The organism is Ralstonia flaminis (assembly GCF_958415495.1).
In the GTDB taxonomy this organism is placed as follows: Bacteria; Pseudomonadota; Gammaproteobacteria; order Burkholderiales; family Burkholderiaceae; genus Ralstonia; species Ralstonia flaminis.
Map to the genome: position 1 here is coordinate 111,481 of NZ_CATZLL010000015.1, position 57,671 is coordinate 169,151.

General features: G+C 60.7%; 41 protein-coding genes and 1 pseudogene (1 of these 42 running past the window's edge). 23 read left to right on the forward strand and 19 right to left on the reverse strand.

Annotation, left to right across the window (positions count from 1 at the left end):
* Nucleotides 1-48, reverse strand: the 5' portion of a protein-coding gene (locus tag R2N11_RS20975) for a winged helix-turn-helix domain-containing protein (protein WP_316682254.1). Its footprint begins 783 nt before the window's first position; the window shows 48 of its 831 coding nt (coding positions 1-48); it begins with the start codon at nt 46-48; its stop codon lies off the left edge, out of view.
* 853 nt (nt 49-901) lie between these two features.
* Nucleotides 902-2,770: a phosphoenolpyruvate carboxykinase (GTP) gene (locus R2N11_RS20980; protein ID WP_199028957.1), complete on the reverse strand. Its 1,869-nt coding sequence runs from the start codon at nt 2,768-2,770 to the stop codon at nt 902-904.
* Nucleotides 2,771-3,205: 435 nt separating this feature from the next.
* Here R2N11_RS20980 and R2N11_RS20985 point away from each other — a divergent pair, with 435 nt between their 5' ends.
* A complete protein-coding gene (locus R2N11_RS20985; protein WP_199028956.1) occupies nt 3,206-4,234 on the forward strand; it encodes a D-2-hydroxyacid dehydrogenase family protein in 1,029 nt (342 codons plus the stop codon).
* Between the two features lie 83 nt (nt 4,235-4,317).
* On the opposite strand, the gene R2N11_RS20990 is transcribed toward R2N11_RS20985, so the two are convergent.
* The 4 genes from R2N11_RS20990 to R2N11_RS21005 form a co-directional block, all read right to left on the reverse strand.
* Nucleotides 4,318-5,208: a DODA-type extradiol aromatic ring-opening family dioxygenase gene (locus R2N11_RS20990; protein WP_199028954.1), complete on the reverse strand. Its 891-nt coding sequence runs from the start codon at nt 5,206-5,208 to the stop codon at nt 4,318-4,320.
* A gap of 117 nt (nt 5,209-5,325) precedes the next feature.
* Entirely contained in the window at nt 5,326-6,747 is a 1,422-nt protein-coding gene (locus R2N11_RS20995; RefSeq protein ID WP_316682255.1) for a dihydrolipoyl dehydrogenase family protein, read from the reverse strand.
* A 113-nt stretch (nt 6,748-6,860) separates the two neighbouring features.
* Nucleotides 6,861-7,754, reverse strand: a complete 894-nt coding sequence (locus R2N11_RS21000) for a patatin-like phospholipase family protein (protein ID WP_199028950.1) — start codon at nt 7,752-7,754, stop codon at nt 6,861-6,863.
* Nucleotides 7,751-8,413, reverse strand: coding sequence for a TetR family transcriptional regulator (locus R2N11_RS21005; protein ID WP_316682256.1), 663 nt, complete (start codon nt 8,411-8,413; stop codon nt 7,751-7,753). Before R2N11_RS21005 ends, R2N11_RS21000 begins: the two co-directional genes overlap by 4 nt.
* Before the next feature lie 561 nt (nt 8,414-8,974).
* Between R2N11_RS21005 and R2N11_RS21010 the strand changes: the two genes are divergently transcribed.
* From R2N11_RS21010 to R2N11_RS21035, 6 genes are all read left to right on the forward strand, one after another.
* Nucleotides 8,975-10,228, forward strand: a complete 1,254-nt coding sequence (locus R2N11_RS21010) for an efflux RND transporter periplasmic adaptor subunit (protein ID WP_316682257.1) — start codon at nt 8,975-8,977, stop codon at nt 10,226-10,228.
* A 15-nt stretch (nt 10,229-10,243) separates the two neighbouring features.
* Complete coding sequence (locus tag R2N11_RS21015) at nt 10,244-13,393, forward strand: efflux RND transporter permease subunit (protein ID WP_199028944.1); 3,150 nt, start codon at nt 10,244-10,246, stop codon at nt 13,391-13,393.
* Nucleotides 13,394-13,395: 2 nt separating this feature from the next.
* On the forward strand, nt 13,396-14,934 hold the full coding sequence (locus R2N11_RS21020; protein ID WP_199028942.1) for an efflux transporter outer membrane subunit: 1,539 nt from the start codon (nt 13,396-13,398) through the stop codon (nt 14,932-14,934).
* A 180-nt stretch (nt 14,935-15,114) separates the two neighbouring features.
* A complete protein-coding gene (rpsU, locus tag R2N11_RS21025) occupies nt 15,115-15,327 on the forward strand; it encodes a 30S ribosomal protein S21 (protein WP_003262970.1) in 213 nt (70 codons plus the stop codon).
* 412 nt (nt 15,328-15,739) lie between these two features.
* On the forward strand, nt 15,740-15,916 hold the full coding sequence (locus R2N11_RS21030) for a hypothetical protein (RefSeq protein ID WP_316682294.1): 177 nt from the start codon (nt 15,740-15,742) through the stop codon (nt 15,914-15,916).
* Nucleotides 15,917-15,937: 21 nt separating this feature from the next.
* On the forward strand, nt 15,938-16,189 hold the full coding sequence (locus R2N11_RS21035) for a hypothetical protein (protein ID WP_199028940.1): 252 nt from the start codon (nt 15,938-15,940) through the stop codon (nt 16,187-16,189).
* A 19-nt stretch (nt 16,190-16,208) separates the two neighbouring features.
* On the opposite strand, the gene R2N11_RS21040 is transcribed toward R2N11_RS21035, so the two are convergent.
* The 4 genes from R2N11_RS21040 to R2N11_RS21055 are packed head-to-tail and all read right to left on the reverse strand — an operon-like array spanning nt 16,209 to nt 19,065.
* Entirely contained in the window at nt 16,209-17,063 is an 855-nt protein-coding gene (locus R2N11_RS21040; RefSeq protein WP_316682258.1) for a metallophosphoesterase, read from the reverse strand.
* 5 nt (nt 17,064-17,068) lie between these two features.
* Nucleotides 17,069-17,467 (reverse strand): NUDIX hydrolase, encoded by a 399-nt coding sequence (locus R2N11_RS21045; RefSeq protein WP_316682259.1) that lies wholly within the window; start codon nt 17,465-17,467, stop codon nt 17,069-17,071.
* Between the two features lie 30 nt (nt 17,468-17,497).
* Nucleotides 17,498-18,124: a hypothetical protein gene (locus R2N11_RS21050; protein WP_316682260.1), complete on the reverse strand. Its 627-nt coding sequence runs from the start codon at nt 18,122-18,124 to the stop codon at nt 17,498-17,500.
* Nucleotides 18,125-18,156: 32 nt separating this feature from the next.
* Nucleotides 18,157-19,065: a LysR family transcriptional regulator gene (locus R2N11_RS21055; RefSeq protein WP_316682261.1), complete on the reverse strand. Its 909-nt coding sequence runs from the start codon at nt 19,063-19,065 to the stop codon at nt 18,157-18,159.
* Nucleotides 19,066-19,190: 125 nt separating this feature from the next.
* Between R2N11_RS21055 and R2N11_RS21060 the strand changes: the two genes are divergently transcribed.
* Entirely contained in the window at nt 19,191-20,210 is a 1,020-nt protein-coding gene (locus R2N11_RS21060) for a zinc-dependent alcohol dehydrogenase family protein (RefSeq protein WP_316682262.1), read from the forward strand.
* Between the two features lie 44 nt (nt 20,211-20,254).
* On the opposite strand, the gene mnmE is transcribed toward R2N11_RS21060, so the two are convergent.
* Nucleotides 20,255-21,700, reverse strand: coding sequence for a tRNA uridine-5-carboxymethylaminomethyl(34) synthesis GTPase MnmE (mnmE, locus tag R2N11_RS21065; RefSeq protein WP_316682263.1), 1,446 nt, complete (start codon nt 21,698-21,700; stop codon nt 20,255-20,257).
* Nucleotides 21,701-21,759: 59 nt separating this feature from the next.
* On the opposite strand from mnmE, the gene R2N11_RS21070 reads away from it, so the two are divergent.
* Nucleotides 21,760-22,158, forward strand: a complete 399-nt coding sequence (locus R2N11_RS21070; RefSeq protein ID WP_316682264.1) for a VOC family protein — start codon at nt 21,760-21,762, stop codon at nt 22,156-22,158.
* A 67-nt stretch (nt 22,159-22,225) separates the two neighbouring features.
* On the opposite strand, the gene yidC is transcribed toward R2N11_RS21070, so the two are convergent.
* The 4 genes from yidC to rpmH all read right to left on the reverse strand — a co-directional run bounded on the left by yidC (nt 22,226) and on the right by rpmH (nt 24,838).
* Nucleotides 22,226-23,887, reverse strand: coding sequence for a membrane protein insertase YidC (yidC, locus tag R2N11_RS21075; RefSeq protein WP_316682265.1), 1,662 nt, complete (start codon nt 23,885-23,887; stop codon nt 22,226-22,228).
* Between the two features lie 6 nt (nt 23,888-23,893).
* A complete protein-coding gene (gene yidD / locus R2N11_RS21080) occupies nt 23,894-24,208 on the reverse strand; it encodes a membrane protein insertion efficiency factor YidD (RefSeq protein ID WP_316682266.1) in 315 nt (104 codons plus the stop codon).
* On the reverse strand, nt 24,205-24,630 hold the full coding sequence (gene rnpA / locus R2N11_RS21085) for a ribonuclease P protein component (RefSeq protein ID WP_316682267.1): 426 nt from the start codon (nt 24,628-24,630) through the stop codon (nt 24,205-24,207). The genes yidD and rnpA overlap by 4 nt, the downstream gene beginning before the upstream one ends.
* Before the next feature lie 73 nt (nt 24,631-24,703).
* Nucleotides 24,704-24,838 (reverse strand): 50S ribosomal protein L34, encoded by a 135-nt coding sequence (gene rpmH / locus R2N11_RS21090; RefSeq protein WP_003262958.1) that lies wholly within the window; start codon nt 24,836-24,838, stop codon nt 24,704-24,706.
* A gap of 633 nt (nt 24,839-25,471) precedes the next feature.
* Here rpmH and dnaA point away from each other — a divergent pair.
* From dnaA to gyrB, 3 genes are all read left to right on the forward strand, one after another.
* Nucleotides 25,472-27,085: a chromosomal replication initiator protein DnaA gene (gene dnaA, locus R2N11_RS21095; protein WP_233177169.1), complete on the forward strand. Its 1,614-nt coding sequence runs from the start codon at nt 25,472-25,474 to the stop codon at nt 27,083-27,085.
* 277 nt (nt 27,086-27,362) lie between these two features.
* Nucleotides 27,363-28,478 carry a DNA polymerase III subunit beta gene (gene dnaN / locus R2N11_RS21100; protein ID WP_316682268.1) on the forward strand — a complete coding sequence of 372 codons (1,116 nt, stop codon included), beginning with the start codon at nt 27,363-27,365 and terminating at the stop codon, nt 28,476-28,478.
* A gap of 150 nt (nt 28,479-28,628) precedes the next feature.
* Nucleotides 28,629-31,157, forward strand: coding sequence for a DNA topoisomerase (ATP-hydrolyzing) subunit B (gene gyrB / locus R2N11_RS21105; protein ID WP_316682269.1), 2,529 nt, complete (start codon nt 28,629-28,631; stop codon nt 31,155-31,157).
* Nucleotides 31,158-31,316: 159 nt separating this feature from the next.
* Here the strand turns inward: gyrB and R2N11_RS21110 are convergent, their stop codons facing one another.
* The 3 genes from R2N11_RS21110 to R2N11_RS21120 form a co-directional block, all read right to left on the reverse strand.
* Nucleotides 31,317-33,392, reverse strand: coding sequence for a UvrD-helicase domain-containing protein (locus R2N11_RS21110; protein WP_316682270.1), 2,076 nt, complete (start codon nt 33,390-33,392; stop codon nt 31,317-31,319).
* A 57-nt stretch (nt 33,393-33,449) separates the two neighbouring features.
* The gene (locus R2N11_RS21115) at nt 33,450-36,350 is read right to left on the reverse strand and encodes a site-specific DNA-methyltransferase (protein WP_316682271.1); all 2,901 of its coding nucleotides are present in this window, start codon (nt 36,348-36,350) and stop codon (nt 33,450-33,452) included.
* 125 nt (nt 36,351-36,475) lie between these two features.
* The gene (locus R2N11_RS21120) at nt 36,476-39,541 is read right to left on the reverse strand and encodes a BPTD_3080 family restriction endonuclease (protein WP_316682272.1); all 3,066 of its coding nucleotides are present in this window, start codon (nt 39,539-39,541) and stop codon (nt 36,476-36,478) included.
* Nucleotides 39,542-40,200: 659 nt separating this feature from the next.
* Here R2N11_RS21120 and R2N11_RS21125 point away from each other — a divergent pair.
* The 9 genes and pseudogenes from R2N11_RS21125 to R2N11_RS21165 all read left to right on the forward strand — a co-directional run bounded on the left by R2N11_RS21125 (nt 40,201) and on the right by R2N11_RS21165 (nt 49,119).
* Nucleotides 40,201-40,479, forward strand: a complete 279-nt coding sequence (locus tag R2N11_RS21125; RefSeq protein WP_316682273.1) for a DNA-binding protein — start codon at nt 40,201-40,203, stop codon at nt 40,477-40,479.
* Nucleotides 40,480-40,861: 382 nt separating this feature from the next.
* On the forward strand, nt 40,862-41,377 hold the full coding sequence (locus R2N11_RS21130; protein ID WP_316682274.1) for a hypothetical protein: 516 nt from the start codon (nt 40,862-40,864) through the stop codon (nt 41,375-41,377).
* 9 nt (nt 41,378-41,386) lie between these two features.
* Nucleotides 41,387-43,351 carry a Mu transposase C-terminal domain-containing protein gene (locus R2N11_RS21135; protein ID WP_316682275.1) on the forward strand — a complete coding sequence of 655 codons (1,965 nt, stop codon included), beginning with the start codon at nt 41,387-41,389 and terminating at the stop codon, nt 43,349-43,351.
* Nucleotides 43,348-44,292, forward strand: coding sequence for a TniB family NTP-binding protein (locus R2N11_RS21140; protein ID WP_232317369.1), 945 nt, complete (start codon nt 43,348-43,350; stop codon nt 44,290-44,292). Before R2N11_RS21135 ends, R2N11_RS21140 begins: the two co-directional genes overlap by 4 nt.
* Before the next feature lies 1 nt (nt 44,293).
* Nucleotides 44,294-45,790: a TniQ family protein gene (locus R2N11_RS21145; RefSeq protein WP_083501392.1), complete on the forward strand. Its 1,497-nt coding sequence runs from the start codon at nt 44,294-44,296 to the stop codon at nt 45,788-45,790.
* Nucleotides 45,791-46,339: 549 nt separating this feature from the next.
* Entirely contained in the window at nt 46,340-47,482 is a 1,143-nt protein-coding gene (locus R2N11_RS21150; RefSeq protein ID WP_316682276.1) for a hypothetical protein, read from the forward strand.
* A 151-nt stretch (nt 47,483-47,633) separates the two neighbouring features.
* Nucleotides 47,634-48,017, forward strand: a complete 384-nt coding sequence (locus tag R2N11_RS21155) for a hypothetical protein (RefSeq protein WP_059038789.1) — start codon at nt 47,634-47,636, stop codon at nt 48,015-48,017.
* 211 nt (nt 48,018-48,228) lie between these two features.
* Nucleotides 48,229-48,432: pseudogene (locus R2N11_RS21160) on the forward strand (helix-turn-helix domain-containing protein); the annotation flags it as partial.
* 24 nt (nt 48,433-48,456) lie between these two features.
* Nucleotides 48,457-49,119, forward strand: a complete 663-nt coding sequence (locus R2N11_RS21165; RefSeq protein WP_316682292.1) for an HAD domain-containing protein — start codon at nt 48,457-48,459, stop codon at nt 49,117-49,119.
* 1,473 nt (nt 49,120-50,592) lie between these two features.
* On the opposite strand, the gene R2N11_RS21170 is transcribed toward R2N11_RS21165, so the two are convergent.
* Entirely contained in the window at nt 50,593-52,551 is a 1,959-nt protein-coding gene (locus tag R2N11_RS21170) for an ATP-dependent nuclease (protein WP_316682277.1), read from the reverse strand.
* A gap of 377 nt (nt 52,552-52,928) precedes the next feature.
* Here R2N11_RS21170 and R2N11_RS21175 point away from each other — a divergent pair, with 377 nt between their 5' ends.
* Together R2N11_RS21175 and R2N11_RS21180 are read left to right on the forward strand one after the other, a co-directional pair.
* Entirely contained in the window at nt 52,929-54,179 is a 1,251-nt protein-coding gene (locus tag R2N11_RS21175; RefSeq protein ID WP_316682278.1) for a metallophosphoesterase family protein, read from the forward strand.
* 3 nt (nt 54,180-54,182) lie between these two features.
* Nucleotides 54,183-57,653, forward strand: coding sequence for an ATP-binding protein (locus R2N11_RS21180; protein ID WP_316682279.1), 3,471 nt, complete (start codon nt 54,183-54,185; stop codon nt 57,651-57,653).
* Nucleotides 57,654-57,671 lie beyond the last annotated feature (18 nt).

Here is a 57,671-nt window from a genome sequence, read left to right on the forward strand (position 1 = left end):
TTCGCCCTCTGCCTGGTCCTGTTCGACCAGCACGATTTGAGTACCCACTTGTAAAACCTCCCGTCTAACCAGCCGACACATTCCGGCGAGCAGCCTTGCGGCTGCGCTCTGCTGTCTGCGGTGCGCGTTGTTATGGATTCCGTGCAGGCATTGCGCGTTTGCCTGCTGGTCGTGCCTCTCGGGCGCCATCTGCCGGGCCTTGCGGATCAGCAGGGCGATCGTCGTGTGTTGCCGTCCCGTTGACGATCGGTGGCGGAGCCTCCTGGTATATCCAGGGTGGTTTGGGATTGGTTGATCGGCCCCCCGGTCTTCTTGTCGCGTGCTGCACTGTGCAATCGTTTGCACAAGGTGCGGCATCACTTACGCGAAAACCGAGCCGGCGCCCCCCCGGGCACCGGGAAGATGGGGGGTATCCCCATCCGCACATGGCATTGACCAGCCTTCCTTTCCCGATTCCTCTTGTCTGGATACCCCCTCCGGCTCGTGGAAGAGAGATCCTGTTTTGCCGGATTATAAGAATCCCGCAGGAATTCGTCACGCACCATTTTTAAAAGTCGGTAATTTTTTAGGGGCGGTACATTTCGTACGTCAATGATTGACATGCGCTCTTCACAAAGCTATGTCTGGCAATGGTTTTGGGGCGCATCATGCTTGCAATGATTCGTCATTCGCATAAATGCATGGCTATTATGTTTTCAATGGCATAACGTGCATTCATCTGTGCGCGGAGGTATTTTTTACAACGCAATTCAATTAAATTTAAATCAAGTGGACTGTTTTGTTGAAAGGGGTAAATCGCGCAATTTAAACCTTTAGGATTACTGCTCGCTGCTTAAGCAAGCGCCGGCAGTGAGCAAAAAAAAACCCGCACGCGGCGGGCTTTTTCTGGAGAGCGTGCGCATCAGCCCTGCAGGCGGCCCTCCAGGCGCGCCTTGGCTTCCGGCAGTGCCTGCGGCAGGTGGTTCGCCAGTTGTGTGAACAGTTCGTCGTGCAGCGCCAGTTCTTGCTTCCAGGCGGCGGCATCCAGCGAGATCACCTTGGCAAACTGCTCGGCCGTGAAGTCCAGGCCTTCCCAGCGCAGCTCTTCGTAGCGCGGCGACACACCGAAGACATTTTCGTTGCCCTGTGCCTGACCTTCGATACGGTCGATCATCCACTTCAGCACGCGCATGTTCTCGCCGAAGCCCGGCCACACGAACTTGCCGTTCTCGTCCTTGCGGAACCAGTTCACGCAGAAGATCTTCGGCAGCGTGGCGCCGCTTGTTGCCAGTTGGTCGCCCAGCTTGAGCCAGTGCGCGAAGTAGTCGGCCATGTTGTAGCCGCAGAACGGCAGCATGGCGAACGGGTCGCGGCGCACAACGCCTTGCTGGCCAGCGGCGGCGGCGGTGGTTTCCGAGCCCATCGTGGCGGCCATGTATACGCCTTCGGTCCAGTCGCGGGCTTCCGTCACCAGCGGCACGGTGGTCGAGCGGCGGCCACCGAAAATGAACGCATCAATGGGTACGCCGGCCGGGTTGTCCCATTGCGGGTCGATCGACGGGCACTGCGCGGCCGGCGCCGTGAAGCGCGCGTTCGGGTGCGCGGCCTTGCGGCCGGTTTCCTTGGCCGATTCCGGCGTCCAGTCCTGGCCTTGCCAGTCGATCAGGTGCGCAGGTGGCGTATCCGTCATGCCTTCCCACCACACGTCGCCGTCGTCCGTCAGCGCCACGTTGGTGAAGATGACGTTTTCCTTGAGCGTGGCCATCGCGTTGAAGTTGGTCTTCTCGCTGGTGCCCGGGGCCACGCCAAAGTAGCCGGCCTCCGGGTTGATGGCGTACAGGCGCGTCTGGCCGTCGGCGTCCTGGCGGGGCTTGATCCAGGCGATATCGTCGCCGATGGTCGTCACCTTCCAGCCGTTGAAGCCGGCCGGCGGAATCAGCATCGCAAAGTTGGTCTTGCCGCAGGCCGACGGGAAGGCCGCCGCCACGTGGTAAGTCTTACCTTCCGGCGAGGTCACGCCCAGGATCAGCATGTGCTCAGCCAGCCAGCCCTGGTCGCGGCCCATGGTCGAGGCGATCCGCAGTGCGAAGCACTTCTTGCCCAGCAGCGCGTTGCCGCCGTAGCCCGAACCGAACGACCAGATTTCGCGCGTTTCCGGAAAGTGCACGATGTACTTGGTCGGGTTGCACGGCCACGGCACGTCCTTTTCACCAGCAGCCAGCGGCTTGCCGACAGTGTGCACGCACGGCACGAAGTCGCCATCGGTATCTAGCACGTCATACACGGCACGGCCCATGCGGGTCATGATGCGCATGTTGACGGCCACGTACGGGCTGTCCGACAGTTCCACGCCAATGTGCGCGATCGGCGAGCCCAGCGGACCCATCGAGAACGGCACCACGTACAGCGTGCGGCCGCGCATGCAGCCATCAAACAGGCCGTTCAGCGTCTGGCGCATCTCGGCGGGGGCCGTCCAGTTGTTGGTGGGGCCAGCGTCTTCCTTCTTCTGCGAGCAGATGAAAGTGCGGTCTTCCACGCGCGCCACGTCCGACGGGTCCGACAGCGCCAGGAACGAGTTCTTGCGCTTGGCCGGGTTGAGCTGCTTCATCGTGCCGGCGGCGACCATCTCGGCGCACAGGCGGTCATACTCCTCTTGCGAGCCATCGCACCAGACAATGCGCTCCGGCTTGGTGAGTGCAGCGATTTCGCCCACCCAAGCGACCAGGCGCGGGTGTTTCACGTAATCGGGCACGTTCAATGCGGGCACGCCCTGCATCGCGGGTTGATTCATGACCAAAACTCCAATGGAAGGGAAAAAGAAAGCGGTGGCAGATCAGCACGGCAGCCAGGGCCAGGGCGCCCGGCGGCAGAGTGGAAAGCGATCGACGGCGCATCGTGAACGGGCCGGATCCGCGATTTCCAGTGGGAGGGGCAACGCAGGCGGAAGGACAGGAGCCGTGCTGATTTCACATTCAGTTACAAAGCGGTGCACTGACGGAACGTGGGTTTTTCCGGGCAGCGGGGGCCGCGTGCGCTAAAGTGGCGGGACCGAGGTCAACAGACCCTAGAACAAGGACTCGTCACCAGCGAGGCAGCGCAAATTGCGTGCCCGCGGCGGGCAATTCCAAACGTCGCAACGGATTGTCGTGCGACGAGGGATGGGAAGAATACCACCGCGAGGGATCGCTGTTTTTTGCTGCGCACCATTGTTCGAAGTGAGATGTCGATGAAGATTGCCGTACTGGACGACTACCAAGACGCTGTTCGCAAGCTGGATTGCTTCAGCCTGATGCAGGACCACGAAGTCAAAGTGTTCAACAACACCGTCAAAGGCGTGGGGCAATTGGCCGCACGCGTGGCGGACGTTGAAGCCATCGTGTTGATCCGGGAGCGCACGCGCGTGACGCGTCAGTTGCTCGATCGCCTGCCCAAACTCAAGATCATCAGCCAGACCGGCCGCGTATCGCGCGATGCCGGCAGCCATATCGACCTGGATGCCTGTACCGACAAGGGTGTGGTTGTGCTGGAGGGCAAGGGCTCGCCAGTGGCGCCGGCCGAGCTGACCTGGGCGCTGGTGATGGCCGCGCAGCGCCGCATTCCGCAGTATGTGGCGAGCCTCAAGCACGGTGCGTGGCAGCAATCGGGGCTGAAGTCGACGACCATGCCGCCCAACTTTGGCATCGGCCGCGTGCTGAAGGGCCAGACCCTGGGGATTTTTGGCTACGGCAAGATCGGCCAGCTGGTGGCCGGCTACGGTCGCGCTTTTGGCATGAACGTGCTGGTGTGGGGCCGCGAGGGCTCGCAGGAGCGCGCGCGCGCCGATGGTTTTGGCGTGGCGGAATCGAAAGAGGCGCTGTTCGAGCAGTCAGACGTGCTGTCCGTCCACCTGCGCCTGAACGACGAGACGCGCGGCATCGTAACGGTGGCCGACCTGACGCGCATGAAGCCGACCGCCCTCTTCGTCAATACCAGCCGCGCCGAGCTGGTGGAAGAAAACGGACTGGTGACGTCGCTCAACCGCGGGCGCCCGGGCATGGCCGCCATTGACGTGTTTGAGACGGAGCCCATCCTGCAGGGCCACACCCTGCTGCGCATGGAGAACTGTATCTGCACGCCGCACATCGGCTATGTGGAGCGCGAAAGCTACGAGCTGTACTTCAGCATCGCGTTCCAGAACATCCTCGATGTTCTGCAGGGCAACGTCGATAGCGTGGTCAATCCGACGGCCTTGGCGCCCGCGCTGATCCGCGCCTGAACCTGTCCACGATCCTACTGCGCGGACCAACCTCGGACCGCTCGCTACGGATCGTGAACAGGTTCAACACGAGTTTTTTGAGTTCAAGCCGCGGCGCGAAGCTGCGGTTGATTGGCGCCTGCGCCGTCAAAACGGAAGCTGTCCATTGCCAATGAGCCGTAGGTGACGGTGTCGACCACGTGCTGGGCCTGCACGCCGCCGGCCGTGGCCTGTGAAGGCTGCCCCATCGCTGCTCCCAGTGCCACGTACAGCGGCATCAGGTGCTCGTCGGTCGGGTGGGCGTGGGCGGCTTGCGGGGCTTGCGCCCGGTAGTCGCAGAAGGTGGCGAAATCGCCACTGCGGATGCCTTCAGTCATAGCTTCCAGCATCCATTCGCGGAACGCATCCACCCACGGTTCCACCGGCACGCCGTGCTGCGTCGTGCCGGGGCCGCGCATCAGCGCGCGCAGGTTGTGCGTGAAGCTGCCCGAGCCAATGATCAGCACGCCCTCGTCGCGCAGCGGTGCCAGCGTGCGCCCCATCGCCATCTGGCATGCGGGCGACAGGCCCGGCATGAGCGACACCTGTACCACGGGGATCTTCGCCTCAGGAAACATCAACATCAGCGGCACCCAGGCGCCGTGGTCTAGCGGCTGGCGTGGGTCGAGCACGGTCGAGGCCTGTTCCTCCAGTCCCGGCACGATGTTGCCATCGATCAGCGCGCGGATGCGCTCGGCCAGATCGGGTGCGCCCGGTGGCGCATATTCCAGCGCATAGAGTTGCGGCGGAAAACCGCCGAAATCGTGCCAGGCCTCTTGCTGAGCGCGGGCGGTGACAGCCGGGCGGCGCGTCATCCAGTGCGGCGAGACGACCACGATGGCGCGGGGGCTGAGCGTCGCCATCTCTTGCCCAAGTGCAGCCAGGGCTTTGCCGACGGGGCCTGGATCGGCCGCCAGCATCGGCGACCCATGAGATAGATAGAGCACGGGAAGCATGTCAAATTTCCTGAAGAATATGGCGACCATTCTGCGCCTCCCCTGCGCGTGCAACATGCATGGATTTGGAGGCGGAGGTCAGGAAAGTTGAATGAGTGCGTTCCAGCGCGCAGGCCGTTATACGCTCAGCAGTTCCTCCGCCACGGTCGGGTGCAGGCCCACGGTCGTGCGCAGGTGTTTGAGCCGCACCCCCATCCGCACCGCCACCGCCAGCGCCTGGATGATTTCGGGTGCGGCGTTGTCGACGATGTGCGCGCCGAGCACGCGCCCGCTGCGCGCGTTGCACACCAGCTTGATCAGCGATTCCATGCCGGTGCCGGCAAAGCGCTGTTCGAGCGAGACAAAGCGCCGGACCACAACGTCGATACGGTCGGCGGTGGCGCGTTTGTCGTTGTCTGCGCGGTCAGGCCAGCGCGTGCGCGCGTCAGCTTCGGTCAAGCCCACGGTGGCGATGGCCGGGTCGCAGAACACAGCTGTCGGCACCGTATTCATGTCGGGCAGCCGCAGCATCCCCTTCAGCCCCTTGCCGAACAGGCGTTCAGCCACGTAATGCCCTTGTGCTGTGGCCACGGGCGTGAGCTGTTGCCCGCTGCTGACATCGCCCACGGCATGCACGCCGCGCGCGCGGGTGCGGAAGTGGCGGTCCACGGCTATCCCCCCGCGCGCATCGAGCGAGACGCCTGCGGCTTCCAAGCCGAGACCCGCCGTGGTTGGTGCGCGGCCAATGGCGGCCAGCACGCGCTGGGCACGCAGCACGCGCGGGATCTCGCTGGAAGCGTCGTCGCTCACGTAGACGGCCACGCCATCGCCGTTGACCGCATCGCGCTCCACACGCACGACGTGGGCGTTTGATAGAAGGTCGACGCCACAGCGGGCCAGGGCCTGTGCCGTGGCTTCCGATACGGTGACATCGAATTCGGGCAGCACACGTGCCTCGCGCACCAGCAGCGTCACGCGCACGCCAAAGCGCGCCAGCATCGATGCCAACTCCACTGCTACCACGCCGCCGCCCACGATGATGAGCGAGGCGGGCAGTGTGTCCCAGCCGAAGACGTCGTCAGAGCTGCAGGCGAGTTCGGCGCCGGGCACCGGCAGCGGCACGGGGTGCGCGCCGGTGGCCAGCACGACCTGTCGCGCGCGCAGCGTGGTCTTGCCGGTCTCGCTGTGCAGTCGGACGATGCCGCGCCCGCGCAGCGAGGCGATGCCCGTCAGCCACTGCACGCCGGAATCCAGCAGGTGCGAGTGATAAACCTCGTTCAGGCGTGCCACCTCCGCACGGGTGCGAGCAATGGCTTGGCTCCAGGCATCGGCGGCATGCGTCGCACGCAGGCAACGCGCGATCGTCTGTGACCAGGCCGCGCCGTAGCCGAGCAGCTTCTTGGGCACACAGCCACGGTTGACGCAGGTGCCGCCTACCTGCGCGCGGTCGATGATCAGCGTGCGCGCGCCCAACTGCGCTGCATGGCGTGCGGCCGCCAGCCCGGCCGAGCCGGCGCCGATCACGATCAAATCAAAGGAAGCTGCGGATTTTGCGGGCATGGCGGTGTCCGTCTGTCCATCAAGGTGGCATCGGCCGGACGGCCATGGCGGCACGCCGGCGGGCGCACCGTGTGCAGCAAACGGCGCGCCCGCCGCTTGCCTGATTGCGATGGCTACGCAGCCACCGGTTCGGCGAACCCGCGTGGAAGTTCGCGCAGGAAGGTTTCGCCGTCATGACGGCCGAGCGCATAGGCGTCGCGCATGGCACCCGGGCGGGTGTAGTCCCAGCTTGAGATCGGCACCTTGCGCGAAGGCTGCACGTAAAAGCGGCGCTGCACGCCGCCGGCCACCGGCACATCCATGCGGAAGAACGTCGGGCGCGGGTACAGGCGCGTCACCAGCACCAGCGCATCGCCCGGGGTCGGGTCCAGCGCGTGCACCGGTACGTTGTCGACCATGCCGCCGTCGAGCACTGGCCGTCCCCCACGCCGCAGTACCGGCGTGAACGGTGGGGTCGAAGCCGACTGCAGCAGCAGGTCGGCCAGCTCCTCAGGCGAGGCGCAATCCTGCGCGCGCACGAATTCGGGCGTGAAGCCCAGGCGCCGGCCCAGCGTCGGGTGCAGCGTCTTGCGGACGTGCTTTTCGATGTTGTACGCAATCAGCCCCGCTGCCACGGCCGTGCGCGCGCCCATCCAGCGCGGGATGTGCGCCACACCGATGCGGATTTCGGGCGCCTGCGCCAGCCGCGCGAAACGGCCCTCGCCAAACACCGTCAGCAGCGCGGTGCGGTACATGCCGTAGTGCGGGAACACGCGCTCGCCGCGCAGCAGGTTGCCCCAGTGGGCGTTGCGCTTGTTGTGGCGCAGGGTCTCGCCGTAGTAGTCCATCAGCTCGGCGGAGTTCCACGCGTGCAGCATGCAGGCCGTCGATGCGCCGGCCGAGATGCCGGTGATCACACGCGGCGCCAGGCTCAGTTCGGGCTGCACGACATCCCACCAGCCGGCCTGCCACCAGCAGCGGTTGCCACCGCCGGCAAACACCATCTGATCGAAGGTGGGCGTGCTCATACGGAGTCCTTGGCGAGTGCTGCCCGCTGGGCCAGGCGCAGCGAAGGGGCGTATTTGAGGGTGTCGATGCAGGCGTCCATGAGGCGCTCACGCTTGCTGGCGAGGGAGGACGCATCCGGATAGAAAAGGAAGTCGCCCATGATGCCGTTGAACGTGGCATGGAAATGCGACACCGCCAGGGGGATATCCAGGTCAGCCGGTAATTGCCCGCGCCGCGTTGCCTGTTCGATGATGCTGGTCAGGTGCGTCATGCCTTCCTCAAACGATTCTTGTTGACGCTTGAGGATGGGGCTCGTGTCTTCCACGAACTCGCACTTGTTGAACATGATCTCGAAGACCTTGCGCCAGTGCGCGTCTTCCACCAGTTGGCGCAACAGGAAGTTACCCACCGTGCGCAGTTCCCCCAGCGGGTCGTCAGCCTCTACCCCGAGCGGGGTGCACATGGTTTCCATTGGCAGCTTCACGCGCTCGCACATGGCGGCGAACACGTCAGCCTTGTTGCGAAAATGCCAGTAGATGGCGCCGCGCGTCACGCCTGCGGCCTGCGCGATGTCCGATAGCGACGTGCGCGCTACGCCACGTGCATAAAACACGTCTTCTGCCGCATCCAGGATGCGGTTGCGTGTTTCCAGTGCTTCTTCCTTGGTTCGTCTGACCATGATCTTCCAGAGGAACGCCGGCTCACCCTGACGGCGTTCTTTTGATTCGCTTTTGTGCGTCGCACAATCTTTGGCAACGCATTATTTCATATTGCGCAACGCTACGGCCTGCATTGCAGGCGCTGCGGGCCTTGATGGGCCGCATTCTGCCCCGATCCCGCGCGGTTCCGCCATTGCAACGAAGTCAGCAAAAGTTGCAACAATGGCCCTGCTTTGCCGATGGGTCCTGCTTACATACATGCGTGAACGTATCTATAATAGCGCGCACTTCGCCTCTTGCACATTGCAACATGCGCCACATCGGTTTGGTCAATTCCACAGCCCGGGCGTCTTGTGACTAGGTGAAGCACTGCAGCAAATCGCGCTCGTTCTCGCGTCGTTGAGTCCGTTTTGTTGCGACTTCGTCGCAAACGCCGTATCGCATGCCATCGGATACGGCTAGGATCGTGCGTTTCAATTGTATTTTTTGGTTTCGCTGACGGTTTGCCGGCGCAGCACACGCATTCGTTTGCGTGGCGGCGCGGCGCCCGGCATTCCGCTTATCGCCACATGGGGTCATCTATGACGAACACCCGCCGTTATCACCAACTCGCTGCCGCCGCATTCATGGTGGTGGCGCTTGCAGCTTGCGGCAACAAGCAGGCACAAGGGCCGGGCGGCGCCGGCATGCCTCCGACCGAAGTGGGCATTGTGACCGTGCAGCCGCATACCGTTGGTCTGACCAGCGAGTTGCCGGGCCGTCTGGAAGCCACGCGTGTGGCCCAGGTGCGCGCACGGGTCGCTGGCATTGTGCTCAAGCGTTCATACGCTGAAGGCAGTGACGTAAAGGCTGGCCAGCAGCTGTTCCAGATCGACCCGGCGCAGTACCAGGCCTCGCTCGACAGCGCGAAAGCGCAACTGGCGCGCTCCGAAGCCACGCAAACGCAGGCGCAGCTCAAGGCCGAGCGCTACAAGCCGCTGGTTGCCACCAACGCTATCAGCAAGCAGGACTATGACGATGCAACGGCTGCTGCCAAGCAGGCCACCGCTGACGTTGCCGCTGCGCGCGCTGCCGTGGAAACCGCCAAGCTGAACCTCGGTTACGCCAGTGTCACTTCGCCGATCGCCGGCCGTGCCGGTCTGGCGCAGATCACCGAAGGCGCGCTGGTTGGCCAGGGTGAGGCAACGCTGCTGACCACGGTGCAGCAGATCGACCCGATCTACCTGACCTTCACGCAGTCGAGCACCGAAGTGCTGCGCCTGCAGGAAGCGCTCAAGGCCGGCAAGCTGGTCAAGTCGGGCGACAACGCTGCCAAGGTCACGCTGGTGACGGAAGACGGCCGCGCCTACGCACAGCCGGGCAAGCTGTACTTCTCCGACCTGACGGTGGACCCGGCCACGGGCACCATCACGCTGCGCGCCATCGTGCCGAACGCCGACCGTACGCTGCTGCCGGGCATGTACGTGCGCGCGCGCCTGGAGCAGGCGGTGGACGAGCAAGCCATCACGGTGCCGCAACAGGCCGTGACGCGCAGCCCGGACGGCGCCTCCGTGATGGTCGTCGACGACAAGGGCATGGCTGCCGTACGCCAGGTCCAGGCCGATCGCTCGACCGGTACGGAGTGGATTGTCTCCAGCGGTCTGAAGGCTGGCGACAAGGTGATCGTCGATGGCCTCCAGAAGGTCCACCCGGGTGCGCCGGTCAAGGCGGTGCCGTGGCAGCCCACGCCGGCAGGTCAGAAGCCGGGTCAGGGTGCTCCGGCAGGCGCAGCACCTGCGGCCAGCGCCCCTGCAGCAAGCACTCCCGCTGCCAGCACGCCGGCAGCCAAGCAGTAAACAAGGAGCCATCGCATGGCAAAGTTTTTTATCGATCGCCCAGTCTTTGCCTGGGTGCTCGCGCTGTTCATCATCATCGGCGGGGCGATCTCGATCACCCAGTTGCCGATTTCGCAGTACCCGACCATTGCGCCGCCATCGATCATCATCACGGCAACGTACCCGGGTGCGAACGCGAAGACGCTGGACGAATCTGTCACCAGCATCATCGAGCAGGAAATGAACGGCGCGGATGGCCTGCTCTATATGGAGTCGGTCAGCCAGGGCGGTAACGGCCAGGCGCAGATCACGGTGACGTTCAAGGCCGGTACGGACCCCGCGCTGGCGCAGGTGGACGTGCAGAACCGCCTGAAGCGCGTGGAAGCGCGTTTGCCCGCGCAGGTGACGCAGCAGGGCGTGCAGGTCGACAAGGCCCGCGCCAACTTCCTGCTGTTCGCCACGCTGGCATCGACCGACGGCAAGATGGATCCGGTGGCGCTGGGTGACTACATCTCGCGTAACGTGCTCAACGAAATCAAGCGCGTGCCGGGTGTCGGTCAGGCCATCCTGTTCGGTACGGAACGCGCCATGCGCGTCTGGATCGACCCGGCCAAGCTGGTCGGCTACAAGCTGACCCCGACCGACGTCTACAACGCGATCCGCAACCAGAACGCATTGGTGTCGGCCGGTACGCTGGGCGACCTGCCCTCTACTTCTGATCAGCCGATTGCGGCGACCGTCGTGGTGGAAGGCCAGCTCACGACCACCGAGCAGTTCGGCAACATCGTGCTGGTGGCCAAGCCGGACGGCTCGCTGGTGCGCGTGAAGGATGTGGCGCGCCTGGAGTTGGGCGGCCAGACCTACTCGACGTCTGCGCGGATCAACGGTCAGCCGATTTCGGCCATTGGCGTGCAGCTCTCGCCCACGGGCAATGCGCTGGGCACCGCCACGGCCGTGAAGGCCAAGCTGGAGGAGTTGTCGAAGTACTTCCCGGCGGGCGTGGAATACAAGGTGCCGTACGACACCTCCAAGTTCGTCAAGATCTCGATCGAGGAAGTGGTCAAGACGCTGCTCGAGGCCATGGTGCTGGTGTTCCTGGTGATGCTGCTGTTCTTGCAGAACATCCGCTACACGCTGGTGCCGTCGATCGTGGTGCCGATCTCGCTGCTGGGCGCATTCGCCACCATGAACGCGATGGGTTTCTCGATCAACGTGCTAACCATGTTCGGCCTGGTGCTGGCGATCGGTATTCTCGTTGACGATGCCATCGTGGTGGTGGAAAACGTCGAGCGCATCATGGCCGAAGAAGGCCTGCCCCCGCGCGAAGCGACCCGCAAGGCCATGGGTCAGATCACGGGCGCCATCATCGGCATTACGCTGGTGCTGATGGCCGTGTTCATCCCGATGGCGTTCTTCTCGGGTTCGGTGGGTGCGATCTACCGCCAGTTCTCGCTGTCGATGGTGTCGTCGATCTTCTTCTCTGCACTCATGGCGCTGACGCTCACGCCCGCACTGTGCGCGACGCTGCTCAAGCCGATCGAGAAAGGCTCGCACCACGAGAAGAAGGGCTTCTTCGGCTGGTTCAACCGCATGTTCACGAGCACCACGAATGGCTATCAGAGCTTCGTGGAGCGCATGCTGAAGAAGACCTTCCGCTACATGGTGATCTACGGTGTGCTGATCGCTGCGGTGGTGTTCCTGTTCCTGCGCCTGCCGTCTTCGTTCCTGCCGACCGAAGATCAGGGCTATATCGTGACCAACATCCAGCTGCCGCCGGCCGCATCGGCCAACCGCACGCTGGAAGTGATCAAGCAGGTCGAGAACTACTACAAGCACGAAAAGGCCGTCGAGAACATGGTGGCTGTGCAGGGCTTCAGCTTCTCGGGTAACGGCCCGAACGCTGGTCTGGTGTTCACCACGCTCAAGGACTGGAAGGAGCGCGGCCCGGATCAATCCGCTGACGCCGTGGCCGGCCGTGCCTTTGGTGCGCTGTTCGGTGGCATTCGCGATGCGATCGTGTTCCCGCTGAACCCGCCGCCGATCCCGGAACTGGGTAATGCAACGGGCTTCACGTTCCGTCTGCAGGACCGTGCTGGCCTGGGCCACGATGCGCTGATGGCTGCACGTAACCAGCTCCTGGGCATGGCTGCGAAGAGCAAGATCCTCAAGGGCGTCCGTCCTGAAGGTCTGGAAGATTCGCCGCAGTACCAGGTGGATATCGACCGCGAGAAGGCCAACGCGCTGGGTGTGTCGTTCACTGACATCAACGCCACGCTGTCGACGGCGCTGGGTTCGGCGTACGCCAACGATTTCCCGAACTACGGTCGTCAGCAACGCGTGATCGTGCAAGCGGACAAGATCAACCGCATGCAGCCCGAAGACATCATGAACCTGTACGTGCGCAACGGGCAGGGCAACATGGTGCCGATGTCGACGTTCGCGAAGGGCCACTGGATCGTCGGTCCGGTGCAGCTCGTGCGCTACAACGGCTATCCGTCGATCCGCCTGTCGGGCGATGCTGTGCCTGGCGCGAGTACGGGTGAGGCCATGGCTGAAATGGAGCGCCTCGCGAGCAAGCTGCCGGCCGGTATCGGTTACGAGTGGACGGGCCAGTCGCTGCAGGAAAAGACCTCCGGCTCGCAGGCGCCTGCGCTGTATGCGCTGTCGCTGCTGGCGGTGTTCCTGGTGCTGGCTGCGCTGTACGAAAGCTGGTCGATCCCGGCGGCGGTGATTCTGGTGGTGCCGCTGGGCGTGCTCGGCGCACTGCTGGGCGTGACGTTGCGCGCCATGCCTGACGACGTGTACTTCAAGGTCGGCCTGATTGCGGTGGTGGGTCTATCCGCCAAGAACGCCATTCTGATCATCGAGTTTGCGAAGGACTTGCAGGCGCAAGGCAAGGGCCTGATCGAAGCCACGCTGGAGGCCGTGCATCTGCGGTTCCGCCCGATCATCATGACGTCGTTCGCCTTCATCCTGGGCGTGCTGCCGCTGGCAATTGCCACCGGTGCAAGCTCCGCCAGCCAGCGCGCCATCGGTACCGGCGTGATGGGCGGGATGATTACCGCGACGGTGCTGGCCGTGGTGCTGGTGCCCGTGTTCTTCGTGGTGGTCCGTCGCATCTTCAAGGGCAGCGAGCGTCAACGCCGCCTGGATGCCGCGCACCGTCCGTTGGACGAGGAAATCTGAATATGCAGAAAACGATGACCTTTCGAACCCCTGCGCTATTGCCGGCGCTCCTGCTTGCTGCCGGCGTGCTGTCTGGCTGCTCGCTGGCGCCGACCTATGAGCGCCCGGATGCTCCGGTAACGAGCACGTATCCGCAGGCACCGGCCGGCTATGCCGTGCCGGCTGATAGCGCGAAGCCGGGCGAAAACGCCCCGCGCGCCACCGATCTCGGCTGGCGCGAGTTCTTCCCCGATCCGCGCCTGCAGAAGCTGATCGGCCTGTCGCTGGAAAACAACCGCGACCTGCGCATCGCCGTGCTCAACATCGAGGCAGCGCGCGCGCAGTACCGTCTGCAAGTTGCTGAGCTGCTGCCGCCGGTCAACGCGGCTGCAACGTACACGCGCAGCCTGACGCCGCAGTCGATCTCGCAGACCGGGTCGGATATCGTCACCAAGCAGTACCAGCTTGGTGTCGGTATCAGCAATTACCAGGTCAACCTGTTCAGCGTGGGCGACGTGACGCGCTCCGCGCGCGCCAGCTACCTGGCGACCGCGGAGGGCCAGCGTGCCGCGCAGATCAGCCTGATCTCGCAAGTGGCCAAGGCTTACCTGAACGAGCGCGCCTACGCCGAGCAGCTTGAGCTGGCCCAGCAGACCCTGAAGGGTCGCGAGGATTACTACAAGCTCGCCAAGCAGCGCTTTGACGTGGGTGCCTCGTCGTTGCTGGACCTGCGCCAGACCGAGACGCTGGTCGAATCGGCGCGTGTGGCCGTTGCACAGTTGACGCGTCAGTACGCCCAGGCGACCAATGCGCTGGTACTGCTGGTGGGTGCGCCGCTGCCGGCCGATCTGCCGCCGCCGACCACCGTGTCGTCGGAAAAGATCGTGGCCGACATCCCGCCGGGCTTGCCGTCGGAGCTGCTGGAGCAGCGCCCGGACATCCGCCAGGCCGAGCAGAAGCTGATTGCCGCCAATGCCAACATCGGCATCGCGCGTGCGGCGTTCTTCCCGAGCATCGGGCTGACGTCCAACGTGGGCACGGCCAGCGGCGCACTGCATGACCTGTTCAAGAGCGGGACGGGGCTGTGGTCGTTCGTGCCGAATCTCACGCTGCCGATCTTCGACTGGGGCACGCGCATCTTCCAATTGGACTCCACCAAGGCCAACCAGAAGATCGCAGTCGCCACCTACGAGAAGACCATCCAGACCGCGTTCCAGGAAGTGTCTGACGCCCTGGTGGCGCGCGGCACGCTGGAAGAGCAGGTGGCTGCACAGAAGCGCTTCCGCGATGCCACGGCTGAGCGTCTGACGCTGTCGGACCAACGCTATCGCAACGGCGTGTCGAGCTTCCTCGACGTGCTGGATGCGCAACGCGATCTGTTCAGCGCCGATCAGACTCTGGTGCAGACGCGCCTGGCCCGCCTGACCAACGCCATCGATCTGTACACGGCGCTGGGCGGCGGCCTGCAGGAAAGCAGCACCATTGCCGCTGCCAAGCAGGCGCAACCGACGGCTGCGCCGGGCGTGGCACCCGTCGCACCGGACATGACGCCGGCTCGCTGACCCTTCAGTGCGCACCGTCTGCCGTCGTCTCCACGCGACGGTGGACGGTGCAAAAGTGCCTGATTGGGCACGCAAAGCCGATGCTTGCATCGGTAAACCAATTCAACTACACTGCACGCCCTCTGGGCGGTATATAATCCGCTGTTTCGCCGTCCACCCGAATACTGAGCAAGGGACCCGATGACCACCATCCGTCTGAAAGAAAACGAGCCGGTCGAAGTTGCACTGCGCCGCTTCCGCCGTGAAATTGAGCGCACTGGCCTGATCAAGGAACTGCGCGCCCGTACCGCTTACGAAAAGCCGACGACCGAGCGCAAGCGCAAGAAGGCTGCCGCTGTGTCGCGTACGCGTAAACGCCTGCGCTCGCAAATGCTGCCGAAAAAGCTCTACTAAGATCGCGTAGTTGTTCCGGTAGCACCAACTGGGTGCTGCCGTTGGCGGTGTGAAGTCAGTCGACTTCCAACTCGCCGAGCTTGGTTCGTAGCGTGCCTTGCACGCACCCGGAAGCTCTTTCGGGGCCCGGCCAACGCTCCAACCCCCGATACAGAAGCTCGCAAGATGCGGTTGATGGCCTAAGTGCCGTTCTCCGCCGCTTCGGTGCGCCTTCGCGCGCATGTTCTGTTGCAAACGACTTCCGCCAGCGGTGATTGACCGGCTGGCTGTTGGCGTTTGTCGCGCAGAGCTTTCCTCGTCTCGCCCGTTCCTCGTCTTGCCGTAGACGCGAATTTTGCGCGGTGCCCGCCTCTCTTTACGACTTTTTGACGGGCACAGCCGTACGCTGCAGGTATCCCAGACTGCGGACGCAATGCGTCTTTCGATCATGAACCTGATGAGCCATTGGCTGCTCGGCGCGGGCGCCCTGCTGGCCATCCTTGCACTGTTTGCCATCGAGTACATTGGCGTTGAGCGTGCGGCGCGCCGTAATGCCGAGGCTGAAGCCCATATGCCCAAGCCTGCGGGGGACGACGCATCCGTCCATTGACCCCAGCTTATCGAGACGACGATGCCAACCCACTCCAACGATTACTGGTTCCCCGCCAAGCGCTACGGCTGGGGCTGGGGGCTGCCGTCTCGCTGGCAAGGCTGGGTGGTGATCGCCATTTATGCCGTGCTGCTGGCGGCGGGCATCGCTGTGCTGCGCCCGCATGCCGAGCCGGTGAGCTTCGTGCTCTATACGCTGGCACTGAGCCTGTTGCTCGTGCTGGTGTGCTGGTGGAAAGGCGAACCACCGCGCTGGCGGTGGGGCGGGGATTGATCGGCCCCTACGTTCGCATTCAGCCAGTGGCATGAAGGGTGTAGAGATGAACCTCGGACGGTGAAAACAGCCGGATCGGCAGATCACTCATGCCGATGCCGCGGCTTGTCACCAGCCGCCCACCTTCCGCCAATTCAAAGTAACCGCTGGCAAAGCGCCGGTCGCCAGAGCCTGACGGCAGCACGATTGGCCGGCCATCTGGGCGGGCGATCTGGCCGCCGTGGGTATGGCCGCAGAACGCAAGATCGAACGGATAGGCACGCACGTGCCGTAAGCCCAGCGGCGAATGCATCAGCAACAGCCTGCGCGCACCGGCGCCGCTGAATGTGCGGACAGGGTCCGGTTGCCCGACACCAGGCTCATCGAGCCCACATACATAGAGCTCGTCATAGGGCGGCGGCAGGCGCACGGCTTCGTTGACGAGCATTCGCACGTCCGCCGCTTCAAGCTGCAGGCGGATGAACGTGTCATCCACCCAAAGATCGTGATTGCCGAATACACCGAACTTGCCGGCCGGCGCTTGCAGTTCACGCAAGCGCGCGGCCAAGCCGGTGACATGCCTGTGGTGCAGCGAAACGAAGTCGCCGCCCAACAGGATGACGTGCGGGGCGAATGCTGCGATCACTTGCTGCATGGCATCCAGCAGGCGTGGATCGGTCAAGGGCCCTGCGTGGAAGTCCGACGCGAAGGCGACTCTGAGCGGCTCGGCTGGCGGTGCGCTCAACGGCACTGTCACATCACGGCGATCAATATGCAGGCGTCCTTGCAGGCCGAGCGCATGCGCGGTGCGGGCCGCCCAGCCATTGGCGTAGAAGAGCGCTTCGGCGGTCTCGCCGGCGCGCCGCCACCAGTCGTAGTACCGGCCTCGGCCCATCCTTGCTAAACCGGTTGGACCGATGTGTTGCACACGGCTGCAATCGACGCGCGATACCCGTCAGGCAGATGCATCGGCAGCGTATCCGGCGCAAACAGCCCGAGCCGCTTGTGCTCGTGGCTGACCACCGGTGCAAACGGGCCGACCAGCATGCAGTCATACGTGGCGATGAACACACGCTTGCCCGGCACGACCTCAAACAGATACGTATCGATCGGCGCGCCGACCTGCACCGCCAGGTTCAGCTCCTCCGCAATCTCGCGCGCGAGGCATTCGGTGGACGATTCCCCCAACTCGATACGGCCGCCGGGCAGTTCCCACTCTTCGCGCTCATTGAGCAGTAGGACGACCTCGCCGGTGGGTGCGCGCAGCACGCCTTTGACAGAGACGGGGTAGGTGGACATGGCGCTCATGGTGGTGGCTGACTGTATGGGTTACGGCCCATCCGCCACGTTGGCGGTGCCGCTCGACGTGCCCAGATGCAGCTCCTGGTCGAAGGCGCGGTTCACGTCGCAGTATTGCGCGCGTGCGGGCTGAGATTTTTGCCACCGGAACGATAGCTTGGGATAGCCCGGTGTGCCATCGGTGTTCTCTGCCAGCACGTAGTAGTCGAAGCGCACGTTGGCATCGGCCGCGTAGCTAGCACCGGCTTCGCGGTTGGCGAGGATGAGCACGGCGGGCTTGCCGCCCTGTGCGAGCAGGAGCCGGAAGTCGTGAAGCAGGCAGTCTGCGCCACCGCTGGTCGTCACGTGCAGTTGCTCTTTCTCGTTGCCACCGCCACCGTCATTGCGGCGGAAGATCGGCACGAGGCTCCAGGGTTGCGCGCGGCCTGCTGCGCCGTCGCGCACAAAGAAGGTCACCACATCAAAGCTGTGCGCATTGAAGTTCTCGCGCCATGCACGAACGGCGATGGCATCGTAGCCGCGCAGCTTCAGCGCATTGACGCCGTTGTGTATGGGCATCAGCGTATAGCCGGCCTGTGCCGTGGCGGCGCCCGATAGGCCGAGCAACGTCAGGCCCAGTACGACGCGGTTGTTCAGGTAGTGGCGGTACTTGCGCACCGGATTCTCCGTTGATGAATGGATTCGGTCGCTCAGGCTTGCGTCAGCAGGCGAGGCACCTCATCGACAAGGGCATCGATGGCCACGCGCACTTTGAGCGGCATATGGCGGGTCTTCAGCCAGAGCACGTTGACCTGCGCATCGAGCACGCCCTCATGGCCCATGACGACCGTGAGCTGGCCAGCGTTCAAGTATGACGGAATGAGCCAGCAGGGCAGCCATGCCAGGCCAGCACCGGCTGCTGCGGCGTCAGCGATGGAGAGCAGGTCGTCCAACCGCAGGCGTGATGCGGGCTGATAGGTCTGCATCTGCCCATCCGGCCCGGGGAGGCGCCATGGCGTGTGGTGCGCGCCGCGCGCGTAGACGATGCAGGCGTGTGTGTCCAGATCGCGCAGCGTTGTCGGGTGGCCATGCTGTTCGAGATAGGCGGGCGACGCGCAGAGTGCCATCCGGTTGAAGCCCAACTGGCGGCTGACCAGCGTGGCGTGATCCGGCAGCGGGCCCATGCGTACCGCGATGTCGAAGCGGTCTTCCACCAGATCGGCCATGCGGTCGTTGAATGCGATCTCGACTTCCAGCAGCGGGTGACGCTCGATCAATCGACGCATGACCGGCGCAACGCACTGTCTGCCGAACAGCACCGGCACGGTCATCCGCAATCGGCCGGTCGGTTCGCGCCGGCTGGCGAGCAAGGCCGCTTCGGTTTCGCTCAACTCGGTCAGCAGGCGTTTGCATTGCTCGTAATAGAGCGCCCCTTCGCCGGTCAGGTTCAGGCTGCGGGTCGTGCGCTGCAGCAGCCGCGTGTTCAGGCGGTGTTCCAGCCGGGCGATGACCTTGGCCACCGCCGAGCGCGTAACCCCCAACTGCGCCGCGGCCGCCGCAAAGCTGCCCGACTCGACCACGTTCACAAACTCGGCCACGCCGCTGAGCCGATCGTCCATCCAAACCTGCTCCGTTTCGGTTGATCAAATGGCGCCTGATGGGCGACGGTAAGTCTACCAAATGGAGTCAATGCGTCTTATGTGGAAACAATAAGATCGGTGCTTCATTGAAACGGGGAACTCACATGAAAGCATGGCAAGTCAGACCGGGACACGGCATTGCGGGATTGCAGCAGATCGACACGGACGCGCGCGAGCCGGGGCCTACCGAGGTAGTCGTGAGTATGCGGGCTGCCTCCCTCAATTACCGCGATTGGATGGCCGCACGCGGCGACTACCCAGGCATCGATGGCACACCGCGCATTCCGCTGAGCGATGGCGCAGGCGAGGTGGTTGCGGTGGGGCCGCGCGTGACACGGCTCAAACCGGGGGATCGCGTGATCAACACCTATTTCCCGAACTGGATCGACGGTGAAATCGCACTTTGGAAGATTGCTGAATCGCCTGGTGCCACGTTTGACGGTGTGCTGGCCGAACAGTTTGTCGCTGACGAATCCACGCTGGCCGCCATTCCGGCGCATCTGAGTTTTGAGGAGGCGGCCACGATCTCCTGTGCGGGCATCACGGCCTGGAACGCGCTGTTCGCCAATACCGTGGTCAAGCCGGGCGCGACGGCGTTGCTGCTAGGCACGGGTGGCGTTTCGATCTGGGCGCTGCAGTTGGCTAAGGCGGCGGGGCTGCGCGTCATCATCACCTCATCCAGCGATGAGAAGCTGGCGCGCGCACGGCAGCTCGGCGCCGACGCAACCATCAACTACCGTACCGTGCCCGAGTGGCAGCACGAAGTGTTGCGACTGACCGGTGGCGCGGGCGCCGACGTGGTGGTGGAGGTGGGCGGATATGACACGATGGCGCGCTCGATTGCGGCCACCCGGCTGGGTGGTGTCGTCTCCATCACGGGTTTGCTGAGCGGCTTTGCGGGCGTGGATTTCGGCCTGCGCAGCCTGTTCGACGTTGCCAAGCACCTGCACGGTGTGATCGTCGGCAGCCGCACGGTGCTCGACGAGGTGGTTCGTCTGGTCGACGTGCAGCAGATCCGCCCGGTGGTCGATCGTGTCTTCGGTTTTGATGAGGTGCCAGCCGCGTATGACTACCTGCAGTCGGGGCGGCACTTTGGCAAGGTGGTGGTTCGGGTTGGTGGGTGAGGGATGCGCTTGGCGGGCGGCCCTGCGTCTCAGCGGGTCGCTCGCTATTTGCCAATACAGAACCGACTAAAGATCACCCCCAACAGATCATCACTGGAAAACGCCCCCGTGATGCTGTTCAACGCCTCCTGCGCCAGCCGCAACTCTTCCGCAAACAGATCGAGCGATTGCGCTTGCTGATCCGCATGCTCGGCCGCAAAGGCCAGGTGCTCCTTGGCCGAGCGTAAGGCTGCAAGATGGCGTTCGCGCGCCAGGTACAGGCCCTCGCCGCCGCCTTGCCAACCGGCAATCTCCAGCAATGCCGCGCGCAGCAACTCCACGCCCACGCCATCGCGCGCCGAGAGCCACACCTCTGGCGGCTCGGTATCCACATGGCCCGCTACGGCCACACCTGTCAGGTCGATCTTGTTGATGACGCGCAGCGTCGGTACGCCGGCGGGTACGTGTTCAGCGATGCGTGCGTCGATGGCGGCATCTTCGGCGGACAGGCCGTTGCTGCGGTAGTCCGCAGCGTCCAGCAGATGCAGCACCACATCCGCGCGCGCGATGGCGACCCAGGTGCGCTCGATGCCGATGCGCTCCACCTCGTCTTCCGTCTCGCGCAGGCCGGCTGTGTCGACAATGTTCAGCGGGATGCCTTCAATCTGGATGGTCTGCTGCACCTTGTCGCGCGTGGTGCCGGCGATGGGCGTAACGATGGCCAGCTCGGCGCCGGCCAACGCATTGAGCAGCGACGACTTGCCCACGTTCGGCTGCCCGGCCAGCACCACGTGCAGGCCTTCGCGCAGGAGTGCGCCCTGTCGCGCCTGCGCCAGCACACCGTCAACCGCCGTGCGAATGCCGGCAAGCTGGCCGCGCGCATCAGACGCTTCCAGAAAGTCGATTTCCTCTTCCGGAAAATCCAGCGTCGCTTCCACCAGCATGCGCAGATGGATCACGCGCTCGACCAGCGCATGCACGGCCTGCGAGAACGCACCATCGAGCGAGCGTGCTGCCGAGCGTGCCGCCGCTTCGGTGCTGGCCTCGATCAGGTCGGCGACGGCTTCGGCCTGCGCCAGGTCCAACTTGTCGTTGAGGAAGGCGCGGCGCGTGAATTCGCCGGGCTCGGCCACGCGCAGGCCGATCTCGCGCCCGGCAACCAGGCAGCGCTGCAGCAGCAACTGCATCACCACCGGGCCGCCGTGGCCCTGCAGTTCGAGCACGTCTTCGCCGGTGTATGAATGCGGCGCCGGAAACCACAGTGCGATGCCGCGATCGATGGCGCCGCCGTCGGCGTCAAGGAAGGGCAGGTAGGTTGCCTGGCGCGGCGTCAGCAGCCGGCCGCATACGGCCTGCATGACGGCGCGCACATCAGGCCCCGACACGCGCACGACCCCAATGCCGCCCCGCCCAGGCGCGGTGGCAATCGCCGCGATGGGAATGGTGCGGATGGGCGCGCGCGGGGCGTCGGAAGCGTTTGGCAAGGTCGTGGGGTGTTCAGCAGCAGTCATGGGCGGTATTGTGCGGCAGCCGTGCAGTTGCGCGCCAGTTTCCAACCAGGGAGATTCGGATGATCGATCACACCGGCGTCGTCGTCAGCGACTTCGAAGCCAGCAAGCGGTTCTACGAACAGGCGCTGGGCGCCATTGGCTTGGCCAAGGTGCTGGAGTTTCCCGCCGCCGTGACGGGCCACACCGATGTGGCCGGCTTTGGCCCACCGGGCAAGGCGGAGTTCTGGATTTCGGCCGCGATGGCCGGGCAGGGGCCGAACAAGCCGCCGCTGCACGTGGCGTTTCGTGTGGAGTCGCGTGCCGAGGTGGAGGCGTTTTACGCAGCAGCCATGGCGGCCGGTGGTACTGACAACGGCACCCCCGGTGTGCGTGCGCACTATCATCCGAACTACTACGGCGCCTTTGTGCGCGATCCGGACGGCCACAATATCGAGGCGGTCTGCCACGCGCCTGCATAAGGTTCGTTATCAAGTGGCATGAAAAAAGGGCACCCGAGGGTGCCCTTTTTGCTGAGGCGCGTTCGCCTTACTTGGCGGGTGCCGCCTTCTTGTTGGTGCCCAGCATGCGGTTGATCGACCATTGCTGCGCGATCGACAGGCAGTTGTTCACCACCCAGTACAGCACCAGGCCAGCCGGGAAGAAGAAGAACATCACCGAGAACGCGATCGGCATGAACATCATCACCTTGGCCTGCACCGGGTCCGGCGGGGTCGGGTTCAGTTTGGTCTGCACGAACATCGACACGGCCATCAGCACCGGCAGGATGTAGAACGGGTCCGGTGCGGACAGATCGTGCACCCAGCCGATCCACGGCGCGCCGCGCATTTCCACCGACGACAGCAGCGCCCAGTACAGCGCCATGAACACCGGAATCTGGATCACGATCGGCAGGCAGCCGCCGAGCGGGTTGACCTTCTCGGTGCGGTACAGCGTCATCATCTCCTGGTTCATCTTCTGCGGATCGCCCTTGTGGCGCTCGCGGATGGCCGTCATGCGCGGCTGCAGATCTTTCATCTTGGCCATCGAGCGGTAGCTCGTGGCCGACAGCGGGAAGAACACCAGTTTGATCAGCACCGTGAGCGCGACGATCGACCAGCCCCAGTTGCCCAGCAGCCCGTGGATCTTCTCCAGCAGCCAGAACAGCGGCTTGGCGACGATGGTCAGCCAGCCATAGTCCTTCACCAGATCCAGGCCCGGGGTGATGGCCTCAAGCATGCGCGCTTGCTGCGGGCCGGCGAACAGGCGTGCCGTGGCCGACACGGTGGCGCCCGGCGCCACCGTGCCCAGCGGCTCCTGAATGCCGATGCGGTAGAAGTTGGTGTCGACGCGGTCGACGTAGTACTCACGCTTGACGTTGTCCGCCGGAATCCACGCCGAGGCAAAGTAGTGCTGCACCATCGCCACCCAGCCGCTGTCGGTCGGGGCCGGCACATGTGCCTTGCCCTTGTCGATGTCGGAGAAGGTGATCTTGTGGAACTTGTCGCCGTCGGTGTACACGGCCGGGCCGGTGAACGTGCTGTAGAAGCGCGATTGCTCCACGGCGCCGCCGTCGCGGGCCAGTTCCATGTACAGCGTCGGGGTGATCGGTGCCGTGCCGTCGTTGGTCACGTCAAAGCGCGTGTCGATCACGTAGCTGCCGCGCTTGAAGACGTACGTCTTGGCCAGCTTGGCGCCGCCCTTGTCGGCCGTCAGCGTGATGGAGACATCGTTGCCGGTGCCCAGGTCACGCGGGCCGGCCGATGCCGCGAATGCCGTCGTGTGGTTCGGGAAGTCACCACCGATGATGCCCGAGCGCGCCAGGTACGTGCGCTCGATGCTGCGGTCGAACAGCACCACCGGGTTGCCGTCGTGGTCCTTCTGGTCCAGCAGTTCCAGCTTGGTGACGATGGCGCCGGCCGTGTCGATGGTGGCGCGCAGCACGTCGGTCGTGATGACGATCTTTTCCGAAGCCGGTGCCTGCGACGCTGCCCCGGTGGCCGGCGCCGCCTGCGTACCTGCTGCTGCGGTGGTCGTGGCGCTCTTAGGCACGTCGCCTGCGGGCGTGCTGCCCGGCGCGGCGGTGGTCGTGGCCGTCTGCGGCGTCGGGAAGAACATCGACTGGTGGCCATTCGCGCGTTGCCAGTTGTCGAACAGCAGGACAACCGCCAGCGAGAAGATCACCCAGAGAATGGTGCGTTTGATATCCATGTCGGATTACGGTCTGGGAAGGTGAATCGACGGCCGCGCAGCCTGCGTGTCGGCTGCGGTCGCGCCGGTCGATGCGGAATCGGTGGAGCGGTGCGCAGCGTCGCCAGCGGCGGGCGGCACAGGATCATACCCGCCTTGTGCGAACGGATGGCAGCGGCATAGGCGTTTTGCCGCAAGATAACTGCCGTACCCAGGCCCGTGGGTGAGCACGGCGTCGCGTGCGTAGTCGGAGCAGGTCGGCAGGAAGCGGCATTGCGCGCCCACGAAGGGGCTGAACGCCACTTTATAGATGCGCAGCAGAAACAACAGCACGCGCGTCATGGCGTGCCCCCGGTGGCAGGCTGGGGGGCAGCGGGTGTGGCGGGCGGCGCAGGCAGTGGCCGTGTCGCAATCTCAAAGAGGTGCGACAACTCTTCGTGGCAGATGCGTTTGAAGGCAGCCACGGTGGGCACGTCCTGGCGTGGGAACTTGGCGTGCAGGCGGATCAGCACGTCGCGGCCGCCCAAGGACGGCTGCCGCAAGCGGAACAGCTCGCGGCACTGGCGCTTGATGAGATTGCGCTCAACAGCGCGCTTGGCAAATTTCTTGCCGATCACCACGCCCAGGCGCGCCTGCGGATGCCCGTTGGCGCGCACATACAGCACAAAGTGACGACTACGCCGGACGGGCCGCAAAGCAAAAACGGATGAGAACTCATCCGTTTTCGTCAGCCTTGCGGCTTTGGGGTAGGCGTGCAGGCCCATCGCCGGCTGGGGGTAAGACTGCGGCAAAAGCCATGGGCAACGGCCAGGAGCCGCCACCCGGGGCGCGGCAGTCTTAGATTGCCAGGCGCTTGCGGCCCTTGGCGCGGCGTGCATTCAGCACGGCACGGCCACCACGGGTCTTCATGCGGACACGGAAACCGTGGGTGCGCTTGCGACGGGTAACGGAAGGTTGGTAGGTACGCTTCATGATGCACTCTCTTGTTAATAGGTGGTGCGGACGCTGCCGCACGCGCCGGGCCTAGGGTCGCCCCGCAAAGCCTGGTGTCGATTCATTAGGAGAAATCGCCCACGCAGACTGCCGTGCGCTGTGTTGTTCGGGTCGAGGGCGTCTCCGGCAACACAGGCACCGAAGGTCTGGAGCCTTAGCCGGATCAGGCGCGACGGGATGAACCCGGCGTCGGTCTGACGCGAACAAGCGTGCGCTCCCCTGCCGCGCATCGCAGAACCCGCCATTTAAACGATATTTGCCGCATCTGTCAACCCTGATGGATTGGGGATAACGTGCGCTCCACACCAGAAATCCACCTGCCTGCAAGTTGTCCCCAACGCCTTGTGCGGCTTGGGTCATTTCTGTGAAAGCCTTGCCGGTATTGGGTTTATGGGTAGGTGCCAAAATCAGTTGTCCACTGCTACTCACAGCAGGTCCACAGGTTATCCACAGACTTATCCTTTGTGGATAACTTTCGGCCGGGGGTACAATCCCGTTCCAATAACGAATGCCACCCGGTTTCTGGCCTGCGCCAGAGGCCCGGCGGCCGGCCCACCCGGGGACGTCGTCAATGACGTGAGTGTGGCGTCGGTCAAACACCAAACGATAACGATGCAGGATTTCTGGCATGCGGCATCCGCTCAACTTGAGAGTGAGCTGACGCCGCAACAATTCAAGACGTGGATCAAGCCGCTCACGCCGCTGTCGTTCGACGAGCAAGCGTGCACGCTGCGGATTGCCGCGCCTAACCGCTTCAAGCTCGACTGGGTCAAGAGCCAGTTCTCGGGCCGCATCCAGTCGCTCGCGTGTGACTACTGGGAGATGCAGGTCGACGTGCAGTTCGTGCTTGACCCGGCCGCCGGCCAGCGTCAGGCGGCCCAGCAGCCGCCATTTGCTCCGGCGCCGATGCAGCCGATGCCAGCGCAATCGATTCAGCCAAGGCAGGCAGCGCAGACCGCCATGCCGACTGCAAACGGCGCCGCACTGGATACTGCAGCCATGCGCCCGGCTCCCGCGATGTATCGCGAAACCGCGCTCGCCGCGGCCGGCCATGGGGTGAGTCACGCGGTGGCCGAAATCGACGTGCCCGTGATGGACGCCGCCGAGGTCAGGGCCCAGTCGTACCGCGTGCCGCCGCAGGCACCTGCCATGGTCACGGGCCTAGCGACACCACCGCAGGCGCCCGTGGACGACACCGTGCACGAGCGCTCGCGCCTGAACCAGATCCTCACGTTCGACAACTTCGTCACCGGTAAGGCCAACCAGCTGGCGCGCGCTGCGGCCATCCAGGTCGCCAACAACCCGGGCAAGTCGTACAACCCGCTCTACCTGTACGGCGGTGTGGGCCTGGGCAAGACGCACTTGATCCATGCCATCGGCAACTTCATGCTGATGGAGAATCCGCGCGCGCGCATTCGCTACATCCACGCAGAACAGTACGTTTCTGACGTCGTGAAGGCTTACCAGCGCAAGGCGTTTGATGATTTCAAGCGCTACTACCACTCGCTCGACCTGCTGCTGATCGATGACATCCAGTTCTTCTCGGGCAAGAACCGCACGCAGGAAGAATTCTTCTATGCGTTCGAGGCGCTGATCGCCAACCGCGCGCAGGTCATCATCACCAGCGATACGTATCCGAAAGAGATCACCGGCATTGATGACCGCCTGATCTCGCGCTTCGACTCCGGTTTGACGGTGGCCATCGAGCCGCCCGAGCTGGAAATGCGCGTCGCGATTCTGATGAAGAAGGCGCAGGCCGAGAACGTGACCGTGCCGGAGGAGGTGGCCTTTTTCGTGGCCAAGCACCTGCGCTCGAACGTGCGTGAGTTGGAAGGCGCGCTGCGCAAGATCCTGGCGTACTCCAACTTCCACGGCAAAGAGATCACGATCGAGGTCACGCGCGAGGCGCTGAAGGACCTGCTGACGGTGCAGAACCGCCAGATCTCGGTGGAGAACATCCAGAAGACCTGCGCGGATTTCTACAACATCAAGGTCGCGGACATGTACTCCAAGAAGCGGCCGGCCAACATCGCGCGCCCGCGCCAGATCGCCATGTATCTGGCCAAGGAGCTCACGCAGAAGAGCCTGCCGGAAATTGGCGAACTCTTTGGCGGGCGCGATCACACCACCGTGCTGCACGCAGTGCGCAAGATTGCCGACGAGCGCACCAAGGACGCCCAGCTCAACCACGAACTGCACGTGCTGGAGCAAACGCTCAAGGGTTGACCGCCGGATGGCCACCAGAGCGCATGGCAACGCCATTCGCCCTGAATCAACTCTCGGCCGACGCCCGCTCCAATGCGGGCGTCTTTTCATGCACAATAGACATATTTGCCGCGCGCGCGACGCTATTCAGCGCCCCCTTCTTTGCGGTATAATTTGTGATTAACCCCTTGATTTTCAACAACTTTGGGGTTAATCGCGAATGCTCCTGCAGGCACAAGCCCAAATGGGCCAAGCTGGGGCGCGCGCGGTGTCACCTCAAACTGCAAGGATCGCCTTCATGCAATTGGTCAAAACCTCGCGAGACAACCTGCTGCGTCCGCTGCAAATCGTGAGCGGCATCGTGGAACGCCGACACACGCTGCCCATCCTGGCCAACCTGCTGATCCGCAAGACGGGGGAACGGGTTTCCTTCCTGTCCACCGACATCGAAATCCAGATCACCACGCACGCCGATTGCGGCGCCGGCGCTGGCGATATCGCCACCACCGTGGCCGCCCGCAAGCTGGTCGACATCCTGCGCGCGATGCCTGATGGCGAAGTCGCCCTCACGCTCAACGACAAGCGCATGACGGTGCAATCCGGCAAGAGCCGCTTTGCCCTGCAGACGCTGGCCGCCGAAGAATTCCCGACCGTGGCAGAGGCCACCGACTTTGGCGCGCGCATCACCGTGCCGCAGAAGACGCTCAAGCACCTGCTGGCGATGGTGCACTTTGCGATGGCCCAGCAGGACATCCGCTACTACCTCAACGGCATGCTGCTGGTGGTGGACGGCAAGCAAGTCATGGCAGTCGCCACCGACGGCCACCGCCTGGCCTACTGCGGCGTGGAAACCGGCGAACAACCGGCAGGCGCCGGCGGCCGCCACGAAGTCATCATCCCGCGCAAGACCATTCTTGAGCTGCAACGCCTGCTGGAAGACGTGGACGATCCCGTCTCGGTGCAACTGGCCTCGAATCAGGTCAAGTTCACCTTTGGCAATATCGAGCTGATCTCCAAGCTGGTCGAAGGCAAGTTCCCGGATTTCCAGCGCGTGATCCCCAAGGGTTACCGCAACAGCTTCACGATCGACCGCACGTTCCTGCAAAGCGCACTGCAACGTACGGCCATCCTGACGACCGACAAGTTCAAGGGCGTGCGCTGCATGCTCGACACCAACGTCCTGAAGATCAGCTCCACCAACGCTGACCAGGAAGAAGCGCAGGAAGAACTCGAAATCGACTACCAGGGCGATGCGCTGGATATCGGCTTCAACGTCACCTACCTGCTGGACGTGCTGGCCAACCTCAAGGCCGAAAAGGTGCAGGTGAGCCTGGGCGACTCCAACTCGAGCGCCCTCATCACCCTGCCCGACGACGACACCTTCAAGTACGTCGTCATGCCGATGCGCATTTGACGAGGCTTCCTCTACAAGCCGCGCAAACCAAACATCGAAAGCAAGACGAGGGGCTGGATCGGGACGATCCGCCCCTTCGCCGTTTTTAAGCAACCCCGCCATGTGCGCTGAGAACCGTATCTCCGTGCCCGTGGCAGCGAGCAGAACGACATGACCGAAGAGCAGAAACCGCAATCCACCCCCGCCGACAGCAGCAGCTACGGCGCCGCCTCGATCCAAATCTTGGAAGGCCTGGAGGCGGTGCGCAAGCGGCCCGGCATGTACATCGGCGATACGTCCGACGGCACCGGCCTGCACCACCTCGTGTTCGAGGTGCTGGACAACTCCATCGACGAAGCACTGGCTGGCCATTGCACCGAGATCCAGGTCACCATCCACACCGACAACTCCATCTCGGTGGTGGACAACGGCCGCGGCATCCCGACCGGCATCAAGTTTGACGACAAGCACGAGCCCAAGCGCAGCGCGGCCGAAATCGTCATGACCGAGCTGCACGCCGGCGGCAAGTTTGACCAGAACAGCTACAAGGTCTCGGGCGGCCTGCACGGCGTGGGCGTGTCTTGCGTGAACGGCCTGTCGAAATGGCTGAAGGTCATCATCCGCCGTGACGGCAAGGTCCACCACATCGATTTCGCACGTGGCATTCCGCAGAACCGCCTGCTGGAAACCATGGAAGCGCCGGACGGCAAGATGGTTGAAGTCTCGCCGCTGCGCGTATCGGGCACCACCGACCGCCGCGGCACCGAAGTGCACTTCCTGGCCGACGAAGAGATCTTCACCAACGTCGAATACCACTACGAGATCCTTTCCAAGCGTATTCGCGAGCTCTCGTTCCTGAACAACGGCGTGCACATCCGCCTGACCGACCAGCGCACCGGCAAGGAAGAAGACTTCGCCTTCTCGGGCGGCGTGAAGGGCTTTGTTGAATACATCAACAAGAACAAGACCGCGCTGCACCCGACCATCTTCTTTGCCACCGGCGAGAAAGACGGCGTGGGCGTGGAAGTGTCCATGCAGTGGAACGACGCCTACAACGAGCAGGTGCTCTGCTTCACCAACAACATCCCGCAGCGCGACGGCGGCACCCACCTCACGGGCCTGCGCGCTGCCATGACGCGCGTCATCAACAAGTACATCACCGACAACGAGATCGCCAAGAAAGCCAAGGTCGACACCTCGGGCGACGACATGCGCGAAGGCCTGACCTGCGTGCTGTCCGTCAAGGTGCCAGAGCCCAAGTTCAGCTCGCAGACCAAGGACAAGCTCGTCTCGTCTGAAGTGCGCCTGCCGGTGGAAGAAGTGGTGGCCAAGGCGCTGACCGACTTCCTGCTGGAAACGCCGGTGGACGCCAAGATCATCTGCGGCAAGATCGTGGAAGCTGCCCGCGCGCGTGAAGCCGCCCGCAAGGCCCGCGAAATGACGCGCCGCAAGGGCGTGCTCGACGGCATGGGCCTGCCCGGCAAGCTGGCCGACTGCCAGGAGAAAGACCCCGCGCAGTCCGAACTCTTCATCGTCGAGGGTGACTCCGCAGGCGGCTCGGCCAAGCAGGGCCGCGACCGCAAGTTCCAGGCAATCCTGCCGCTCAAGGGCAAGATCCTGAACGTGGAGCGCGCGCGCTTTGACAAGATGCTCTCCAGCCAGGAAGTGCTCACGCTCATCACCGCCTTGGGCACCGGCATTGGCAAAGACGACTACAACCTCGACAAGCTGCGCTACCACCGCATCATCATCATGACCGATGCTGACGTGGACGGCTCGCACATCCGCACGCTGCTGCTCACGTTCTTCTACCGCCAGATGCCCGAGATCATCGAGCGCGGCCACGTGTACATCGCCCAGCCGCCGCTCTACAAGATCAAGCACGGCAAGGAAGAGCGCTACATCAAAGACGACGTTGAGATGGCCGCCTACCTCGTGCGCCAAGCGCTGGACACCGCCGTGCTGGTGCGTGCCGACGGCACCGAGATTGCCGGCGACGCCCTGGCCGAACTCGCGCGCCAATACCAGCTCAGCCGCGGCGTGATTGAGCGCCTATCCCGCGTGATTGACGCCGACGCCCTGCGCGCCATTGCCGAAGGCGTGGCCCTGGACCTCTCCAGCGAAGCCGCCGCAGAAGCCAGCGCCCGCGCACTCAAGACCCGCCTGCTGGAAATGCAAGGCAACGCCAGCAACGCCAACGGCGGCGCCACGGCAGACGCCTTCATGCAGTACGACGAGAAGAACGAGAAGTACCGCGTGATGGTCGTGCGCCGCCAGCACGGCAACCAGCGCCTCTCCCACATCGACGCCGACTTCGTGGCCGGCGCCGATTACGCCGCGCTCTCCAGCACCGCAGCCACCTTCCAGGGCCTGATTGGCGACGGCGCCAAAGTGCGCCGCGGCACCGGCGACAAGCAACGCGAGCAGAACGTCACCGACTTCCACGCCGCCATGAACTGGCTGCTGAGCGAAGCCGAGCGCGGCGTGAGCCGCCAGCGCTACAAGGGCCTGGGCGAAATGAACCCCGAGCAGCTGTGGGAAACCACCATGGACGTCACCCAGCGCCGCCTGCTGCGCGTGCAGATTGAAGACGCCATTGCGGCGGACCAGATCTTTACGACGCTGATGGGCGATGACGTGGAACCGCGCCGGAACTTCATTGAGAGCAATGCGTTGGTGGCGCGGAATATTGATGTTTGACGGCTCGTTTTGACGTAGGGCGCCAGAGTAATTGCAACTGGCGCCACAGTTTTGCTACTGTGCGACGAAGTAAGTGCGACTGAACTACGTCGTTATGCCTGCCTCCACAACGGAGACGATCAAACGCGGCAAAGCCGCGCCTGTGACGCCCGTTTCGCCCTATTTTTGCGTTAAATCCTGCAAGAACTCAGATCCCGGTTTCACGGAGGAAACATGCAACATGTCGCGGGCGCGGGTGCAGGCCACATACAGTAATTGACGCTCGGTGTTGTAGATTTCAGTCAATTCGGCGTCATCCGAAGCAAGGTCAATGCGAGCTTGAGATGGAATGATCTCATCGTCACAGGCCATAACCGCCACCACGCGGAATTCCATACCTTTGGCCAAATGCATGGTGGTGAGGCTGGCGAAGCCATCCTCGGTGGCCATCTCCTTGCCGAGCACGCGAGCCTTCAGGCCAGATGCGGCAATGGCAGCTAGCGCGCGCGGAAACTCTTCCTTCGAGCGAACGAAGACACCGATTTCATGCGGCAGCACTCCACTGGTGCTGGATTGCTTTAGCCACTGTCCCACCGCCTGGCTTTCTAGATCGTGGCCACCAAAGCTGCGGATGACCGGCTCCGGCCCATTGAAAACGGAAATGGTGCCTTTGCGGCTTTCCACGTTGCCGTCAACGTCGGACACTTCCGGGCCGAGTAGCCGGTCAGCCTGCGAACGAATTTGGTGCGAGGTGCGGTAATTGATATTCAACGTGCGCGAGCGGCCACGCACATCCACGCCCAGAGACTTCCACGAAAACGGCTGCTGGAAGATGCGCTGGCCTAGGTCACCAGTGAAGAACAGCGCGTTGGACCTGTCGCCGGCGATAGAAGCGAGGAAGCGTAGTTGTTGCACGCCGATATCCTGAGCCTCATCGACAACGATGTAGTCGAATACCGGATGTTTGCGTCTGGGCATAGTTTCGGCCAGCTTGCCGAACATCCCAGCCTTGGTGATTTTGCCGGCCTGCAGCAGTTGGGCCTTGACCTTAGCAAATACCTGCCAATATAGGGCGCGCTGCGCTTCTGAGAGGCGCGTCTTACGGCCTAGTCGTTTGGCATCGCGATACGCCTCCCAGCTTTCGATCTGCCAAGTGTCCACCACGTCATCCCATTCGGACAGCAGGAAAGCGGCGTTGGCTTTTAGTCCAAGAACGTCCTTGGCTGCAGACTTCAGCAGCGACGAAATCTCCTCTCGATTGGCGAATGCCGGCTTGCCAAACTCTGTCGAATATAGCTTGATCCCGACAGCCTCCATCGAGGCCACGTCAATGCGCTCGGCCAGCTTTGGCGTGTTATATGCCAGCCGGAACAGGTTCGATCGCAGCACATTGGCTAGGGTGTCCGAGAAGGTGGAAAGCAGGATTCGCGCATCCTCGTCCTTGCAGGCCAGTTGCACCGAGCGATGCAAGGCCACCACGGTCTTGCCCGTACCCGCGGAACCAGAGACACGCGCTGGGCCGCTGTAATCGCGTTCGACCATCTGCCGCTGCGCTGGATGCAAGAACACCGTCCACTTGTCCCACGGAAACTCCAGTGCACGCTGCAACTCCTCCACGTCGGACATAATGCGGAAGCGTCGCTGAGCGTCCGGGTGCTGGAACGGATCGGTGCCCTTGCTCACCACTGCCGGCAGCGCTGGCGTGCCGCCAGTGGCCAATTCGAGCAAAGCTTCCGCCGCTTCGCTGGGCAAATGGTCCGAGATTTCCAGCAACGAATCCTCGTCGGTGGCTCTCACGTCGGCTAGCCATTCGGTCGGCACGCCATAGGCCAGCAATTGTTCGTCGCTGTATTTCGCGAACAACTTTGGCTTTTGCCTCGCAGACTTGGCGTCCTCGACGAACTTCGGAACGAGGATTTCCTCGACGCGCTCACGGATTTCGACGAGTTGCGCTGCGCCAGTGGTGGGGTGCACTTCCAGCTTTCGGCGCTCGGCCCATTCGTAGGCTTTGTCGTGATGGCCGACATAGCACAGGAGCAGGCTGCCAGCAGTCTTGTGCACGATCAGTCGGATGTCGCGGCTGACGCGCACTGACCAGAAATTCAGATCTTTGGCTTTGTCCAGCTTATGGAAGCTCATGCCGTTGCCGGCAGGGTCAACCTGCAAATCGAACGCGGTAGTCTTGGCGGCCTTCTGCTCGTCGCCAGTCAAGCGAGCGAGGCTGGCGGTGAAGGTGTCGGCGATGCGAAATTCCATATATTCACTCAGTCTGGATGCATGGAGCTAGATGCTGGCATCAGATCGCTCCGTTGGTCAGCTCACCTTGAACACTTTCATCACCTCATCGCCGAGGTGGTTGATGACCTTCACCGCGAAGCGGCCGGTGCTGGGTTTGGGGAACGGGCGCGAAGTGTCGCTGAGCAGGGTCGCCCAAGCGTCAGCATCGATCTCGGCCTTGAGGGTAGTTTTCAGCGCCTTGTACGGGTCGTTCGCGCCGAGGAAGTACGCGTGGCGGACGAAGAACGATTCCTCGTTGTAGTCGGTGTCCAAGAACCAGCAGGCGATGTCGTCCGGGTCGTCACTGCGGACTTCGCCAGTGCTCGGGTCGAACACGTCAACGCCGCGGATTTTCACCACCAGTTCCTCACCCACAGGCACTTCGATGATGTCCCGCTTGCCATCGTACTTGCGGATGCTGTTGCCTTTCGTGTCCAGCACATCGACGTCCGGCTCGCCGAAGATCACGAACAGGTTGCCCTTGCCTGTGTTCTTCAGGTCCTCGGCCATATGCAGGTCGGCATTCATCCGCGCTTTCAGCACACTGATGCGGCCCAGCTTGCTGAACTCGCTCGCCGGCGCATCGTAGTTGAAGGCGCAGGCGATCAGCACGTCGAACCCGGCGTCACCGGCTTCACGCGCGGCGTCCACCAAGTCCGCACGGGACACGGTGCCGAATTCCGGGCCGACAAAGATGCCGGCGCGTTTAGGTTTGTCGCTCTCCAGATATGTGCCGACAGCCACCACGTAGCCTTCGCCGGGCCACGGTTCCAGCGACGAGAACTCGATCTTGTCGTCCTTGCTCTTCTGCTGCACGCCCGCCGTCTTCAGGTTGGATAGGATCATCGACGTGAAATCCTGCCCGCAATCGGCACGATCTTCGGCCGCGCCATCGATTAATTCGTCGTCTTCGTCCACGCCGAGCACGCGGTGTGGCGACAGCGATTCGACGGTGAACGGCCCGGCCACGCGCACGCGCTTTTTGTCCTCGTACGGTTTGTCGTAGAGGAATTCGAATTCGGCCTTGGCCCTAATGGAAGCGTCAATCTCGTTTTGTTTGGCGACGCGTTGCTGCCACCAGTCCGCGTGCAGCTTCCTGGCCACGCCGCTCCACTTGGCATCGGGTTCGCGGGGGATTTCCCATTCCTGCCAATTTTTCTCCAGCGCCTTGTTCAACTGTTCGCGCAGCGGTTCGAGCGTTTGCTGGAACTTGTCCCAGATGACGTCAAGCTCGGCGTTGTTGACAATCGACTTCAAGGTGATATGCGGCACGCGTTCGTAAACAAAGCCGTGGGTGATATTGCCGTACACGGGCTGTGAGGACGGTACGCTGCGGGTGATTTCGGCTTCTTTCTGCTGGCCTTCGCGGGAATCGGCAAGTAGGTAGAACGGGTAGCGGGCGCCCATGATGCGGGCACGAGCCAGTGCCAGTGCCACGCGCGAGGTGTCGATGGTGATCCAGCGGCGGCCCCATTGCTCAGCGACATACGCCGTGGTTCCCGAACCGCAGGTCGGGTCAAGCACCAAATCGCCGGGGTCGGTTGCCATCAAAAAACAGCGTTGAACAACCGAGATGCTGGTCTGGACTACATAAATCTTGTCGCCACCAAACTGGTTTTGGCCGAGTGTATCGCTCCAAATATCCGTCAATTCGTATGCCGGGTAATCATCCAAGTTTCGGATGTACCCAAGATTATTCCCTGAACTTGCTTCTATTCGGTTGCTTTTTATAAGTCGATCAAAACCAAGCTCGTTCGTTTTCCAACGAACCGTTTGCGATGGCTTATAAACACGCCCTTGATAGTTTACGCCAAACCAAGAGGCTGCACCTTCCCCCTTTTCTCTACCGACACTTTGGCTTGTCAAATTATCTCGAAAGTAAATCTTCGAGCCGCTTGGCAGCAATGATGGATTTTCAATTTCTTCCTTCGTAAGTTGACGACGCGAAAGGTCTGGTAGCTCTACACTCTTATAGCCGGTCCCGCCCTTCTGGCCCGGAGCCTTTTTGAGCAGGAATTTTCTATATTTCACAATCTTTTTGCTTCGCGCATACCAAAGAAGCGTATCGAAAGTCGGTCCAATGAAATCGCCTGTAGAACTCGACGTTTTTGAAAAAACAATCGTGCTTACGCAATTTTCATCGCCGAAGACCTCATCCATCAACGCCCGAACGCGATGCACGTTTTCGTCGCCAATTTGCACGAAAATCGAACCGCTTTCTGTCAACAAATCCCGCGCCACCATCAAGCGGTCACGCAGATATGTCAGATACGAATGAATCCCGTCACGCCACGTATCCCGGAACGCTTTCACCTGTTCTGGTTCCCGTGTGATATGCCCGGCATTGCCGTCCTTCACGTCGCGATTGGTGGTTGACCACTGGAAGTTCGAGTTGAACTTGATCCCGTACGGAGGATCGAAATAGATGCACTGCACCTTCCCGCGCAGTCCCTCACGCTCGGCCAGCGACGCCATTACCTGCAAGCTATCGCCGAGAATCATCCGGTTTTGCCAATGCCCCTCGTGCTGGTAGAACTCGGTTCTGTCCGCGCCTTCCGGCAAACCGTTGAAGTCACCGAACAAATCCCCCATCGCAGACGGCGCAGCGGCTTCGCTGGCCCGGCGCAGGTCGTCGATCAACACCTTGGGCTTCACCTTCTCCTGGATGTAGAGCGGAGGTGCGTTGACTACCAGGTCGGACCAGTCCTGCTGATCCTTCCCGCGCCAGACCAATTGCGGGTCGAGATCACGATTGCGCTGTGCCTTTTCTTCGTCCAGCGTTTTGCCACCGCGCGGGTACCTCACCTTCACAGGCGCTTGCTCGTGTTGGAGCATCACCGACTGATGCTCCACAGTAGGAATATTCTTGCGCTTGGCCTCGCTGTGAACGAGGTCTGCGATTACTTTGGAGGCTTGCGTGGCAAGTTTCTTGGCCATGTGTCTTGTTACTCAGTTATCCAGCGCGTCGGGCTTCTTCAGTGATCTTTCGTCAACGACTTCGAGACGGTGCTCCACCATCCATCTTGATGTCTTCGGCTGCCGGCAGGTTTTTGGCTTAAGTGCTACGACTCAACAGGGGCTTCCGTTGCTGCAAGCAGCATCTTCGCGAACTCCATTTGCACTTTGTCCGCGAAGTCTTCCTGCATTTCATACACGTCGCCGAATTCGACGAAAGCCCAGCGGCCATGCGAGCGGAGGTGGTTCACACCGGGAATCCAGTAGGTATCCATCGTGGATTTCTTCTCTTTCGCATCCTCGCGCCGATAGCCCTTGATCTCCACGATCAGGTTGAGCGGGTCATCCGGGCCTTGCCCGTCATCTACCTTGACGATGAAATCTGGGATGTAGATGCGGTTTTGCGAACCAAAGCGGTAAGGCACCTCCAGGCCCAAGTTGTGGTTCTTGGTATAGGCGATCACCTTCGGGTGCGATTCAGCCACGCGGCAGAATTCGGCTTCCCAGCCGCTGTCCAGAATCACCCAATTGACCTGGTTCTTCGGCGGCGGGCCAAGGGTTTCCCAGCGGGTGTCACGTGAGGTGTTGAAGCGCACATGCGCAGTGCTGCCAGTCGGGTTGAACGGGTCGAGGATGGCCTTAACCTGGCGGCCCTTGGCCAGCTCTCGGGTGGTGATGCCCTTGGTGATTCGTTGGCAGGCCATGTCCGCTAGTTCGCGGTACATCAGCTGCGCTGGATAGGTGCCCCCCTTGCATTCCAGGCAGGTATCTAGCCATTGGCGAGTGATGCGCTTGAGCTGGCCGAACAGGTTGATCGGCGCATCCTGGCCCGGATCACGCCAGTGCTGAAACAGCAGATGTTTGGTCAGTTCCATCAGCAGCGTGGACTGGCGCACATCGCCAAGGTGCTTGAGGTTTAAGTCCACCGCTTCGCCGATGATACCGGCGTTCTTCGTCTCTGAAGGGCCGACCAGATCGGGCGTAAGGGTTAAGGCGTGGTCATTGTTGAATTCCGCTTCCAACTGGTCTTCCGGCAACTCGACGCGATAACCTTGCACGCGAGGGAATTCGATCTCCAACACATCGCGTTCCGGGCGCAGAGCCTTGACCACGATGGTTTCACGCGGTCTCGGTGGCGGCGGAATCACAGGCTTTGCGGTGAAATCGAACGGGATGCCGAACACGTCAGCGTATTCCACGTCAAACAGGTCATGCTCGTTCAATTCATAGGACTGGCGGCGCAGAGCACGACCAATCACCTGCTCGCATAGCAACTGGGTACCGAAGGCACGTACACCGAGAATGTGGGTAACGGTATTTGTATCCCAGCCTTCAGTGAGCATGGACACCGACACCACGCAGCGAATGGATTCTCCGAGCCGGCCTTCCTTTCCGACAGTGTTCATTACTTCACGCAGCAAATCCTGGTCGGTGATGGCCTCTGCGCGCGTGCGGTCGCCTGTGCGCTCGATGATTTCTCGGCGGTAACGCTCGATTTCATCGCTGGCCATGCCACGGAAGTTGTCGTCCAGTGCTTCCCCGGATTCAAGTTGCTCGCTGTCGATCAGCAAGGTGTTTGGGCGAGCAAACGGATTGCCGTGTTCATCGAAGTTGCGAAACAGTTCTAGGCGGCCAGCCTGATAAGTGGCACTACCGTCGGCGTTCTGGCGCTCGAAGCCGGAGATATAGTCGAACACCAACTTCGACGTGGCGGTGTTGTTGCACACAACAATGAAGCACGGAGGCACCTTGATGCCGGCCTGCTTCCATGCTTCATAGGTCTTGACGTAGTGGCCGTACAAGGCTTCCAGCGCTGTCTGCAATTCCACGGGGATAGCCAGCGGATCGAGCTGGGCATTCTTGCCGCGGCCCTTCTTCGGCATCTTCTTACCGATGTGCTTCCATAGCTCGCGGTAGATGGGCATTTCCGCGCCGGGAATATTGTCTGCCACCGGCACGCGCGGCAATTTGACGATGCCGCACTCGATGGCGTCCATCAGCGAGAAGTCGCTCATCGTCCATGGGAACAGTGTGCCTTCGGCATAGCCTGAGCCCGCAAGGAAGAACGGCGTAGCCGACAGATCGATTGCCTGTTGCAGACCGAGCTTGCGGTTCACCGCTTCCAAGCCGGAAATCCACAGCCGTGCCGCTTTGTTGTTTTCTTCGGCCTCGGCCTTGTCCTCGGTAGCGATGTCCTCGTCGCTTTCATCTGCTGGCTTTTCGCGATAGCAGTGGTGGGCCTCGTCGTTGATGGCGAGGATATTCTTCATCCCCATCAGTTCGGGCATGATCCGCTGGAGCATCTGGCCTTCGGTTTCCTGGGTGTCCAGCTCTGTGCCGGTACGGCCTTGTAGCAAGCGACGGCCACCCTTTGACAGTTCCATACGGTCGCGCAACTTGAACGCATGGTAGTTAGTGATGACAATCTTGGCCTTGTCCAGATCAGGCAGCATATCGCGCGGCACGATCTCGCGACTGGCGTAGTAGCTGTCCGGGTCATTGGGCAGCAACACACGCAGACGGTCGCGGATGGTCAGGCCCGGCGCGACAAGCAGGAAGCCACGGGTGAATTTTCTGCTCTGCGGATGGCGTACGGCATTGACTGTTTGCCAGGCGATCAGCATAGCCATCACCGTGGTTTTGCCGGCGCCGGTGGCCAGCTTCAGTGCCAATCGCATCAAGCCGGGGTTGGCGTTGAGATTGGCCTTTTTTAGATGCTCAAGGAAGCGCTCCCCGTTCTTGCCAAGTTGTGGAGCAACTTCGGTCAGCCAGATTGCGGTCTCGGCTGCCTCGACTTGACAGAAGAAGGGGCGCACACCGGCAAATTTGTAGTTGCGCCAGTGCTCCAGCAGGCGGGCCGTTTCTGGTGTCACCCTCCATTGGGAGGGCGGTAGCTTTCGCCAAGCATCTACTTCCTGGCGGACAGTGTTAATGATGGCTGTATGGTCGTAGGCCTGTTCGCCGGTGGACAGGCCCTTGCCTTCGTCGAAGACTAAGCTGGATTGAACACCCTTGGCCTTGCGTGGCTTGGGGATCGGGGTGATGAAGTCCGCACGACGACGGCTTTCGATGATCTTCTGGGTCGGCTGGCCGGCGGCATCTAGTTCCCAGTGCTTGGCTGGGTATGCATAAGGCGAATTCAGAATGGGTTGCTCAAAAAACTGGTCGCTCATTTTTTTTTGGTACCTTGATCCAGCACGACAAGCCCTTTGCCCGGGCCAAGAGCGCCAATTGTAAATTATGTGCTGGCGTTATAGAACGATGGCTGAGCCGTCGTCCTTTTCAGTTGCTCGAGCCAGCGCTGGCTTACTACCAAAAATAGATCGGCACGCCGGCCATGTCGCCTGCTGATTCTGTCCCTGTTCGTTGGGCCGGTTCGTGTTTGAACGAATAAGCGGCCAAACCACGCGCTTTCGCCTTAGCCAGTATTCAGGGTGCTCTGCGCAACCCATTCGTAGAAAGAATTTTACTTTAAATGGCAATGTGTGGTTTTTATATGCCGTTCAATTTTTTTAACGTTCATCGCAATAGTGGTGGTATTTAACCGCTGGCTATACCGGCGCGTAGGAGTTGCCGGCTCGGTGGGTATTCCAGTCGTCCATGACTTGCCTACCGAAGCCAAGAGGAAAACGAAATAGTTCGATTTTTCCCGAGGCCTGGGCTCATTCCAGATCAAGATCCGAAGGATTCGATTCGATCCCGAGCAGTTTAAATCTACCGCCTTACGCGCGCGTGTGGTAGGGCTAAAGGGATCTACGTGCTCCCTGCGAGATAGACTCAATTCGACAGAACCCTCCCGGGTCCACCAAGAAACTCTCCAGTTCAACCAAATATGAGCAAGCGACTTCTCAGCCGTGGGGATGCGCGGGCGAACTTCGACGCGCAGGGGCTAGCGGTGACGGAATGGGCAAATGCCCAAGGATTCAAGCCGGAAGACGTCTATTCGGTACTCAGCGGCCGAACCAAGGGACGACGAGGTCAGGCACATCTCATCGCTGTGGCGCTTGGGTTGAAGTCCACAGCAATCGTGACGCCAGAGAACTCCAAGCCTGGCGCCATAGACGCAAACGAACGTAGGTTCGAGGAGGAGGATGCTATGCCAGAACCCTAGCTCTAGTTGGCTGGGCTCGGAAAAGCACGAAGGCCAGCTATCTCGGCAAAGATGAGCTGGCCTTCTTGAGTGTGCGCGTCGGTTTAGCGCCTGACGTTCATATCTTGCGACCTTGCTACACCACTGTCAAGTGGCGTGGCGGCGTGCGCTCGCCTGCACTGGTCGTAGCCTTTCCTGCCCCGTCCCGTTACGCAATTCCAAACGAATAACCGGAATGTGATGGAGGCTCACTGTGTCTACTCGTCTACCCTCTTACGACCTCGCACGCAAAACCTCGTGCGAGGTTCCGCTACCGCGATCAAATCGCAAGCCGCGCAACGTTGTCACACCAAGCGGCCGAGGCGCACGTGGTTACTTTCCCAGTCGTAAGGCGCCGAAGCCCTTGAAGTACGAAAGCCTCATTGAGCTTGATGTCCTCAGAACGCTTGACGTTGCCACGCTGCCCAAAATTCTTGCGACGCAGCCGTGTGTTCTCAATCTCAATGATGGCGAGATAGCGTTCCGGTACACGCCTGACATAGAAGTGAAAGGGGACGATGCGCACTTCTTCATAGAAGTGAAGTACGCCGAATTTCTTGATGATGCAGACCACGCCGCCAAACTTCGCAAAATTGTGCGAGGCATGCGCTCTGCTGGCCTCGTGCTTGTTCCCATCCTCTGCAGCGACGTTCGTGAAAGCGATCTGCAACGCGAATTGGAGGTCCTTATTCGCGAACGCCCCGCACCTCGTCGCTACCACAGCGACATCGACGCTAGCGTGTGGGATCCACTTGGGCGAGTCGTTCCATCCAGGGAATTTTGCGAGCGCTGGACGGAGGCGAAGCGAATTTGCGACGAGCTGCTAAGCAGCCTATTGCGCCGTGATCCGGACGAATTATTTCCCGCCAGCCCTCGTTGAGGAGCCATCATGACTACCTTCGTGAAAAGTCAGGAAATCTTCCGCGGCGACGTCGCATACCGGATCGTACGACCGATGGAGAATGACGCGGTTCAGTTGGAGAACGTCGCCACGGGCCAACTATCAATCCACCAGCATCGTGATTTGCTCGAAGAGTACCGGCGAGGCTATTTGAGGGTCGCGCTCGCACGGCAGTATGAAGGGGGCAAGCAAAACGGGAAATCCGGATCACCTTTGGATATGAGCCACCTCACTGAGTTGGCTCAAATTCAGACCCGTCGGCGGGTTGCCTACTTGATTGAACTGGAAAAAAAAGAAGCGTTCGGCAGTACGCAAGAGCAACTCTGCAAGGCCATTTCAGAGGTCAGCGCAGCTCTTGGAGACCCCTCGCCGCCACATCGCACGACGGTACTTCGGTGGCGTCGCAAGTACGTCATAGCTCAATGCGACGCTCACGCACTCTTCTCTCGACTGGATATGCGGGGAGGTAAAGATCAGTCGCGCCTTCAACCAGAAGTCGAGGCGATCATTCACGAGAAGATCGAGACGGTCTTTTTGGCCAGAAAAACTGGTAGCGCCGAAGAGGTCCATAACGCCGTTTTTTTGGAGCTGCAGAAGGCAAACACGACGCGTATTGAAACCGAGTGGCTACGAGTCCCGGCGCTGAGAACCATACAGCGTCGAATCGGCCAGGTCAGTGCATATGATCGGGCACTGGCACGCTTTGGGCCAAAGGAGGCTGAGCGCCGGTTTTTGTTCCGAGGACCTTCGCGTCGAGTATCCAGAATCCTAGAGTTGGTGGAAATCGACCATACGCCGGTCGACATCATCGTCGCAGACGAGGGTGGCGTTGCCATCGGGCGCCCGGTTATTACAGTCGTGTTTGATCGGTTTTCCCGCTGTGCGCTCGGCTTCTCGTTGAGTCTCGCGGGGCATGGTACCCACGCAGTATTTGAGGCGATTAGGCACGCGCTGCTGCCCAAGACGTACATCGAGACTCTCTACCCCGATTTAGATCTTCAGTGGGAGTGCCACGGCTGGTTTGAGCGAATTTTGATGGATAACGGACGCGAGTTTCATGCGCGAGCTGTTGTCGATGCCCTGTTGAATCTCGGAATCACTTCAGAGTATGCGGCATCGCGAGACCCCGACGATAAGCCGTTTGTTGAACGATTCCTCCAGACGCTGAACTACTCATTCATCCACCGTCTGCCCGGTACGACCCTGGCCAAAATTCACCAGCGTGTCGGCTTCAAAGCGGAGGAAGAGGCGTGCATCACGCTGGAGCAACTCAATCGCCTGATTCACGTCTGGATTCTTTCCGTCTATCACTTGCGCCCGCACGTTGGTCTCAACGGCAGGCCGCCGATCGAAGTGTGGCGGGAGAGTGCGGAAGCGTTTCCGCCTCGGCTCAAGTACAACGCTGACGATCTGGATATCGAGCTAGCTGAGATCGCCGAATCGGCGTTGCAGCACTATGGGATTGACCTGAACACGTTCCGCTATGCCTCCCCCGCTTTGGCGCAGCTCTATAGGTTGCTACCGCAAAAATCCAAGGTCCAAGTGAAATGGCCCGGTCACGATGTGGGCTACATCTGGGTATGGGATGCGCTGGAAAAGACATACATCAAAGTCGACAACACTGATCAAGGCTACGCCGGTTTGACGTTGCTGCAAGCGAAGGCTGTGAAAGCAGCCATCGCGAAGAATCCGGATTACCAACAAACGCGTGCGGAGGCGTCGGCCATCCTTCGAGAGGAAGCTGCAGAAGCGGAACAATCCAAAGAACTGAAAGCGCGAAAGCGCGCCGCCCGTATGGGCAACAAGACGGCGAAGAACGAGAACCGGGAGCAGGAAGAGCCGGTGCCAGCGTCGCCACGGCCTGAAGCCGCGCGACCACAGACTGAGCCGGAAGATAGCGGCCCCCTCGAGGCTTTCGACATGGAATCGATTGGCGAAAGCCGCGGGGTATGAACATGGCACAGACAACAACCCGTGATGCGATCACACGCGCTATCCGTCGGAGTTTTGCGCGGTTTCCCCACGTCAAGACCACACTCGCCGAGCTCGAACGGCTATTCAGCTACGACTGCGCTGACGAGGAAGCGGAGCATCTACTGATCATCGGCGAATCAGGTGTGGGCAAGTCAACCCTCCTTCGCCGGTTTCGCGATTTACACCCACCAGTCTCCCGCGACGAGTACACCGAGGTGCCCGTGCTGTATGTGGCGTTGGACTCAGCGTGTTCGATCAAGAAGCTGGCGCGCTCACTGTTGCTCGAGCTCGGTTCAAAATATTGGGACAAAGGCGATGAGTCTCAATTGACGTATCAGCTCATCTGTCTCCTGCGTGGCTGCAAGGTTCGGTTGGTGATCCTTGATGAGGTAAACCACCTCGTCGACCGAGGTGGCGAAAAAACGCACCACAACATTGCGGATTGGATCAAGCGCCTATCGGATGCGACCCACCTTCCGTTCGTGTTGGCCGGGATTCCGCGGGCTGAACGCCTGTTGGATACGAATGATCAACTGCGCAGCCGATTCCGCCAGGTCATCTCGATCCAGCCATTTTCGATGGAAGACAAAAGCCGTGAGAATGAGTTCCGCAGCGTGCTGTTGTCTTTCCAGAAATTGCTTGATGGCATCCGCTCAGTGGACCTCTCGCACCCAACTGTTGCGCGATCGATCGTATTCGCAACTGGTGGACGCCTTCGCGAAATTCGCAAGCTGCTGATCCGCGCCGTTGAGCTGGCGTTCGAACGATCTGTCCCTCAGCTCACGACTGCTGATTTGTCGAGGGCGTTTGAGACGGTGATCTATCGCGATGCCGCTGACGCACGGAATCCGTTCTCGAAGAGGTTCTCACGAGTTCCGCTGACGAAGCCCGGCGAGCCGTTTGCGCCCATTGGGAGGTGAGATGGATATCGACTGCTACGAAGCGACGAGTCTCCCTGTGCGGCCTCAGCGCAAGCCAGACGAATGGGGGGAAACATATCTGGCGCGGTTGATACGCGCGAATGGTGTGAAGCGCCCCTGGCGATATGACCTTGACCGAATTCGTCCAAGCCCACTGAGCGAACGGGCTGTGACTGCGCTCCCACAGTACCGCGACGAGAAGCTTCCTTCTTGGGCAATGCTGGGCCGTGGTGCTCGAATTCGCTACTGCCCTGCGTGTCTGCATGAGGAAAGGTACATACGCGAGCGATGGCGTTTGTCAGCCGTCGAGGTCTGCACGATCCACAACATTCGGCTAAAGAACGACCTTGTGGAGCCGGCGATCAGTGCCTCATACAACAGTCCGGAGAAGCGGAAGGTCGATGAGATCACGCCCGAACAGATGTGGGCCGGAGCCGTATGCCCTCTTCCTGTTGAGCTGGCACACGTGACCGCTATTTGGGGCACTTTTGAGACGTCGATTAATGACTGGTGTGCCGATTCGAGTGAATTGCTGGCTTGGGCGCTGCTGTCGGAAAAGATCCTGGATGCCGTAGTCACCTCGGTTCGGGGCGTCGACTATCCCTCAAGAGATGCTGTGCGTTCGACACATCGAGCAGTTTGGCTGCACAAGATGCGTACGTCGATTTCACCCTCTCGTGAGGGGGTTCTTCGGTTCGTACTCAATCTTGAGCTCGGTGCTCACCAACGAGCCGCTGCGGCTTGTCTGCGCAAGTTGGCAGACGACGAAGCAAAGGAAGAAACGTTGCTTTCTCGTTTGCCGCTGCAAGGGTTGCATGATCGCCTGGTTGCTGCGTCCCCAGAGTCGCTCGCCGGAGTCAGCCATGGGGCGCTGCCTCTTGATCTCCATCCCGCCGATCACATCAGCCTCGATCGCGCGGAGGCACTCATTGGTTGCCGGGCGGGTCTTCTCTACTTCCTGGTGCGCGAGCGCTTCTTCAAGTCGGTTCACTCGATGAAGCAGGGACGAAAGCTGTACACGTTTATTCACCATTCCGATGTCGAAGCATGCAGACGCTGGCTCAGCCAATGCATGAGCTACGAGCAGGTGACGTCTGAGCTGAAGGTGGATCGTCGGGGGTACTGGGCCCTACTGGATAGCCAGTTGCTGCGCCCGATTCGTCTTGGCTATCAAAGCTGGCACCGGCGCGCGGATGTAGCGACGCTGCTGAGCAAGCTGGACCAAGTCGCAAAGGCCTTGCCATGTTCTGATGCTGGTCTCCATCCCCTAATGGGTGATTGGATGCATCGACGTGGAAGATCTCGGACCGTCCTGATTCAAGTCTTGCGCGAAATCCTGAGTGGCGACCTGCCTGTGTATCGCAATCTGTCCAACGATGGTCTGGCGGCATATTTCGTCGATGTTGCTGCGCTCGAACGCTTGCGCTGGCTGGCCGCCGCCCATAAGGCGCGTGCTGCACGCAACGTTGGTGATGCTGGGCAGTTGTGTCTCCTGTAGATGCGTGAGGTGCTCCAGATGAGTATAGAGAACCAACAGTTACCGCAATCAGAGCCACAGCTCTCGTGTCACTTGCTGATTCGGCCCGCAGCATATGTCGGGGAGCATCCATTTGGATACAAGCTGCGGCTGGCCTATGTGAACGGATTAGCGGATCCCCGCTGGATGGATACGTTGAGTGGGCCGGCACAACTCAAAGGGCACGGGCACGCGCGGTGGTGTCCTCACTGTCTGGCGACGGCCGAACCATTCTGGCGCAGTGCGTGGCAAAAGGAACGAGCCGCATGCATGTCCCATGGCTGTTGGTTAGTTGACATATGCCCTTCCTGTTATCGCCGTGCAGTGTGGAGCGGGATGCGATTTCTTTCATGCAAATGCGGTCAACATCTGATCCAGACTATCTCGCCAGAGTTCTCTCCGCATCTGCTGTCGGTACTGCATCGACAGGTCGGAGCAGACGAGAGGTGGAACCAACTGAGCATTGATGAGCGGTGGCGTGCTTGCCGACTCTTGGGGGCTCTACAAGTCCACGGGTTAAATGGAAAGCCCATGAAGAAGGCATCCGGCACGTCCGTGGCTACTGAGCGACAACTGCTGGACGAGGGGGCGGCAATCATTGCCAACGGGCGGGAAGCGCTGTTCGCACTGCTCGATCGCATACGAGTTCAGTCGCTCAGTGGCGATACAGTCCAGATCATGGGGCAGGCATTTCCCATGTTGCTGCGTCTAATACGCAAGCAGCTTAGTCCTCAAGGGCGGCGCTGGCTGGAGGATGAAATCGACGCCTACGTATTGTCAACAGCAGATCGCGAAACCGCTGTCGTATGGAGAGGCAGAGGTTCCGACATTTCAAGCTCTATTCAAGGTAATGCCCGAATGTTGCGGGTACGACCGACTCGGCTCCCTTCAGTGTGTGCAATGGTTGGCGTTGAGCCGAAGTCTCGGCGCACAAGATCTGGAAGACGGAGATTGATAGTCTGCGCTGGAGATGTCGCACGGATTAAACGTGGCCTAGATTGCATGATTTCCATGAGGGGAGTCGCGCACCGCTTCGGTTTATCTGCTCAGCGCCAGAAACTACTGGCGGAGGCGGGGCTGATACGTCGCAGTGGTGCCTATATGGATGGCGAGTCAATCTCCCGGCTATTGCGGCGCTTGGTTGAGGGTCAGTGCAGGGACAAAGATTCAGCGGGACTCGACGGTATCTCTATTGCGGAGGCGTTTCGCAATTTGGTGCCGGTATCGAGAACGGTCCCGTTCATCGAGGCGGCGTTGCACGGAAAACTAGGTGTGTTCTCGGGAAAAGAGAAGGTGTCTCGACTCGATGATCTCCTTGTGTCCAAGCATGAGGTCGCAGAGGTACTCTGCGCTTCCTCGGTTGACGCTTTGAGACTCACCATCTGTGAGGCGGCAGAGAAGTTGGAAGTTAAACAAGAGGTGATGTATCACCTCGTGAACGTTGGTCTGTTGAACACATCCGTCACTCACGCTGGTCGACGTGCCACGCGCGTTATCGACCTTACCGAGCTGGAACGATTTCGGGCAGAAGTCGAACCGCTGGCGAGCGCGGCTGCACGCGCTGGCGTTGATTTTCGATCGGGGCTCGCGTGGGCAAAACGGCAAGGGCTTTCCCTAGTGTCGGGGCCCTGCGTGGATGGTGGGCGCCAATACTTTGTTCTTCGATGTGGGTAGTAAGAGCGCAAAGAGGCTGCCGCTTACCGATCAGTTGCAGATAGCACTGATGCGAGCCCGGCTTGGGGTTGGACAGGGCATTCGCATGAATCAGTTAGCCGGAGCGGTCTGACAGCTAGACCGTGTGGGTTACCGACTGGAGTGAGAGGTCATGAGCAAGATTCTGAGCAAGTTGAAACGCGATACGAAATCCGCGGTGATTTGCGCGGTCGAGTTCGAGGCAGCGGTCAGGGCGATCGCTGAACGTATCGGCGCGAGACACGCTAATTGCGCTGGTACACCAATCTCAATCTTCAAGGTACGCTATGCCACCGTGCTCAAGCGCGCCAAGGCTGGCTCGATTGAAGTATTAACCCGAGGGCGGGAGCGATTCATTGTTCTTGGGCCAGAGCAAGTGATCGAACTGGGCAACCAAGTGAGTCGGGGTCGACTGGTGGCAGAGGTATTCGCCGGCCTGCCGACCGTCCCGGCACTGGAACCTCGCCTACGGGCGACTTCTGTGCGGGCCAAAGATCCGTATCGTGTGCCGCGCTAATGGCGCGCGTGATGACTGGCCGAGTTCCCACATGAGTAAATCCCGGCTCTGTTATCCCAATGGGCCGCAGTGGGGTGGTGATTGGGGGCATCCAATTCGGGCGCAAACACTGCCGCTGATGCTCGGCCTAATCAGTCATGGGTGATGCCGACACGTGGTCTGCTGCTGAGTGATAAGTCGTACCCCGCATGAGCAAGAGGGTTCAACTGCCATGGCACAAGAGCTTCCGAGGTTGGCCCTAAATCCACTGACTAGAGACTTGCAGGCGCTCGGGAGAATTGTGCGCAACCAGCGTACCCGCTGTGGGTTGCGCCTCGATGATACGGCCCATAGCTGCGGCGTTTCCGCGGATACGCTTTCTCGCCTCGAGAATGGAAAGCCCGTTCGGACCGACAACCTTTTCAGGGTGTTGGAGGGACTTGGCTTAGCAACATTGGCCATGCCGCGAGCAGAAGCCGACGTTGTACTCCGGGCGCTCGGGCACCCCGTGACATGGCACAGCGGTTCGACACGAGTCGCCGACCCGCCCGACGACATCACACGGCATACACTGGCAATTCGTTCAACCACCCCGACTCTTTTCGTCGACTACGATGGCACGCTGCATGTTGGTCGCGCGCTGCTTGATACGACGACCGGTCACGTGACCCTGGATTCGGGCAGGCCGCTGTTTGAGTTCGCGCCGCTGCTCGCTGAAATGCTCGAGCCATACCCCGCGGTGGAAATCGTCCTCACGACGTCTTGGCTGCAAGAGCTGCCTACGGAACAGGTTATTTCATACCTACCTCTGGAGTTGAGGCGGCGGGTTGTGGGCACAACTGGCGATATCAAACCGCGCATGGGCTACCTCCGAGATGGCACCGCGCGAACCTACACCATTTCCAGCTATGCGTACGGCGAGGGCTTGAAGAACTGGTTGGCGATTGATGATTCAGTGTATGGCGCGTACCACTTTGGTCGCGAGCCCGGAGAGTTGGTTGACCATTTTTGCCTTCTCGATTCAGCACGCGGCATCAGCGATGAGAGTGCCCAACGCTGCATTCGGGACTGGTTGGCCAGAGTCTATACGGACGATAGCGCCCTCCCTGTACGGCTGGGGTGATTGTCATCGGTTGTTCGCGGTGGCAACTGACAATCTAAGCGCAGCTCGCACAGGGGGGGCATCCTAAATTGATCGGAGGCAAGCACCTGCGTCCGCGTACTCGAACCTCACGTTTAATTCCGACGGCATACGCGCGTGTGTGGTGGGGGCATAGCGGCTGATACTTTTTCATAGAGATAGACTCGTGACAGTTGTCCCAGATTCAGTGGGGCCGGATGCCGTGGTTGGTGTGCTCTCGTGCGCACGGGCGTATTGCCAGCGACTACTACCACGGTTGGCCGTCGAGCCGCGCAGCGGGTTGCAGCCGCCTCGATTCGCGATTTCTCGAGGCGCTATGTTTTCGGTACTGAGCTGGAGATCAAGGTGAATGTCAGCCCGAAGCAAGTCGCGATCATGCTGAAGTGTTCCGGAATTCGGCCCATTTCTTGGCCAGGAGTCATCTCTGCGCCGTATCGGCAGTATGTCTGGCGAAGAGCGCGCTGGCTCAATGCGCTCATCGGTGATGTCAGGTCTCCGAGGTCGAACAGGATTGGGTCATCAAGCGTGATTAACTGTTACTAAAGTGGTAATCGGTCGGTCGACGACGGACAACACAACAGTGGTCGAGACATGCCAGCAGAAACAGATCTTGAGGTGCTGCGGATCCTGAGCATAGAGAGGGTGGCCCCTGTTCCAGATGGGCGCCGCTATGTGCGCTTTGCTGACATCCCAGAACCATTCCGTGCTGAGTTTCGTGCATGGCTCTACCTCGCCAACTGTCCAGTGATAGACGGCGAAGATTTCCACGGATGCGCTTGGTCACACGACTTCGATAGCTACCGCAGCGAGCGCTTGCACGGGCAATTCAATAAATGGCGTGGCGTCCCACCGTGGTTGCTCAAGCACTATGAGCAGCCGCTATAGTGACCATTCGGGATCGAAGCCCGCATGACAATTGGCGCGGGTATCGAACTATGATCGAGGAAGAGCGTTCGTATCTCCAGCGAGCTGTACCGGTCACCAATGATCAAGGTCGTCCGTACTGTGTTCGACTCGATGCTGTGCCCACCCCTTGGCGGGGTGCGCTGCAAGAGTGCATCCGACGAGAGTCGATACCTCTCTTTAACGACGGCGCCGGCGACTGCATCTATGCGTGGGACTGGCGCGACTGGCTAGCCGATTGCCTCTATTGTCCGTTCTAGTATGGTGGTTCGGTTCGGGGACGCAATTCGCCGCGGCGTTGAGGTATCAAGCACGCTACCATCTTCGCGATCAGTTACCGCTCGAGCTCCAAGCCGATGCGAGTGGTTACCTGGGCTCACGGGCCGACGATTGATTGGTTTCGTAGCGGGCGCCAGAGCTCGGGACAGTGCTGGCTGACGGTGTCGCAGATGATTTATGGCGACACCATCAGTTGCAGGGCGAGGTGTTGGGGCAAAGAACTTTTCGGAGATTCTGTTGCTTCTGTTACTTGTCCCCCCTTCCGCCTTCTTGTTATGCATCGGCGCCTTTGAAACGTGGGGCGGCATCCAAACCGTTGTCCGTGGCCCAGGCTAGTACTTTGTCTTTTAGCCACGCCAAATATCCGTCTTCGCCCAGCGCTCCCTCTTCAAACGGCTCATGCTGTGCTGATGACATCAGCGCGCCCAGCAATGCCTGCACCTGTTCCGCCAAGGCGTCGGTCTTGCTCGTATTCAGGTAGGCAGTCAGAGGCTTGTCTTTGGACTCTTCCTCGCCACCGAGGAAGCGCTCGAAGTCGGGTACGCTGACACGATGTCGGACGGTTACTCCCGCAGTCCGAGCGGTAGCTAGAGCGTTGCGGATCTTCTCGTTTTCGGTCCACATGCCATTCTTGGCGCCATTCTTATTAAACGGCGCATCGCAGTCGTGCACGATGCCGAAGTTGATCTTGAAGTGCGTCAAGACCTTGATCAAGGGAACAAGGATCGCCTTTCCTCTGGCGCGGACGACGGTAACCACGTCTATCAGATCGTGTTGTCGCTCCAGAATGGATGCCATGAAAGCAGCATGTTCGGTGTCTCCTTCGACAAGTACCGGATATGAGCCAAAGAAGACTTCGGAGAAGCTGGGGTCGATATGCTGCAGTGCCTGCAAGCGTTCTTTGTCTTCACCCTCGAACTCAATGAGATCGGAGCGATAGGTCTTTGGCGCGATCGTCTCCCCGGCACCTTCGTCTGATCTCTCCAGCCTCACAATCGTAGTGTGATCTTCGAAGGGGTTGATGAAATACGGAGAATGCGTTGTCATGAGGACTTGCCAGTCCGGGTTTTCCGCGAGCCTGTAGAGATGCCGCTGTGCCGCTCGTGCCGCCATGGGGTGCAAAGCGTTCTCAGGTTCATCGATGAGCAACAGATAACCGGGGAAGGCTGGATCGTCTGGGCTATCGGGAATTGGTGCGCCGCTGTCATGTGCCTCTAGCAAGGCACGCGCTTGCGCCAACGTCTCGGCGATAGCAGCTTTGTCGGCTTCTCCCTTCGCTTTCGGAAGCTTCTTTTCGCTGTCAGCGATTTCTTTTTCTAGCCGCTTGCGATACTCCGTTCGAACTTCGTTGGCGCGAGTCAGCTCATTGTGTACTTGGAGCATCGCCCAGAACAGCGCTCGCCGTGCGCCCGTTCCTTGGTGGGCCAAGTCAGTTTCTGTAGCGCCATCCTTGACTTTCAGGCTGGAGCCCGTTTTTACAAGGTCGGCAACTTTGGGGACAATCGGGGCAGCCCCGATTTTGAGCGTCACATCCAGCTTCGGAAACACCCCTTTGAAGCCGTTCGAAACTCGTCCTGCTATCTGGTTGAAGTGTTCCTCGTGAGCTCCACTGATAGCATCCATCTGTTGCGATACGCTGGCAATCGCTTTGGCAAGCTCGGATTCGGGGTTCACCCGTTCCTTTTCCAGGCCGGCTAGCAACGGCGAAAGCGCCAGCGCAAGCAGCATGTCCTCGGTTTTCTGCGAGTCGTCCAGCGAGCCAATGCGCAAAGGACGAGGCAAGCGAGAGCTAAACACGGGGTCAGCACCGCCTGCTTTTCCGTCTTCAGCCCAACCTCCGTGGCCGTCATCTCCACCGGCAGGATCCCACGTGGTTCTGACCTTCTGAAAGTCCGGGGCAGACCACTGCCAGCGGCTTTTTACAATTAGCAGGCCGTCGCACTCGGTTTTCCACTTCGCATCGACATTGCCAATGCCTTCTGGGATATGAACCTCCAACAACACCTCCGAGGGTTGATCTTCCTCAGCGTGCTGAAAACGATCTCGTTTGACATCGAAGGTCGCGGTGCCCTTTGCTAACTCGTACGCCCTGAGGATGGTGGACTTGCCGACGTTGTTTCTCCCAACTAGGCAAACCACGTTGTCGAGTGCAACCTCCGCACCCTCATTTCCGATGCATCCGATGTTGCGCACGGTAATGCGTACCAACTTGGAACGATTTTCTCCCGCCATTACTCCTCCGAGGATCTGCTGTCTTGGTTATGTTGTTGCAGCGAGAATAACCGAGATCGGCGCGTCATTTTTCAATGTGGAGAGCAAAAATGGGAAGGGAGTTATATCCGACTTAAGGTTTAATCCGGTCTCGTTGCATCCCGTGCTTGTCGCCAATTAGAAGATGTTTATATCTGATTTAACGTCGATGATCCCGCGTCGTTGCGAACTGTGACCTCGCCGTCGGTATCATGATGTTTCGATTGTGGGCAACTCGGTAGTCGAATGGCTCATCGGCGTAGCAGCTCGTCTGCCGATGGAGCCAAGGCCTTACCGAACCACGTGGTGCGGCGCGTTATAGAGCCAGCACATCAGCTATGTAACTGGAGGGAGGGAGCGTGAAATTCATCCACGCAGCAGATATTCATCTTGATAGCCCATTGCACGGCCTCAGCGCCTATGCCGACGCTCCGGTGGCCCAGCTACGCAATGCTTCTCGTGAAGCGCTTCGGCTGCTGGTGGATAAGGCTATTGAGGAAGAGGTCGCGTTCCTCATTATTGCTGGTGATCTGTACGACGGCGATTGGAAGGACCACAACACAGGTATCTTCTTTGGTCAGCAGATGGGGCGACTTCGCCGGGCAGGTATTCGAGTATTCGTCATCTGGGGGAATCACGATGCCGAGAGCGAGATGACGAAGAGGTTGACTCTGCCAGAAAACGTCACAGTCTTTAGCCACCGCAAGCCAGAAATTCATATCCTAGATGAGTTGAAGGTGGCGCTGCATGGGCAAAGTTTCAAAGACAAGGCTGTAGTCGAAAACCTCGCTTTGGGCTATTCGGAACCGGTTGCGGGGCACTACAACATTGGTGTTTTGCATACGGCCCTGGAGGGCTATTCAGCTCATGCGACCTATGCCCCGTGCTCTCGCGCGGAGCTCCATGCAAAAGGTTATGACTATTGGGCTCTGGGTCACGTCCACGAATTTCAGCAGTGGTCAGAGCAGTCCACTATCGTCTTTCCTGGCAATCTGCAGGGTAGGCATATTCGCGAGACGGGCCGACGTGGTGCCGTGTTGGTGACGGTAGAGAACAACCACACGAGAGTAGATCGCCTATACCTCGACATCTTGCGTTGGGAGAGCATCCTGGTTGACGTCGAGGATTGCACTTCCATTGCTGACTTGTCGCGAAAGGTTGGTCTTGCACTGGAGGATCTTCTGTCTCTCGATGGGCATGTCCCCAGAGCTGTCCGAGTTACCGTCTCGGGGAGAACTCCCGCCCACGGCTTGTTTTTCGGACGTACTCAGCAACTACGTGCTGAGGTACTGAATCAAATTGGCGTCATAGGAAACGACAGACTTTGGCTTGAGAAAGTCAAACTGGCCACCTCACCGCTGGAGGTGGCTGCTTCCCAAGGGGAGCATCTTGAGGCCTTGGCAGAGCTAAAGAAGATATTGGAGGTGGCAGCGCTCGATCCTGAGTTTCTTGCGTTGCTCGAGCGCGACCTGCGACCTTTTGTCGGAAAAATCCGCAGCGAGGTGAAGGAGGACATACCTCTACTTTCGCTGGCCCGATCTGGTGAACTGGAGCCACTGGTTCAACATGTTTGGCCAGTGTTGCTGGCTCGTTTGGCCAAGGGGGAATGATTCATGCGCCTCAAGCAACTTGACCTATTCAAGTACGGAAAATTCACGGACACAGCACTCTCATTTCCGAAGGTGGCCAACGACTTCCATGTCGTCGTAGGTCCAAATGAAGCTGGCAAGTCAACACTGCGGACGGCGATTTCTGAGCTTCTGTTTGGCATGAAGCTGCAGACTCCTCTCGACTTTCTTCATGGCACATCGGAGCTCCGCCTCGGCGGCGTCTTGGAAAGCGACGCAGGAGAGACTGTCTTCCATCGAGCAAGGGGGCGCAATTCGCTCCGTTCGCCCAGTGATGAAAAATTGCCGGACGACTATCTCGCGGCCCTACTGGGTGGAGCGAGTAAAGAGTTCTTTGAGCAAATGTTCGGGCTTGATCACGAGCGCCTGGTTGAGGGCGGCAAGAGCATTCTCAACGCTTCTGACAAATTGGGGCAGCTCCTTTTCGAGTCCGCTGCAGGGGTGCGGAGCTTGGGGACGGTTCGAGAGGATTTGGAGTCTCGAGCTGGTGAACTTTGGGCGCCACGACGCAACAACAGTGAGTTTGCTTTGGCCGAAGCCTCCTTCAACGACGCCTCGGCTGAACTAAAGATGGCTCAGGTCCGTACTCGTGACTGGGTTGAGAGAAAAGAGGCCCTCGATGCGGTCAATCAAGAAATTGAACAGGCTCGCTCCGAACAGCTTCGACTGGACGCGTTGCGCTCAAGACTTGAGCGTGTCCGGCGATTAGCGCCGACCTTCACGGAGCTTATCGCGAAGGAGACTACGCTTAAGTCGATGGGTGAAGTCGTGGAGCTATCCCCCGCGGCGCACTCTGATTTGCTGAAATCTCAAGGTGACATCGCGGCAGACAAGAGGGTCTTAGCGGAAAGAAGACAGGACCTCTCGGCTAAGCAAGCGGAGCGGGACGCCCTGGAGGCGGATAGCGATGTCATCGGACTCTCAGGTGAAATTGAAGCCCTCGAAAAGCTACGCAATGCCTGTTTAACCCACCAGCGAGACCTTCCGTTGCGTGAAGCTGAAGTTGGGCGCTACCTTACCGCCGCCGCTGGCGCCGCAGCACAACTCGATTGGCCTACAGACGAGGTAAGCCTGCGAGCAGCTCTGCCCACGGCACTGGCGCTCAGGACGGTGACCTGCTTGCTTCGAGAACACGGCGCACGGCATCAAGCCTTGATAAGCGCCGAAGAGGCCCTGGATGAGAAAGAGCGCGATCTTGCGGAGTTGCAGGGTCAAACGGGCCTGCTCACCATCATTGCGATACCTGAAACACTCCGCGCCGCCCTATCGGCGGCACAAGGCTTTAAGGGCAGTGACGCCAAGGAGCAGTCTCTAGGGCGCGCCGTCGCGGCAGCCGAGCGCGCGTTGAATGAGGCGCTGGCTAAACTGGGTAGATGGGGCAAACCTGTTCAAGAGCTTCGTGCGCTTGACCTACCCTCTCTCGCGAGGCTCTCCGCGCTACAAAAGGACGAGAGTGAGCGGGCGGGCTCGGTAGCTGCTGCTAGCCAGGCTTTGGATAAGGCTCGCGGGGACCTCGAGACACTCCAATTCCAAGAGAAGCACTTCACGGAAAACAACAAGGTCGTAACGGCGGCAGAGGTCCTTGCTGCCCGAGCGAGTCGCGATGGTGCGTGGGGGAAGATTAAGGCGGGGACCTTGAGTATTGAATCTGGAGCCCCGGTACTCGACGGTGCCATTCGATTGGCAGATGAGCTAGTCGACTCCCAGCTGGGCACTACACAGGCTGCCGCAACGCTTCAGGCGCTTCGTCAACGGATTGAGTTGGCCGAGGCGGAGCTACGCCGCAAAGAGGCATCCTTGAGTGAGCATGAGCGAGAGCTGGCCGATTGCAATGATGAGTGGGAGCGCATCGCACTTGCGGCAGGCCTTCCTGGTATGCCATTGGCTGATATGAGCGCCTGGCTCGCATTGCGCGAGGCGGTCTTCGTCGCGCAAGGTGGCCTCGAACTTCAGCAGCGCGAGCTGGAGGATGTCCGCACCACGCGCGTTGCTGCCCAGACAGCACTCCTTGCGGCTCTACGCGGTGTTTCGCTCGGGGAGGAGTCTGATGACCTTCCGGTGCTTATTGCGACCGCTGAGTCTTGGATCCAGTCTGCGGAGCGGGCTGTCGCCCAAATGGGTAGTCTAGCGGACCATTCGCGTCAAGTTGAACGGGCGCGATCAAATGCACAAGGAAAGCTGACGCTAGCGCAAGCCGCCTACGATGGCTGGAAGGAGCAATGGCGTGACGCACTTGAAGCAGCAAAGCTCGCGGCAGTCGCAACGACGCTTGCCGCCGCGGAAGGCGCTGTTGAAGTCGCGAATTCAATCGCAGCAGATCTCGCTGCTGTAGAAGACCCAAAGAATCACATTCTCGCGATGAACGCCGACCTGTTGGCTCTGGAGGCCGAAGGGAGAAGACTTGCCGATGCGCTGGCGCCTGAATTATCGACCCTAGAAAACTGGTTCGACGTAGCTCGCCAACTGACAGCAAGACTGGCTAGTGCGAGGGAGGTGAGCAAGGCCATCGAACGCGCCGATGATGCAGTGAGGCAGGCGAAAGTAAAGGTGATCGACGCCGAGACTACAGTTGCCGGTGCGGAGGCAAGAGTGCGTCCGATACTTCAACTGGCAGGCGTCGAGTCGATTGAGTCTGCCTTGCCGCTTGCAGAGCGTTCCGATCAACATCGTGCCATCGTTCGTGATATCGAACATGCGAAGGCGACCATCATTCGGGACGGAGATGGGTTATCGCAGGAAGCGATTGCTATCGAGGTTTCGGAGTACGACATCGCCCAGGTTCCGGCGCTTCTCGAGAAAGCTAAACAAGATTTGGCTGCGGTAGGCGACGCCTTGAACACGTCTATACAAAAGCAGGTCACCGTAAAGCAAGCATTCGAGGCTATCAACGGGCAGGCGAATGCGGCGCTTGCTGAAGCAAAGAGGCAAGAAGCCCTTACAACAATGGGTGAGGTGGCTGAGCAGTACTTAGAAGCAGCGACCGCTAGTCGACTCCTCAAATGGGCAACGGACCGATACCGAGAACAGAGGCAAGGGCCGATGCTAAAGCGCGCTGGTGAGATCTTTGCGGAACTAACAATTGGCGAGTTTTCCAAGCTCACGGTTGATGCTGAGGTCGACCCGCCAAAGCTCTACGCCAAGCGCCGTAACGGGAGGATAGTCGAGGTGGCTGGACTCAGCGAAGGCACTCGAGATCAGCTCTTCCTTGCTCTTCGCATTGCCGCCCTGGAGTTACAGATAGAGAGCAAGGGTGCGTTGCCCTTTGTTGCCGACGATCTGTTCATCAATTTCGATAACGATAGGGCGAAAGCGGGTCTGCGGGCGCTGCGGGACCTTTCCGCTAAGACTCAGGTGCTGTTCCTCACGCATCACGATCATCTCTTGCCCCTTGTGAAAGAGGTATTTGGCGAACAAGTTAGCCTGGCGGAGCTGCAGCGCGAGGCGTCTGTCGCATAGAACAAAGAGGCAAATTAA

What these genes read in the sequence shown, in the direction of transcription:
- R2N11_RS20980 (WP_199028957.1), bottom strand. Translation starts at nt 2,770, where the DNA reads ATGAATCAACCCGCGATGCAGGGCGTGCCCGCATTGAACGTGCCCGAT.
- R2N11_RS20985 (WP_199028956.1), top strand. Translation starts at nt 3,206, where the DNA reads ATGAAGATTGCCGTACTGGACGACTACCAAGACGCTGTTCGCAAGCTG.
- R2N11_RS20990 (WP_199028954.1), bottom strand. Translation starts at nt 5,208, where the DNA reads ATGCTTCCCGTGCTCTATCTATCTCATGGGTCGCCGATGCTGGCGGCC.
- R2N11_RS20995 (WP_316682255.1), bottom strand. Translation starts at nt 6,747, where the DNA reads ATGCCCGCAAAATCCGCAGCTTCCTTTGATTTGATCGTGATCGGCGCC.
- R2N11_RS21000 (WP_199028950.1), bottom strand. Translation starts at nt 7,754, where the DNA reads ATGAGCACGCCCACCTTCGATCAGATGGTGTTTGCCGGCGGTGGCAAC.
- R2N11_RS21005 (WP_316682256.1), bottom strand. Translation starts at nt 8,413, where the DNA reads ATGGTCAGACGAACCAAGGAAGAAGCACTGGAAACACGCAACCGCATC.
- R2N11_RS21010 (WP_316682257.1), top strand. Translation starts at nt 8,975, where the DNA reads ATGACGAACACCCGCCGTTATCACCAACTCGCTGCCGCCGCATTCATG.
- R2N11_RS21015 (WP_199028944.1), top strand. Translation starts at nt 10,244, where the DNA reads ATGGCAAAGTTTTTTATCGATCGCCCAGTCTTTGCCTGGGTGCTCGCG.
- R2N11_RS21020 (WP_199028942.1), top strand. Translation starts at nt 13,396, where the DNA reads ATGCAGAAAACGATGACCTTTCGAACCCCTGCGCTATTGCCGGCGCTC.
- rpsU (WP_003262970.1), top strand. Translation starts at nt 15,115, where the DNA reads ATGACCACCATCCGTCTGAAAGAAAACGAGCCGGTCGAAGTTGCACTG.
- R2N11_RS21030 (WP_316682294.1), top strand. Translation starts at nt 15,740, where the DNA reads ATGCGTCTTTCGATCATGAACCTGATGAGCCATTGGCTGCTCGGCGCG.
- R2N11_RS21035 (WP_199028940.1), top strand. Translation starts at nt 15,938, where the DNA reads ATGCCAACCCACTCCAACGATTACTGGTTCCCCGCCAAGCGCTACGGC.
- R2N11_RS21040 (WP_316682258.1), bottom strand. Translation starts at nt 17,063, where the DNA reads ATGGGCCGAGGCCGGTACTACGACTGGTGGCGGCGCGCCGGCGAGACC.
- R2N11_RS21045 (WP_316682259.1), bottom strand. Translation starts at nt 17,467, where the DNA reads ATGTCCACCTACCCCGTCTCTGTCAAAGGCGTGCTGCGCGCACCCACC.
- R2N11_RS21055 (WP_316682261.1), bottom strand. Translation starts at nt 19,065, where the DNA reads ATGGACGATCGGCTCAGCGGCGTGGCCGAGTTTGTGAACGTGGTCGAG.
- R2N11_RS21060 (WP_316682262.1), top strand. Translation starts at nt 19,191, where the DNA reads ATGAAAGCATGGCAAGTCAGACCGGGACACGGCATTGCGGGATTGCAG.
- mnmE (WP_316682263.1), bottom strand. Translation starts at nt 21,700, where the DNA reads ATGACTGCTGCTGAACACCCCACGACCTTGCCAAACGCTTCCGACGCC.
- R2N11_RS21070 (WP_316682264.1), top strand. Translation starts at nt 21,760, where the DNA reads ATGATCGATCACACCGGCGTCGTCGTCAGCGACTTCGAAGCCAGCAAG.
- yidC (WP_316682265.1), bottom strand. Translation starts at nt 23,887, where the DNA reads ATGGATATCAAACGCACCATTCTCTGGGTGATCTTCTCGCTGGCGGTT.
- yidD (WP_316682266.1), bottom strand. Translation starts at nt 24,208, where the DNA reads ATGACGCGCGTGCTGTTGTTTCTGCTGCGCATCTATAAAGTGGCGTTC.
- rnpA (WP_316682267.1), bottom strand. Translation starts at nt 24,630, where the DNA reads ATGGGCCTGCACGCCTACCCCAAAGCCGCAAGGCTGACGAAAACGGAT.
- rpmH (WP_003262958.1), bottom strand. Translation starts at nt 24,838, where the DNA reads ATGAAGCGTACCTACCAACCTTCCGTTACCCGTCGCAAGCGCACCCAC.
- dnaA (WP_233177169.1), top strand. Translation starts at nt 25,472, where the DNA reads ATGCAGGATTTCTGGCATGCGGCATCCGCTCAACTTGAGAGTGAGCTG.
- dnaN (WP_316682268.1), top strand. Translation starts at nt 27,363, where the DNA reads ATGCAATTGGTCAAAACCTCGCGAGACAACCTGCTGCGTCCGCTGCAA.
- gyrB (WP_316682269.1), top strand. Translation starts at nt 28,629, where the DNA reads ATGACCGAAGAGCAGAAACCGCAATCCACCCCCGCCGACAGCAGCAGC.
- R2N11_RS21110 (WP_316682270.1), bottom strand. Translation starts at nt 33,392, where the DNA reads ATGGAATTTCGCATCGCCGACACCTTCACCGCCAGCCTCGCTCGCTTG.
- R2N11_RS21115 (WP_316682271.1), bottom strand. Translation starts at nt 36,350, where the DNA reads ATGGCCAAGAAACTTGCCACGCAAGCCTCCAAAGTAATCGCAGACCTC.
- R2N11_RS21120 (WP_316682272.1), bottom strand. Translation starts at nt 39,541, where the DNA reads ATGAGCGACCAGTTTTTTGAGCAACCCATTCTGAATTCGCCTTATGCA.
- R2N11_RS21125 (WP_316682273.1), top strand. Translation starts at nt 40,201, where the DNA reads ATGAGCAAGCGACTTCTCAGCCGTGGGGATGCGCGGGCGAACTTCGAC.
- R2N11_RS21135 (WP_316682275.1), top strand. Translation starts at nt 41,387, where the DNA reads ATGACTACCTTCGTGAAAAGTCAGGAAATCTTCCGCGGCGACGTCGCA.
- R2N11_RS21140 (WP_232317369.1), top strand. Translation starts at nt 43,348, where the DNA reads ATGAACATGGCACAGACAACAACCCGTGATGCGATCACACGCGCTATC.
- R2N11_RS21145 (WP_083501392.1), top strand. Translation starts at nt 44,294, where the DNA reads ATGGATATCGACTGCTACGAAGCGACGAGTCTCCCTGTGCGGCCTCAG.
- R2N11_RS21150 (WP_316682276.1), top strand. Translation starts at nt 46,340, where the DNA reads ATGAAGAAGGCATCCGGCACGTCCGTGGCTACTGAGCGACAACTGCTG.
- R2N11_RS21155 (WP_059038789.1), top strand. Translation starts at nt 47,634, where the DNA reads ATGAGCAAGATTCTGAGCAAGTTGAAACGCGATACGAAATCCGCGGTG.
- R2N11_RS21165 (WP_316682292.1), top strand. Translation starts at nt 48,457, where the DNA reads ATGCCGCGAGCAGAAGCCGACGTTGTACTCCGGGCGCTCGGGCACCCC.
- R2N11_RS21170 (WP_316682277.1), bottom strand. Translation starts at nt 52,551, where the DNA reads ATGGCGGGAGAAAATCGTTCCAAGTTGGTACGCATTACCGTGCGCAAC.
- R2N11_RS21180 (WP_316682279.1), top strand. Translation starts at nt 54,183, where the DNA reads ATGCGCCTCAAGCAACTTGACCTATTCAAGTACGGAAAATTCACGGAC.